Below are 57,671 nucleotides of genomic sequence, written 5' to 3' on the forward strand. Positions count from 1 at the left end.
TCACCCCGCATCGCCGCGTCCGCAGCGCTCGCTTTGCTGTGGAATCGCTGCTCGACTTCGCGTGGAATGCCCGCTCGCCTTGCCGTGGAACGGCTGCTCGATTTGCGCGGAATACGCATTCACCGCGACAGGCAATTAAATAAACATAGTGTGTGTCCATCGGTACGGCCTCCCTGGCTGTCGAACCTCGGATTTCAACTGGCTAGCCCCTTCGGCTGTTTCAACGTCCACTCGTCGATCATGTCCGCCCAGTCCTGCAACATCGCCGTGCGCTGTTCGCGATACTCGGCCTTGTTGTATAGGGCCCTAACTCCCCTCTGCTCGTGCGCCAAGCACTTCTCGATCCAGTCCGTGTTGTAGCCGGCCTCATGTAGGAGCGTACTGGCCGTTCGCCGCAAATCATGTGGCCCGAACTTGGCGAGCGACTTCCCCTCCTTCTGCGCCAGCCGGTACGTCAGCGTCAGCACCTGATTAAGCGTGGCGCTGCTCATGGGTAAATCCGAGTCATACCGCGACGGCAGCACGTAGTCCGAACCACCGGCGAAGGTTTTCAGGGCAATGAAGATATCCAGTGCCTGCCGGGATAGGAACACCAAGTGCGGATAGCGTCGCTTCATCCGCTCCTTTGGGATCGTCCAAAGCGCGTCACTGAAACTGATCTCGCTCCACGTCGCGTTGGTCAGCTCGCTCTTGCGCACCATCGTCAGCAGCAGCAGCTTGGCGGCCGCTCGGATGGATGGCGTCGTGCCGATGCGCTCTATGTACTGGTACATCAAGCCGATTTCTTCGGGTATCAGCGCACGGTCGCGCGGCCCAAACCTGGTGATGGATGTTGGTCGCACCAGCTCAGCCGGGTTCTCGACCTTCTGGCCGCGCTCGATGGCCCAACGATAGACCTGCAACACTACCTCACGCGCATGCACCGCGGTTGCCGGTGCGCCTCGCTCCACGATAGCATCGGTCAGCGCCCGCAGATCCTCGTGGGTGATCTCTATCAACTTCTGATTGGCAAATTTCGGCTTCAGCTCCCGCTCGAAGACCGAGCGACGCATGTCGCGAGTTGACTCGGCCATTTGGTAGCCCCGCAGCCACTTTTCCGCCCAGGCCCCGAATGTCTCGGCGTCCTTGACGCGGGCCTTGTCCCGCGCCTTCTCCTTTGCTGGCGACTTCCCGGCCGCAATCATCTTCTTGGCCTCGTTCAGCCGCTCGCGGGCTTCCGCCAGGGTAATGCCGCCGGCACCGTAGCGGCCGAAGGTGATGGTCTCTTGCCTGCCGTGGATCGAGTAGTTGTAGCGGAACGAGATCGCCCCGGCCGCCGTGACGGCCACATAGAGGCCGTCACGGTCATTCACCTTGTAGAGCTTGTCCTTCGGCTTGATGTTGCGCAACTTGGTATCGGTCAGCATGATCCGTGCTCAGATTCCGTTCAAATACCATGATCCGAGCGCCGGTCCAGTTCTGTAGAAAAAACGCATAAAATCAATACGTTATACAGAATGAATACCATGCTTCCCCCTGAGGCGGGCACATGGTATCAGCGGCACATCATGGCATCACGTCAAAACGATACCACCATCTATGCCATAAAAAAACCGTGCTTGAGGATGCCGAAAGGTGCCAGCCATTGCCAGACACAAGCACAAAAAAGCCCACAAAATCGCGGGGTTAGGGGTGTTTTACTGCCAGTGGGTGCCGGCCGATGCCGGACGCAGGATCACTCCCACTCGATCGTCGCAGGCGGCTTCCCCGAGATGTCGTACACCACCCGGTTGATCCCGCGCACTTCGTTGATGATCCGGTTCGACACGTGCCCAAGCAACTCGTGCGGCAGATGCGCCCAATGCGCGGTCATGAAGTCGAGCGTCTGCACCGCGCGCAGCGCGACGACGTACTCGTAAGTACGGCCATCGCCCATCACGCCGACGCTCTTGACCGGCAGGAACACCGCGAACGCCTGGCTCGTCAGGTCATACCAGGACTTGCCGGTCTCCTTGTCGATCGTGTTGCGCAGCGTCTCGATGAAGATCGCGTCCGCGCGGCGCAGCAGGTCCGCGAAATCGCGCTTGACTTCGCCGAGGATCCGCACGCCCAGACCCGGGCCCGGGAACGGATGGCGATACACCATCGAGTGCGGCAGACCGAGCTTCACGCCCAGCTCGCGCACTTCGTCCTTGAACAGCTCGCGCAGCGGCTCGAGCAGCTTCAGGTTCAGCGTCTCCGGCAGACCGCCCACGTTGTGGTGGCTCTTGATGGTTTGCGCGGCCTTCTTGCCCTTGCCCGCCGATTCGATCACGTCGGGATAGATCGTGCCCTGCGCGAGCCACTTCGCGTCCGTCAGCTTGCCCGCTTCCGCCTGGAACACTTCGACAAATTCCGCCCCGATGATCTTGCGCTTCGCTTCCGGATCGGTGACACCGGCCAGCTTGCCGAGGAATGCCTCGCTCGCGTCGACGTGAATCACCTTCACGCCGAGGTGATCGGCGAACAGCGCCATCACCTGTTCGGCTTCGTTCAGACGCAACAGGCCGTGATCGACGAACACGCAGGTCAGCTGATCGCCGATCGCGCGATGCAGCAGCGCCGCCGCCACCGACGAATCCACGCCGCCCGACAGGCCCAGAATGACGTGCTCATTGCCGACCTGCTCGCGAATCTTCGCGACTGCCTCGTCGATGTAATGACCCATTTCCCAATCGGCCTTCGCGCCGCAAATCTGCAGCACGAAGCGCTCGAGCATCGCGCGGCCTTGCACCGTGTGCGTGACTTCCGGGTGCCATTGCAGGCCGTAGAAGCGGCGCTGTTCGTCGGCCATCGCGGCGATCGGGCACGATTCCGTCGATGCCATCAGCGCGAAGCCCGGCGGCATTTCCAGCACCTTGTCGCCGTGACTCATCCACACCTTCAGCATGCCGTGACCTTCGGGCGTGGTGAAGTCGCTGATGCCTTCGAGCAGGCTCGTATGGTTGCGCGCGCGCACTTCGGCGTAGCCGAATTCGCGCAGATGACCGATGTCGACCTTGCCGCCGAGCTGCTGGGCCATCGCCTGCATGCCATAGCAGATGCCGAGCACCGGCACGCCGAGTTCGAACACGGCTTGCGGCACGCGCGGCGTGTCTTCCTCGGTGACCGAGCTCGGCCCGCCGGAAAGGATCACGCCCTTCGGCGCGAAGTCGCGGATGAACGATGCGTCGACGTCGTACGGATGGATTTCCGAGTACACGTTGGCTTCGCGAACGCGACGTGCGATCAGTTGGGTGACTTGCGAACCGAAGTCGAGAATCAGGATCTTGTCATGCATGGCAGCGGACGGAATCAGAAGTGGGCAGATACGGAATGCCGCGCGCGAGGCGCGGCGTCGAATTCAAAGCACTCCACGCGGCGCCGGTCTCAGCGCGGCGTGGACAGCAAACATTACGGAAAAGCACACGGGCGCGGCCAGCCGCACAGCTTGCCGCCTGCGACGCCCGCAAATGAAACCCGGTAGCTTCGGCAAACGGCGTGGCGCAACGCGCGTCAGCCATGAAACGGCGGCCGGGGCGCGTCAGACGCCTCGGTGCGGGAGTTACCCGGCGCAGCCGCCGTGCGCGCGGCGCGTTCGGACTCACTGAGGCCAGGCTCGCGTGCGGCCGGATGAAGCGGCGCGGCGGGTTCTGGCGCCGGCTCGGCGTGATAAACGGGAAAGCCCGCTGTGGCGCGTGGCTCGCGCGCGGTGTCGCGTTCGAGTTCACGCTGCCGCGCGGCGTCCTTTTCGGCCTGCTTCCCGGCATCTTTCGCGGCGCGCTTGTCGGCCTTGCTCGATGAGGACTTGACCACGCCCCCCTTCTCACGCCGCCGCACCGCGCCCGACAGCCGTACGCCGCCGAGCCCGATCACCACCAGCACGACGCCGGCCAGCACCGACACCATCTTCCCGAAGTCGGGCAGCGCTGGTGTACGCAACCCCAGCAGCCAGATCAGCATCAGCACGCCTGTCAGCCAGTGCACATGTCCGACGACCTTCGCGACCGTCGAGGTCATCGCACCGTCGTACGACGCATGCACCGCGAGCCATGCGAGCCCGAGCAGCGCGACGCCGAAAGCCTGGCCGACCAGTGCCGGCTCCGTTGGCACCACTTGCAGCGCGTTGCGCAGCGAAGTCCACGGCATCAGCACGAACACCAGGCCGAAGCCCAGCAGCACCAACGCATCCAGGATCAGTACAACGCGCAGCAGTGGCTTCATGGGCGTTTAGTCCACGTGGTAGTTCGGCGCTTCCTTGGTGATCTGCACGTCATGCACGTGCGACTCGCGCAGGCCCGCGCCGGTAATCTGCACGAACTCGGCCTTCTCGTTCATTTCAGCGATGGTGCGGCAGCCGCAATAGCCCATGCTCGCGCGCACGCCGCCGATCAGCTGGAACAGGATCGCGTTGACCGAACCCTTGTACGCGACGCGACCTTCGATGCCTTCCGGCACGAGCTTGTCGATGTTCGCCGAGTTGTCCTGGAAGTAACGGTCCGCCGCGCCGTCCTTCATCGCGCCGACCGAACCCATGCCGCGGTACGACTTGTACTGGCGGCCCTGGTACAGAAACACCTCGCCGGGCGACTCTTCGGTGCCGGCGAACATGCTGCCCATCATGACCGCGCTCGCACCCGCCGCGAGCGCCTTGCTGACGTCGCCCGAGAAGCGCACGCCGCCGTCGGCGATGACCGGCACGCCGGAGCCCTTCAGCGCTTCGGACACGTTGGAGATTGCGGTGACCTGCGGCACGCCGACGCCCGCGACGATCCGCGTCGTGCAGATCGAGCCAGGGCCGATACCGACCTTGACACCATCCGCACCGTATTCGACGAGCGCCCTCGCAGCGGGCGCCGTCGCGATGTTGCCGCCGATCACCTCGACGTGCGGGAAATTCTTCTTGACCCACTTGACGCGCTCGAGCACGCCCTTGCTGTGGCCATGCGCGGTATCGACGACGATCACGTCGACGCCCGCCTGCACGAGCAGCTCGACGCGCTCTTCATTGTCCGCGCCGACGCCGACCGCCGCGCCCGCGCGCAGCTTGCCGTGCTCGTCCTTGCACGCGTCCGGGTGCTCGGTCTGCTTGGTGATGTCCTTGACGGTCATCAAGCCGCGCAGCTCGAAGGCGTCGTTGACGACCAGCACGCGCTCGAGACGATGGCTGTGCATCAACGCCTTCGCTTCGGCGAGCGGCGTGCCTTCCTTGACGGTGACGAGGCGCTCTCGCGGGGTCATGATGTGGCGCACCGGCTCGTCCAGACGTTCCTCGAAGCGCAGGTCGCGGTTCGTCACGATACCGACGAGTTGCGCGCCCTCGACGACCGGGAAGCCCGAAATGCCATGCTGGCGCGACAGCGCGATCACGTCACGCACTCTCATTTGCGGCGGCACGGTGATCGGATCGCGCACGACGCCCGACTCGAAACGCTTGACCTTCGCGACTTCACGCGCCTGCTCGGCCGGCGTGAGGTTCTTGTGGATGATGCCGACGCCGCCCATTTGCGCCATGGCGATTGCCAGACGTGCTTCAGTGACCGTGTCCATCGCGGCGGACACAAGCGGCATGTTGAGGGAGATGTTGCGGGTCAGCCGGGACTTGAGGCTGGTGTCGCGCGGCAGAACATCGGAGAAGGCCGGGACGAGGAGCACGTCATCGAACGTGAGTGCTGTTTGGATCAGACGCATGGCAAATCCTATAGGCGCAAAAGCGAATTATACGCGATACCACCCGGTTTTCACTTCACGAACAGCAGCTTAGCGAATTTCTGACGATTTTCTCCCGATCCGCCGCGCGCCAATTTCGCCTGGTTGTTCGCGTCGGGTTCGATTGGGTTTCGTTTGCGCGTTCGCAGATAAAGGGGGCCGAGCCGGCGGCGATCGGCGGCGCGAAATCTGATCGAGCGGCAACCGAACCGCCCGAATGCAGGATCGAACAAGACGCTGCGTCCGTCAAACCGCTATTCTGCCGGCCATTCCAGTTTTTCGAGCAGGGGCAGTCGATGCAGCGCGGTGTCGTCTATGGGGTAATGGCCGGAGCCTTGTGGGGCATGGTGTTTCTGGTGCCGCGCGTGCTGCCCGACTTCTCGCCGCTGCTGCTCGTGGCCGGCCGCTATTCGATGTACGGCGTCGTCTCGCTCGCGGCTGTCCTGCCGATCGCGCGCTCACTCGCCAGACGGCTGACCCGCGAGGACCTGATCGCGCTCGTGAAGCTCGCGCTCGCCGGCAACATCGTCTATTACCTGCTGCTGACGGCCGCCGTGCACCTGATCGGGATCGCGCCGGCTTCGCTGATCGTCGGCGTGCTGCCGGTCACGGTCACGCTGATGGGCCGCCGCGATCACGGCGCGGTGCCGCTCGCGCGCCTCGCATGGCCGCTCGCGACCGTGATGGCGGGCATCGTCTGCATCAATATCGACGTGTTCACGGCGACCGGCGCAACGCCGGTGAGCATCGCGACCCGCCTCGTCGGCGTGGCCTGCGCGGCGGGCGCGCTGGCCTGCTGGACCTGGTTCGCGGTCGAAAACGCGCGCTACCTGCAGCGTCAGACGCATTTCAGCGGCAACGAGTGGTCGGTGCTGTGGGGCGTCGTGACGGGCGCGCTCGGCGGTGTGTTGTGGCTGCTCGTCGCGGTACTGCCGTCGGGCGGCCCACAGGGCGAGTTGGCCGATGCGCGCTGGCATACGTTCTGGCTGCTCAACCTGGTGCTCGCGATCGGCGCGTCCTGGCTCGGCAACGGCCTGTGGAATGCCGCGGCGAAGCGGCTGCCGCTGACGCTGTCCGGTCAGATGATCGTGTTCGAAACGCTGTTCGCGCTGCTTTACGCGTTCATATACGACGAGCGCCTGCCTCGGCCGCTCGAACTCGCGGCGATCGTGCTGCTGGTCGCGGGGGTCTGGTGGTCGGTGCGCAGACATGCGGACGATGGTGCGTCGGGCGCCGCGCGCATCGAGGGCATGGACGATAAGGCGCAGACGTCGGCGCCTCGATGTGATGTGACGTGATGAGAAACGGGCGGCGCACGAGAAATCGCGCCGCCCCGATCCGCGCCGCCTAGCGCGAATCCTTGTTCAGCCAGCGCCGCCCCTCGATCGACCCCGCCTTGCGCGTCTTTTCGACGCGGCGTTGGCGCGACACCTTCGGATCCACCAGCAACGGCCGGTAAATCTCGACGCGATCATGGTCGGCCAGGACCGCGTCGAGCGGCTTGAGCTTGCCGAACACGCCCACCTTTTGCTTGCTTAGATCGATCGCTGGAAAGCGCTGCAGAATCCCGCTCGCCTCGATCGCCTGTTGCAGCGTCGCGCCGGCCGGCAGCTCGACTGGAATCAGCGCCTGCTCGCCGGCGAGCGCATAGCAGACCTCGACCGATAACCGCGCGCTCATGACGCACCATAGCGCTGATTGGCGCGCTTCACGAAAGATTCGACGAAGGTGTTGGCGATATGACTGAACACGGGCCCGATGATCTTCTCGAGCAGGATGCTGGTGAACTCATAGTGCAGCGCGAATTCGATCTTGCATGCATCGGCGCGCAGCGGCGTGAAGCGCCAGAAACCGGTGAACTTGCGAAACGGGCCGTCGGCGAATTCCATGTCGATGCGCGTCGGCCGCTCCATCGAATTGCGCGTGGCGAAATGCTGCTTGATGCCCTTGAAGTTGATATCGATCTTCGCCTCCATGCTGGTGTCGTCCCGGTGACGGGTTTCGACGCCCCCGCACCACGGCAGGAAGTTGGGATAATCGTCGACGTCGGTGACGAGATCGAACATCTGTTCCGCCGAATGGCGAATCAACACGGTTTTCTGGACATCTGCCATAGATTGAACAGCGTGCGGCAAGGGTGGACGAGCGCTGCGGGCTTTCCTTGCCCCGCTTTGCTAAAATCGTGATTTTAAACGAGTTGGGCACTTTCCATTCATGAGCATTATCGACAACAGAAAAGCCTTCTACGACTACTCGGTCGAAGAGCGCTACGAAGCGGGACTCGTGCTCGAAGGATGGGAGGTCAAGGCGTTGCGCGCAGGGCGCGGCCAGATCAAGGAAGGCTACGTGGTGATCCGCAATGGCGAGTTGTTCCTGATCGGCACACACATCAGCCCGCTGCCCGAAGCGTCGACTCACATTCATCCCGATCCGGTGCGCACGCGCAAGCTGCTTCTGCATAGCGAGGAAATCAGCAAGCTGATCGGCAAGGTCGAGCAGCGCGGCTACACGCTCGTGCCGCTGAACTTTCACTACAAGAACGGCCGCGTCAAATGCGAGATCGGACTCGCGAAGGGCAAGAAGCTGCACGACAAGCGCGAGACCGAGAAGAAGCGCGACTGGGAGCGCGAGAAGGCGCGCCTGATGCGCTCGCCGACCTAAGCGCGATTCGTCTCCGGCTCATGCAAAAATGGCCCGCACATCGATGTGTGCAGGCCATTTGCTTTGGCGTTGCGCGTTCGTCGCCCGTTCGCTGCCCGTTCGTGGCGCGCGTTCCTAGCGCGAGTCGCTTCGCGAGGGCTCCGCTCCCGCCCTGCCCTTGTTCACGATCGCCAGCGCCGACGCGATCATCGAACTCAGGTTCGACATGTCGCCCGGCACGATCAGTGTCGTGCCCTGCTTCGCGAGGTTCGAGAACGCGCTCACGTACTGTTCGGCCACCTTCAGATTCACCGCGTCCATGCCGCCGTTCAACTGGATCGCCGCCGCAATCTTCTGGATCGCTTGCGCGTTGGCCTCGGCGACGGCCAGGATCGCCGCGGCCTGTCCCTGCGCCTGGTTGATCGCCGCCTGACGCTCGCCCTCGGATTTCTGAATCGCGGCCTCGCGCCCGCCCGACGCGATATTGATCTGCTCCTGCTTGCGCCCTTCCGATGCCGCGATCAGCGCGCGCTTTTCGCGCTCGGCGGTGATCTGCGCCTGCATCGCGTGAAGGATTTCCTTCGGCGGCGTCAGATCCTTGATCTCGTAGCGCAGGACTTTCACGCCCCAGTTCGAGGCCGCTTCGTCGAGTGCGGACACGATGCTGTGATTGATGAAATCGCGCTCCTCGAAGGTCCGGTCCAGCTCCAGCTTGCCGATGACCGAGCGCAGCGTGGTCTGCGATAGCTGCGTAATCGCGAACACGAAATTGCTCGATCCGTACGACGCTTTCATTGGATCGGTGACCTGGAAATACAACACACCGTCGACCTGCAGCTGCGTATTGTCGCGCGTGATACAGACCTGGCTCGGCACGTCGAGCGGAATTTCCTTCAGCACGTGCTTGTAGGCGACCCGGTCGACGAACGGAAACGCGAAGCTCAGACCCGGCGTCAGCGTTGCGTGATAGCGGCCGAGGCGCTCGAGCACCCATGCGTGCTGCTGCGGCACGATCTTGATGGTCTGTGACGCGAGCACGATCACGACGATCAGCAGCACTGCCCCGACGATGGTGGAATCCATATCGCTCTCCTCCGATTCTGATTCGAATAGTTGTGCGCAGGTGCGTCAGGCCCGCGTGTTCTGCCTGGGATTCTGTGCTTCGCCTCGTGGCGTTCGGATAGTCAGGTCATGCTTGCGCGGGCCTTCGGCTGGTGGCTCGCGACGACGACGAGGCAACTGCCGCGCAATTCCCTGATCTCGTAGACCTGCGCGTCTTCGGGTTCGCCCGCGGCCAACTCGACGTCCCATGCCGCGCCGCGATAGGTCGCTCGTGCTTTGCGCCCCTGCCAGGCCGGCACGATCAGCGTCTGTCCGATATCAAGATTGACGTCGGGATTGCGCGACGCCCGCTCGCGCTTGCGGCGGCCAAAGCGCGAGCGTCTAAGCAACACGACCGCTGCGAGCGCGACCAGCGCCGCCACCACGAACTGCAGGTCAGTCCCGGCGCCGGCAATGCGTGCGAGCGCCGCCGCGACGAAGCCCAACGCGACCATCAACAGATAGAAGGTGCCGCTCATCAGCTCCAGCACGACGAGCACACCCGCCCCGATCCACCAGAACAGTCCACCAGGCGCCACTTCGACCTCCACAAAGCAAAACACCCCGGTTCTACCGGGGTGTTTATAGCACGAAGCGGACGTGCCTTTAACGCGTGGTGAATGCCGCCTGCGGGGCGGCATTCAACATGTCGCGAGTTATTGCTTCGACTTCGCCAACTGCTGCCACGTATCGATGACCGTGTCGGGATTCAGCGAGATCGACTTGATGCCTTCGTCCGTCAGCCATTGCGCGAAGTCCGGATGATCGGACGGCCCCTGGCCGCAGATGCCGACGTATTTGTCGAGACGCAGGCACGTTTCGATCGCGCGCTTGAGCATGAACTTGACCGCCGGATCGCGCTCGTCGAAATCGACGGCGAGCAGTTCCATGCCCGAGTCGCGGTCGAGGCCGAGCGTGAGCTGCGTCAGGTCGTTCGAGCCGATCGAGAAACCGTCGAAGTACTGCAGGAACTCTTCGGCGAGGATCGCGTTCGACGGGACTTCGCACATCATGATTAGACGCAGGCCCTTCTCGCCGCGCTTCAGGCCGAACTTGCCGAGCAGCCCGACCACGCGTTCCGCCTGCTTCAGCGTACGCACGAACGGCACCATGATCTCGACGTTGTCGAGGCCCATCTCTTCACGCACCTTCTTCAGCGCGACGCATTCCATCTGGAACGCCTCGGCGAATTCTTCCGCGATATAGCGCGACGCGCCGCGGAAGCCGAGCATCGGATTCTCCTCGTCGGGCTCGTAGCGCGAACCGCCGATCAGCTTCTTGTACTCGTTCGACTTGAAGTCCGACATACGCACGATGACGGGCTTCGGATAGAACGCCGCCGCGATCGTTGCGATGCCTTCGGTCAGCTTGTCGACGTAAAACGCGCGCGGCGACGCGTGACCGCGCGCGACGCTCTCGACCGCCTTCTTCAGGTCCTGATCGACGTTCGGGTACTCGAGAATCGCCTTCGGATGCACGCCGATGTTGTTGTTGATGATGAACTCGAGGCGCGCGAGACCCACACCCGCGTTCGGCAGCTGCGAGAAGTCGAACGCGAGCTGCGGATTGCCGACGTTCATCATGATCTTCACCGGAATCGGCGGCAATTCGCCGCGCTGCACTTCGGTGACTTCGGTTTCGAGCAGGCCGTCGTAGATCTTGCCTTCGTCGCCTTCCGCGCACGACACGGTGACGAGCGCGCCGTCCTTCAGCACGTCGGTCGCGTCGCCGCAGCCGACCACCGCCGGCACGCCCAGTTCACGCGCGATGATCGCCGCGTGGCAGGTGCGGCCGCCGCGGTTCGTGACGATCGCCGACGCGCGCTTCATGACCGGTTCCCAGTTCGGGTCGGTCATGTCGGCGACCAGCACGTCGCCCGGCTGCACGCGGTCCATTTCCGACGGATCGTGGATCACGCGCACCGGACCCGCGCCGATCTTCTGACCGATTGCGCGGCCGGTGGCCAGCACGTTCGACTGCCCCTTCAGCTTGAAGCGCTGCTCGGCCTTGCCGCCGCCCTGGCTCTTCACCGTTTCCGGACGCGCCTGCAGGATGAAGATCTTGCCGTCGCGGCCGTCCTTGCCCCACTCGATGTCCATCGGACGCTGGTAGTGCTTCTCGATGATGACCGCATACTTCGCCAGTTCGATCACGTCTTCGTCGGTGATCGAGAAACGGTTGCGCTGCTCGTGCGCGACGTCGACGGTCTTCACGCGGCCCGGCTCGCCCGGCTTGGTGAACTCCATCTTGATCAGCTTCGAGCCGATCGAGCGACGGATGATCGGGTACTTGCCCTGTGCGAGCGTGGTCTTGAAGACGTAGAACTCGTCCGGATTCACCGCGCCCTGCACGACGGTCTCGCCGAGGCCATAGCTCGACGTGATGAAGACGGCGTCCTTGAAGCCCGACTCGGTGTCCAGCGTGAACATCACGCCCGCTGCGCCGACGTCCGAGCGCACCATGCGCTGCACGCCCGCCGACAACGCGACTTCCGCGTGCGTGAAGCCCTTGTGGACGCGATAGGAGATGGCGCGGTCGTTGTACAGCGACGCGAACACGTGCTTCATGCGATCGAGGACGTCGTCGATACCGACCACGTTCAGATAGCTTTCCTGCTGACCCGCGAACGATGCATCCGGCAGGTCTTCCGCGGTCGCGGACGAACGCACGGCAAACGACAGCTCTTCGGGCGAGCTCTTTTGCAGCGTATCGAACCCCGCGCGAATGTCAGCCTCGAGCTGCGGCTGCAGCGGCGCGTCGATAATCCATTGACGGATTTCCTTGCCCGCTTCGGCGAGCGCCTTCACGTCGTCGACGTCGAGCGTCTCGAGACGTTTGGCGATGCGTTCGGTCAGATTGTTGTGCTTCAGGAAGTCACGGAACGCGAGCGCGGTGGTCGCGAAGCCGGTCGGCACGCGCACGCCAGCTTCGGCGAGCTGGCTGATCATCTCCCCCAGCGACGCGTTCTTGCCGCCGACGATTTCCACGTCGGTCATCCGCAACTGCTCGAACGGAACTACATACGCCTTGTCCTTTGCGACGGTAACTGCGTTAGTCATACAAGCCCCTAAGTGTGAAAGAAATTCACGGCTGTGCAAGTGGGCTTGAACACGGGCAGCCCATTGGAAGCTCGACCCCGTGTCTTGCACAACCTGTTAGATAAGCAATCGCCTCGACCGCGGACGTGCGCTGCAAGAGCGCGCCAGCCAAAGATATGACGAAGCCCGCAGCGAAGAACGCGGATCAGCCGATTTGCCGCCCGATCTCCCACGTTCAACGCATGTTGACGCCTGATAACGGGACGTTGGACGATCGTTCGCGGCAAATTAGACGCCAATCGCCTGCAATTGCTTATCCAACAGGTTGCCGCTATTCTACCGTGCCGACTCCCGAAATGTGGCAGTCGGTCGAGAATTGCGCTTCGAATCGCGCCCCGACCCTGCCAGCGGGTTTTTGCGAGGCCGGCCGCTGGGCGCGAACGTTGCGCCCACGGCGCGCTGCGCCGACGCCGCTGTCCCCCGCCAACCGCGGAAGCGCGCGCCGCAGCGCGGTTTGATTCGAGCGCGTTGTTGTGCTCGCGCTTTCCGGCTCATTTGCCGTTCACGTTCACAGCCCCACTGATGCCGCCCACCGTATTCATCGTCTCAGACGGTACCGGGATTACTGCCGAAACCTTCGCGCATTCGATCCTCTCCCAGTTCGACCAGAAATTCCGCCTGGTTCGCGTGCCTTTCGTCGACTCGACCGAGAAGGCCTACGCGACGCTCGAGAAGATCAACGAGGCGGTCGTGCAGGACGGCCGTCGTCCGATCGTGTTCACCACGCTCGTCGATAGCTCGTCGAATCAGATCGTTAAGGATTCGAATGCGCTCGTGCTCGACATGTTCCAGACCTTCGTCGAGCCGCTCGAGCAGGAGCTGGAGCTGAAGTCGAGCCACGCAATGGGTCGCGGCCACCAGAATGCGGACACCGAGGAGTACAAGAATCGGATCGAGGCGATCAACTTCTCGCTCGCGCACGACGACGGTCAGTCGAATCGCAATCTCGCCGACGCGGACGTGATCCTCGTCGGTGTGTCGCGCAGCGGTAAGACGCCGACGAGCCTTTATCTGGCGATGCAATACGGCGTGAAAGCGGCGAACTATCCGCTGATTCCCGAAGATTTCGAACGCGGCAAGCTGCCGACGCCGCTCCTCGGGCATCGGCAGAAGATGTTCGGGTTGTCGATCGATGCGCAGCGGCTGTCCGAGATCCGCAACGAGCGGCGGCCAGGCAGCAAGTATGCGGCTCTGGAGAACTGCCGCTATGAGATCAACGAAGCCGAAACGATGATGCGACGCGAGGGGATCAAGTGGCTGTCGTCCACGCACAAGTCGATCGAGGAGATCGCGACGACGATCCTGCAGGAGATCAAGCTGGATCGGCCGTCGTATTGAGGCACCGCCGAGGCGTTGCGCTGCCTGACCGCGGTCGGCGCAGCGCTGACAGCGTCTATTTTTTTCGCCCGCGCTGCTGCCGGCACTGCTCGAACACGCAGACCGCCGCGGCGGCCGCCACGTTGAGCGACTCCATGCCGCCCGGTTGCGGAATCGTCACTCGCAACGACACGACATCGCGCCACGCCTGCGACACACCCGCCCCTTCGTTGCCGAACACCCATGCGAGCGGACCGCTGAGGTCGCAGTCGTAGATCGCTTCGGCGCCGTGTGAATCGGTGATGACGATCGGCACCGCGAGCCGCTCGATCAGCGCATTCGCTTCGACGTCCTCGTGAATCTCCAACAGGAAATGTGCGCCCATCCCCGAGCGCAGCACCTTCGACGACCACGCGTACGCAGTGCCCGGCGCGCAGAACACGTGCTGAATACCCGCGGCCGCCGCGCTGCGTAGAATCGAGCCGACATTGCCCGCGTCCTGCACGCCGTCGAGCACGAGACAGTTTTCCGCAATGCGTTCCGGCAGCGGCGCATCGAGCTTCTCGACGAGCAGCAGTATCCCGACCCCATGCACGACATTCGACAACTGCCCGAACAGCGCGTCCGGCAGCGTCACGAGCCGATGCTCATCGATGCGCGAGACGATCGCCTGCGCTTCGTCGTGACGCAGCGCGCCGTCGGTGACGACACAGAGCTCCGGCTGGCCGGCCACGTCGAGATACGTGCTGGCGAGATGGAAGCCCTCGAGCAGCGCATGGCCGCTGCGCCGCTGTTGATGCGTCGAGCCGGCGAGTGCCTTCAGGCGCTTGTAGAGCGGATTGTCCCGCGAGGTGATGGCTTTCACAGGCAGCGAAGGCGGTGAGAATGGAAAAGAAATGAGCGGTGAATCAATGGCATTGAAGCGCGGGTCGCTCTCGAGCCGCTTTAACAGGCTGCGTCAGGCGAGGCCCGCTTCGCCGAACGCATTGTCGTCGAGCAGCAGCGTGTCGGTCATGATGACTGCATCGGCCGCCGGCAACGGCACGCCTGTGCCGAGCCGCAGATGCGCTTCGCGCACCGGCGCGAAGGAGCGCCGATGATGCTCGCACGGCCCATGCTCGCGCAGCGCCGCGAGATGCTGCGGCGTGCCGTAACCGGCATGCGCGTCGAAGCCATACATCGGATACGCCTGATGCAGCTCGACCAGCATGCGGTCGCGTGCGACCTTCGCGAGAATCGACGCCGCCGAAATGCTCTTCACGAGCGCGTCGCCGCCGATCACCGCCTCGCTACGGATGCTGAGCGCCGGACAACGATTGCCGTCGACCTTCACAAGCGTCGGCACGACCGACAGGCCCTCGACCGCGCGCTTCATCGCGAGCATGGTCGCGTGCAGGATGTTCAGCGAATCGATCTCCTCGACCGTCGCCGACGCGATGCAGTACGCCAATGCACGCTCGACGATCTTGTCGTACAGCGCTTCACGCTTGTTCGCGGTAAGCGCTTTCGAATCGTCGAGGCCGCGAATCATCGGTTTGGCTGGATCGAAAATCACCGCCGCCGCGACGACCGGACCGGCCAGCGGCCCTCGCCCTGCCTCGTCGACACCGCAGACGATGTCCTCAGCGCTCTCGAAGTTCAGGCCGATCTGCGCGGCCACCCGCGCGACGGCACCGGTCTTGCCGCGAGGCGCGCGCGCGCCGTTCATGACCGTCCCGCCCGCTGCTCGACGACGCTCGCCACGACTTCGGCCGCACGCTGCGCGGTGTTCTGCTTCAGCACGTGATGCATCTCCGTGAAGATTTCCGTCAGCGTGCGCCGGTTCGCCTCGTCGCGCAACTGTTTCAGCGTCGCCTCGGCGAGCGCCTGCGGCGTCGCGAAATGCTGCAGGATCTCCGGCACCACGAAACGCCCGGCCAGAATGTTCGGCAAGCCAACGTACGGCAGATAACCCTGGCGGCGCATGATCTGGCCAGTCAGCCAGGGCACCTTGTACGAAATCACCATCGGCTTCTTCAGCAGTGCGGCTTCGAGCGTGACGGTGCCGCTCTTCACGAGCAGTGCGTCGGCGGCGGTCATCGCGAGTTGCGACTGGCCGTCGGTGATGGTCAGCGCGAGACCCGGATGCGCATCGACGAGCGGCTGCAGCAGCGCGCGCAATGCGGGCGTCGCCGCGGGCATCACGAAGCGCACGCCCGGCTCCTGGTGTTGCATCATCTCCATCGCCGCGAAGAACGTCGGCCCGATCAGATCGATCTCCGAGCGCCGGCTGCCCGGCAGCACCGCGATCACCGGCCCGCTTTCAGCGAGACCGAGCGCGCGGCGCGCGCCAAGGGTGTCGGGTTCGAGCGGGATCTGGTCGGCGAGCGGATGCCCGACATACGACGCCGCGACACCCGCCTTTTCGAGCAGCGCGGTTTCGAACGGGAACACGCACAGCATGTGATCGACCGCCTTCGCGATCTTCTTGATACGCCCGCCGCGCCACGCCCAGATGGACGGGCAGACGAAATGCACCGTCGGAATGCCGGCGTCGCGCAACGCGTGCTCGAGCCCGAAGTTGAAGTCGGGCGCGTCCACGCCGACGAACACCGAAGGCGGCTCGGCGAGCAGCTGACGCTTCAGCTCGTTGCGGATACCAAGGATTTCGGGGATGTGCCGCAGCGCCTCGACATAGCCGCGCACCGTCAGCTTCTCCAGCGGCCAGTGGGCGTCGAAGCCCGCGGCGATCATGCGCGGACCGCCGATGCCGTAGTACTGCGTGGCGGGCGGCAGCCGGCTGGCGAGGCCCTCGAGCAGCGACGCGGCGAGCAGGTCGCCGGACGGCTCGCCGGCCACCATCGCGATGCGCAGTGGACTGGGTTGAAAGGTCATCGGTTAGCGGATGATGCCGCGCTGCGACGCTTCGACGAACGCGAGCAGCGTTTGCACCGGTGCGTCGCCGTCGCCGCCGGCCGAACCGAGTTCCTTCAATTGCACCTTCGCTTCTTCAAGCGACAGGCCGTTCTTGTACAGCACACGATATGCGGTGCGCAGCACCGAGATGGCGTCCGCCGGGAAACCACGGCGGCGCAGCCCTTCGACGTTGATGCCATGCGGCTCGGCCTTGTTGCCCGCCGCGATCACGAACGGCGGCACGTCCTGCACCAGCGCCGACGCGCCGCCGAGCATCGCATGCGCGCCGATCCGCACGAACTGATGCACGCCCGACATGCCGCCGATGATCGCGTAGTCGCCGATCGTCACGTGGCCGGCCATCTGCGCGTTGCTCGACAGGATCACGTTGCTGCCGACGTGGCAGTCGTGACCGATGTGCACATAGGCCATGATCCAGTTGTCGTCACCGAGCGTGGTGACGCCCGCGTCCTGCACCGTGCCGGTGTGGATGGTCGTGAACTCGCGGATCGTGTTGCGGTTGCCGATCACGAGTCTCGTCGGCTCGTCCCGGTACTTCATGTCCTGCGGACGGCCGCCGACCGAGGCGTAATGGCCGATGCGGTTGTCTTCGCCAATCGTGGTGTGGCCTTCGATCACGCTGTGCGAGCCGACCGTGCTGCGCGCACCGATCGTCACGTGTGCGCCGATCACGGCATAGGGGCCGACTTCGACGGATTCGTCGAGCTGCGCGCCTGCTTCGATGATCGCAGTGGGATGGATCCTGCTCATGCGTCCTCGCTTCTGATTCTGTTGCGTTTTCTGGATGGACTTGCCGTCGGGCCCGCCGCGCGCGTGCCGTGCCGCGCTGCGACCCGCCCGGGCGCCGGCTTTACGCGTCTTTGTCCGTGTGGCGCACCGCGCACATCAGATCGGCTTCCGCCGCGACGACGCCATCCACTTCGGCGCGCGCCTTGAACTTCCAGATGCCGCGCATGTGACGCTCGAACGTGCAGTTCAGGATCAACTGATCGCCCGGTTCCACCACGCGCTTGAAGCGCGCGTTGTCGATGCCGACGAACAGGTACAGCGTGTTCGACGGATCGCTCGGCTCTTCCGAGAATGTCAGCAGCGCCGCGGTCTGCGCGAGCGCTTCGAGGATCAGCACGCCTGGCATCACCGGCCGCGTCGGGAAATGTCCCTGAAAATACGGCTCATTGATCGACACGTTCTTCAACGCTTTGATGCGCTTGTGCGGTTCGAGTTCGAGCACCCGGTCGACCAGCAGGATCGGATAACGATGCGGCAGCAGCGTGAGAATCTTATGAATGTCGAGGTTGATTTTTTCCGTGCTCATGGTGTTTCTGCTCACGCATTGACTGCGCGATGATGACTGCGGATGCTGGTGCAGGTGGGTTGAAAACGCGCGCGACCGGCGCCACTCGTGACCGCTGGCCGTGCCACCCGGTCACGGCCGCCGGCTCTGCTTCATGCTGCTGGACCGCTATTTTACGCGGTGCCGGTGGGCCGTCGTGAAACTGTCAGATCTTGTTGCCTGCGGGTTGACCTGCGGCGCCGTCAGTGGCACTGCCGGCCTTGTCGGCCGCGGCGCTCTCCAGCGCCTTGATGCGATCGCGCAGCTTGTCGATGTTGCGCAGCAGCGCGGCGCTTTTGTTCCAGTCCGCGTGATTCACGGCCGGAAACGCACTCGTGTACATGCCGGGCTTCAGCAGCGACTTCGACACGCCCGACTTCGCGGTGACGATCACGTAATCGGCAAGCGTCACGTGGCCGGCGATGCCGACCGCGCCGCCGATCATGCAGTGACGGCCGATCGTGGTGCTGCCCGCGATGCCCGCGCAGCCCGCGATCACCGTGTACGCGCCAATCTTGCAGTTATGGCCGATCTGCACGAGGTTGTCGATCTTCACGCACTCCTCGATGATCGTGTCGGCCATCGCGCCACGGTCGATTGTCGTGTTCGCGCCGATTTCGACATCATTGGCGATCGACACGCCACCGACCTGCGGAATCTTCACCCAGCTGCCGGTGCGCGCCTCGCCCTCGCCGACGAAGTCAGGCGCAAAGCCGAAGCCGTCGGAACCGATCACCGCGCCCGCGTGCACGATCACGCGCTCGCCGAGCTTGCAGCCGTGATACACGGTCACGTTCGGATACAGATGCGTGTTCGCGCCGACACGCGTGCCGCGGCCGATCACGACGTTGGCGTCGAGCCGCACGTGCTCACCGATCACCGCGCCCGCTTCGACGGTGACACGCGGACCGATCACTGCGCTCGAGGCGACCTGCGCGGAAGGATCGATCGTTGCGCTCGGATGCACGCCGGGCACCGCCTTCGGCGCGGCGAGGTCGATGAAGGTCTGCGCGATGCGCGCAAAGTAAGCGTAGGGATTCGGTGTAACGATGAAGTTTCGACCTTCGCGCGAGGCGAGCTTCGCGAGATCGCCGGCATTGATCAGCACCGCGCCGGCACGAGTCGTTTCGACCTGCGCCAGATACTTCGGATTGGCGAGGAACGCCAACTGGTCGGGGCCTGCCTGGTCGAGCGGCGCGAGACTGCTCACGCGCTGCGACCCATTACCAACTACCTCACCGCCGAACCGCTGGACGATGTCCTCGAGCGAAAATGCCATGCCTATCCTGTCTCCAACGTCGACCAGGGTCAGCGCTTCGGCTGTCGACCGGTGTTGGCGCTGTAGCGCCTGCTCCGGTCCCACGCAAAGCTCTTACTCTGGTCCCATTCAATCATTGCGAGGCCGTGCGCCGACCTTAGTTGCCCGATGCCGCCAGCGCCTTCAGCACCTGGTCGGTGATATCGATGCGGGGGCTCACGTACACCGCTTCCTGCACGATCAGATCGTAGTGCTGCGTTTCGGCGATCTGCTTGATGACCTTGTTCGCGCGATCGAGCACCGCCGCGAGTTCCTCGTTGCGGCGCTGATTCAGGTCTTCGCGGAATTCGCGCTGCTTGCGCTGGAAGTCCGAGTCCAGCTGCGACAGATCGCGCTGCTTCTGGGCACGATCGGTCGCCGACATTGTCGCGCCGTTCTTGTCGAGCGCGTCGGACATGGACTTGAGCTTTTGCGCCATGTCGGCGAGATCCTTGTCGCGCTTTGCGAATTCGGCCTCGAGCTTCAGCTGCGCGGCTTTCGCCGCCGCCGATTCGCGCAGGATGCGGTCGGAATTCACTGCGGCGATCCTCGCCTCCTGCGCGTGCGCCATGCCGACCCCCAAGGTCATCGCCAGCGCCAATGCGCACGCTACACGTTTCGAAAACATACCGGTTAGCAAAGTCATCCTCTCGATACTCTGGTTTGACCGGGGCCGCCGCAGCCGGCCGCCGGGAGCGCCCACCGCCCGATCAGAACGCCGTCCCGATCTGGAACTGGAACTTCTGATACTGGTCGCCGGTGTGTTTGACGAGCGGGAAGCCAAGGCTCAACTTGAGCGGACCGATCGGCGAGATCCACGCGAGACCCACACCGTAGCCGTAACGCAGGCCGTTCGCGCCGATGCTGTTGCCTTCCGTTCCCCACACGTTACCGCCGTCGAGGAAAGTAAACACACGCAGCGTGCGGTCGTAGCCCGTGCCCGGTAGCGGGAACGTAAGCTCGATATTGCCGACAAGCAGCTTCGAGCCGCCGATCGGGTCGTTGGTCTTCGCGTCGCGCGGACCGAGCGAGCTCGGCTCGTAGCCGCGGACCGAACCGATACCGCCGGCGAAGTAGTTCTTGAAGATCGGATAAGGCTTGCCGGCGAGGCCGTTACCGTAGCCGCCCTGGAAGTTGAAGCCCAGCACGAAGCCGCGCGCAAACGAGTAATAGTACTGCGCGTTGATGTCGGCCTTGTAGTACTGCGTGCCGCCGATCGGCGTGCCGTACTCGGCGTTCGCCTGCGTGAAGTAGCCGCGGCTCGGCACCAGTGCGCTGTCGCGCGCATCGCGCGACCAGCCGACCGTCAGCGGTACGTTGTTCGACACGCGGCCAAACTCGTTCACATAGTCTCGATAGCTTTGCGGCGTGTTCGCGTCGATGTCGAGCTGGTTCTGCTCGAAGCCCGCGCCGAAGTACACCGTATCGACCTCGGAGAACGGAATGCCGAACTTCAGGTCGCCACCCAATGTGACGATCTTGAAGCTCGAATCCGTCGAGTAGTACAGCGGCTGGTAGGTGCGGTAGTAGACGTCGGTGATCCGCTTGATGCCGTCCACCGTGAAGTACGGGTCGACCTGCGTGACCGTCAGCGTGCGGTACGTCTTCGCGGTATTGATGTTCACCGAGAGGCTCGTGCCGGAGCCGAAGACGTTGTCCTGCGAGATACCTGCCGACAGCACCACCTTGTCGGTCGACGAGAAACCCGCACCGAGCGTGATCGCGCCTGTCGGCTTTTCGGCGACCTTCACCTCGATGTCGACCTGGTCGGGCGTGCCTTCGACCGGCACCGTCGTCACGTCGACGTCGGTGAAGTAGCCAAGACGGTTGATACGGTCCTTCGACAGCGCGAGGCGGTTCGAATCGAACCAGGAGCTTTCGAGCTGGCGCATTTCGCGGCGCACCACTTCGTCGCGCGTGCGCGTATTGCCGACCACGTTGATGCGACGCACGTACACGCGCCGGCTCGGATCGACCTGCAGTGTCAGATCCACCGTGTGGTTGGTCTGGTCGATCTGGGGCTGCGCATTGACGGTCGCGAACGCGTAGCCGTACTCGCCGAGCTTGTCGACGATCGCCTTCGTGGTGGCCTGCAGCTTTTCGGCCGAAAAGCGATCGCCGGGCTTGATCGTGATCAGCTTCTTCAGCTCCGCTTCGCGGTCGAGCAGATTGCCGGCGAGGCGAATGTTCGAAATCGTGTACGGCTCGCCTTCATGCAGCGTGACCGTCAGGTACATGTCCTTCTTGTCCGGCGAGATCGACACCTGGGTCGATTCGATGCTGAACTCGAGGTAGCCGCGATTCAGGTAGTACGAGCGGATGTTCTCGAGGTCGCCGGTGAGCTTGTCTTTCGCGTACAGATCGTTCTTCGTGTACCACGAGAACCAGTTCGGCGTGGACAGCTGCATTTCGTCGCGCAGCGTACCGGTGCTGAACGTCTTGTTGCCGATGAAGTTGATCTGGCGGATCTTCGCGCTCGGACCTTCAGCCACCGAGAACAGGATGCCGACACGGTTGCGGTCGATCGGCGTGATCGTCGTGGTGACTTCGGCGGCGTAGAAACCGCGCGTCAGATACTGGCGCTTCAGTTCCTGCTCGGCCTTGTCGACGAGCGCCTTGTCGTAGTAGCGGCCTTGCGACAGCCCGACCGCGCGCAGCGCCTTGATCAGGTTGTCCTTTTCGAACTCGTGGATGCCGGCGAAGTCGATCGTGCCGATGGCCGGACGCTCCTGCACCTGCACGATCACCACATTGCCTTCGGTCGCGATCTTGACGTCGTTGAAGAATCCCGTCGCATACAGCGCGCGAATCGCTTCGGACGCCTTGTCGTCGGAAAAAGTGTCGCCTTGCTTGATGGGCAGGTACGCGAACACGGTACCCGGTTCGACGCGTTGCAATCCCTCAATGCGAATATCTTGCACCACGAAGGGCGTCGTTGCGTGAGCAACCAGCCCATGCGCGGCGAACGCCGCGGCTATAACCGTCTTTGGACCAAAGCGATGAGGTTTGAACAACGTGCTTCCCCAGTGTGTATAGCTGCATCAGGCCTGGCGGCCGCCCTCGAGAACGCCGCCGGACACTTTAAAAATGGATTAAACGAGCCAGATCGTTGAACAGCGCAATCGCCGACAACGCGACGATGCAGGCAAGACCCGCCCTCTGAAAAACGAGTTGCCAGCGATCGGAGACAACTTTACCGGTCACAGCTTCAACCAAATAATATAACAGATGCCCCCCGTCCAATACCGGAATTGGTAGCAGGTTCAGCACGCCGAGGCTAATGCTGACAAGGGCAAGGAACGACAGAAACGCGGCAGGACCCAGACGTGCGCTCTTTCCCGCGTAGTCGGCGATCGTCACCGGACCGGACAGATTCCTCAACGATGCCTCGCCGACGATCATTCGGCCAAACATCCTTACCGAGTACACCGCGAGATCCCACGTACGGCGGGCACCGAGGCGCAAACTTTCGAGCGGCCCGTAGCGCACGTCGATGGTCGGCACCTGGGTCGCCAGCTCCGCGCCAATGCGGCCGATCTGCTGTCCGCTCGCCGCATCGCGCTGCAATTGCGGCACGATCGTGATCTCTTCGAGCGCGCCCGCCGCATGACCGCCGCGGCCGCCGCGCTCCACCCGCAGCGTGACCGGCACACCGGCGTGCGATTTTACATAAGCGATGAAGGCCGCGGCATTATCGGTCGGCGTGCCGTTGATCGCGCGCAAGCGGTCGCCGGGGACGAGCCCCGCCTTCTGCGCGGCGCTGCCCGCCTGCACGCCCGCCACCGTGAGCTTGCCGCCGCCCGGCTCGAAGCCGAGGCGCGACATCAGATCATCATCGATGTCTTTCTCGCCGAGGCCGCGCAGATCCATCGGGAAATCGGACGTGCCGTGCGCGTCCTTTGCACTGACCACGATGCGCTGCTGATCGAACGCAGCGCCGAGCAGCTTCCACCGCAGATCCGACCATGACCGCACCGGCTCGGTCTCGTCGCTATGGCCGGTGCGCACACCGACGATCGTCTCGCCGCCCTCGAAGCCCGCCAACGCGGCTGGCGTGTTCGGCGCCGGTGTCGCGATCACCGCCGCCGGTTCGGTCACGCCGGTCGCGAACACGAGCGCGAACAGCACGATCGCGAGCAGGAAATTCGCAGCCGGACCGGCCACGACAATCGCGAAGCGCCGCCACACCGACTGGCGGTTGAACGCATGCGGCAGATCGGCGTCAGGAATCGAGCCGGGGCCGGCTTCGCGCTCGTCGAGCATCTTCACGTAGCCGCCGAGCGGCAGTGCGGCAATCGTCCACTCGGTGCCCGTCTTCCGGCTCACCCACTGAACGAGCGGCTTGCCGAAGCCGATCGAAAAGCGCAGCACCTTCACGCCGCACAGACGCGCTACGCTGTAGTGCCCGTACTCGTGGACCACCACGAGTACACCAATCGCAACCGCGAAAGCGAGCAGTTCGATCAGCAGGTTCATGAGCGCCTCACTGGACGGCGCGTTCCGTGCGACGGACGCCGTCGGGCAGACGCGCGATGAATTCGGCCGCGGCGCGGCGCGCAGCGGCGTCCGCTTCGATGACGTCGTCGAGCGCGTGCGCGCTGCGGTTCGGCAACGCGCCCAGCACCGAATCGACCACCTCGGCAATCGCCATGAAGCCGATACGGCGCGCAAGGAACGCTTCCACCGCGATCTCGTTCGCAGCGTTCAGCGCCGCGCTCGCGATGCCGCCTTCGGCGAGCGCCTGCATGGCAAGCGCGAGGCACGGGAAGCGCGCGTAGTCGGGCTTTTCGAACGACAGCGACGCGACCTGCGCGAGATCGAGCTGCGCGACGCCCGAATCGACGCGATCCGGAAACGCCAGCGCGTGCGCGATCGGCGTGCGCATGTCGGGGTTGCCGAGCTGCGCGAGCACGGAGCCGTCCGCGTACGACACGAGTGAATGAATCACGCTCTGCGGATGGATCAGCACATCGATGCGCTCGCCGGGCAAATTGAACAGCCAATGCGCCTCGATCACTTCGAGGCCCTTGTTCATCATCGTGGCCGAGTCGACCGAGATCTTGCGGCCCATCACCCAGTTCGGATGCTTGCAGGCTTCGTCAGGCGTCACGTCGACGAGCGTGGCCGGTTCGCGCGTCCGGAACGGGCCGCCCGATGCGGTGAGGATGATCTTCGAGACGCCGCCGTGCAGCGACGCTTCGCGCGGCAGGCATTGGAAAATTGCGTTGTGCTCGCTGTCGACCGGCAGCAGCACCGCGCCGTGGTCGCGCACCGCGTCCATGAAGATCGCGCCCGACATCACCAACGCTTCCTTGTTCGCGAGCAGGATGCGCTTGCCGGAGCGCGCAGCGGCGAGGCTCGGCGCGAGGCCGGCCGCACCGACGATCGCCGCGACCACTGTGTCACAGCCCTCGCTCTTCGCGACGTCGACGAGCGCCTGAGGCCCGTAGGTGACCTCGGTCCTGCTGCCCGCTTCGTGCAGTTTCGCGGCGACCTTCGCGGCCGTTCCGGCGTCACCTACCACCGCCACTTCGGGCGCAAAGCGCAGGCATTGCTCGACGAGCTTGTCGCCGTTGCGATGCGCGGTCAGCGCGTAAATCGAAAAGCGCTCTGGATGACGTGCGACCACGTCGAGCGTACTGTCTCCGATGGAGCCCGTGGAACCGAGCAATGTCAGACGTTTTTGCATATCTCTTTCTCTAGCCGAGCAGCAGCATGGCGAGCGGCAGCACCGGCAACAACGCGTCGATGCGATCGAGCACGCCGCCGTGCCCCGGCAACAGGCCGCTCGAGTCTTTGACGCCGGCCTGGCGCTTCATCATCGATTCGAACAGATCGCCAACCACGCTGAAGACCACCAGCAGGGTGAGCGCGAGCACGGTGCGCAGCGCGCCCAGTTGCGCCAGCAGCGCAGAATACAGGGTCGGCTCGAACGCGTGCAAAAAGACCGCCGCGGCCGCGACGATCATAACCAACAGCCAGCCGCCGATCGCGCCCTCCCAGGTTTTACCCGGACTGATTGCGGGTGCCAGCTTGTGCTTGCCAAACGCCTTTCCGGAGAAGTATGCGCCGATATCGGCGAGCCATACCAACAGCAGCAGCGACAGCACGAACGGCACACCTTGCACCCGGGCGGCGACGAGAGCATGCCAGCAAGCAATGAAAGCAACGATGCCGGCAAGGAAAAGAAAGGCGCGCCACGCGCCCTGTGCCAGTACGGGCTTGCGCAACAACACGAACGGACCGCCGATCACCCAGAAAATCGACGCCGCCTGAAAGAACGGCCGCGCATGCTCGGTGCCGATGCCCACGCGCGTGCTCGTGACAAGCCCGAGCGCCGCGACGAGCGCGTACAGCACCGGACCCGCGCCGCCGAGTTGCAGCAGCCGGGCCCACTCCCACGCGGCGAACACGACGACGAAAGCGATCAGCGCGCCGAACGCGCCGACCGGCGCGAACAGCGTGACTGGCAGGAGCACTGCCAGCAAGACGATCGCCGTGATGACACGGGTCTTTAGCATGGAAGCGAATCGACGTTCTGCGATTGCGGCTCGAGTTGAGCACTGGTGCGACCGAAGCGGCGTTCCCGCTCGGCGTACGAAGCGATGGCATGGCCGAGCGCGTCGGCGTCGAAATCCGGCCAGAACGTATCGGTGAAGTAGAACTCGGTGTAAGCGAGCTGCCAGAGCAGGAAGTTGCTGACGCGGCGTTCGCCGCCGGTGCGGATGAACAGGTCCGGTTCGGGCGCGTACGCCATCGACAGATGCTCGGCGAACGCGTCTTCGTTGACTTCGACCGGCTTGCCCGCCGCCGCCGACTGCTCGACGAGCTTGCGGGTGGCCTGCATGATGTCCCAGCGGCCGCCGTAGTTCGCGGCAATGGTCAGCGTGAGACGGGTATTGCGCGCGGTCTTGGTTTCCGCACGCTTGATCAGATCGCGGATCTTGGCGTCGAAACGCTCGAGATCGCCGACCACGCGCAGGCGGATGCCGTTCGCGTGCAGCTTGCCGATCTCGCGCTCGAGCGCGGTGACGAAGAGGCGCATCAGGAACGACACCTCCTCGTTCGGACGGCGCCAGTTCTCGGAACTGAAAGCGAACAGTGTCAGATATTCGACGCCCCGCCGCGCGCACGCCTCGACAGCCGCCCGCACCGCGTCGACGCCGCGCGTATGGCCCGCCACGCGGGGCAGACGCCGCTGCGTGGCCCAACGGCCGTTGCCATCCATGATGATCGCGATATGTCGCGGCACCGCGGCGACTTCGGGCACGCGCACGGTTGAGCTGGTATAGGTCATGGCCGTCGGGACAGTAATGCCAATAAAGAAGTGGAAATCAGAAGGTGCTGAGCCGAACGGCGTCAGACCGTCATGATCTCGGCTTCTTTCGTCGTGACGAGCTTGTCGATTTCGGCGACGAACTTGTCCGTCAACTTCTGGACGTCGTCACCGGCACGACGTTCGTCGTCTTCCGAGATTTCCTTGTCCTTGACGAGCTTCTTCAACTGCTCGTTGGCGTCGCGGCGCAGGTTGCGCACGGCGACCTTGGCCGTTTCGGCTTCGCTGCGCACGACCTTGGTCAGCTCGCGGCGACGCTCTTCGGTCAACGCCGGCATCGGCACGCGGATCACGTCGCCGTGCGTGGCCGGGTTCAGACCGAGGTCCGATTCGCGGATCGCCTTTTCGACGACCTGGACCATCTTCTTTTCCCACGGCTGCACGCCGATGGTGCGCGCGTCGATTAGCGTCAGGTTCGCGACCTGCGAAATTGGCACCGGCGAGCCGTAGTAGTCGCACTGGATATGATCGAGAAGCCCCGTGTGCGCACGGCCCGTACGGATCTTCGACAGGTCGTTCTTGAACGCGTCGATGGAACGCTGCATCTTCTGCTCAGCGCCCTTCCTGATATCAGCCACAGACATTTTTATACCTCCGAACCTTCAAAACGGTGCGAGCCGCCCGGCACGCGCGATGCCGCGGCCCGGGCTCGCGTCAAAGCCCACGTAATGTAAAAGACAGTTTACACGTGGACGAGGGTGCCCTCGTCATCACCTTGCACGATGCGCTTGAGCGCACCGGGTTTGACGATCGAAAACACGCGAATCGGCAGCTTCTGGTCGCGGCACAGCGCAAAAGCCGTTGCGTCCATCACCTGCAGATTGCGGCCGATTGCCTCGTCGAAGCTGATCGTCGAGTAGCGGGTCGCGTTCGGGTCCTTCTTCGGATCGGCCGAATAGACGCCGTCCACCTTGGTCGCCTTCAGCACCACTTCCGCACCGACTTCCGAGCCGCGCAGGGCCGCGGCCGTGTCGGTCGTGAAGAACGGGTTGCCGGTGCCGGCCGCGAAGATCACGACCTTGCCTTCCTCGAGTTGGCGGATCGCGCGCGGACGGATGTACGGCTCGACTACCTGATCCATGCGCAGCGCCGATTGCACGCGCGCTTCAATGCCGGCATGACGCATTGCGTCCTGCAATGCCAGCGCGTTCATCATCGTGGCGAGCATACCCATGTAGTCGGCCGTGGCGCGATCCATACCCGCCGCGCCGCCCGCGACGCCGCGGAAAATATTGCCGCCGCCGATCACCACGGCCAGCTGCGTTCCGAGACGGACCACTTCGGCCACATCCGCCACCATTCGTTCGATGGTCGCGCGATTGATGCCGAAGGCATCGTCGCCCATCAGAGCTTCACCGGAGAGTTTGAGCAGGACGCGTTTATAGGCAGTGGGCATAGGGGTATCCAGATCGCGCAGAACAGGGCAACAACAAGGGACTAATGTAGGGGTGAAATGCTGATTCGGGCAAGCGCCGCCAAATTGACGAACCCCGGGTCCACCAACGGCGGCCGCGCGGCGAGGGTCAACCCGTGCGCGGCCTTGCGACGCTGCCGAACGCGGCGAGGTCTTGCCTCGCCGCGGGTGCAACGGTACAGCGGTGAAGCTTAGGTAAAACTTATTGTTGCTTCGCAGCAGCGACCTGAGCGGCCACTTCCGCAGCGAAGTCGTCCTGCTTCTTCTCGATGCCTTCGCCGACCACGAACAGTGCGAACTTCTGCACGCTCGAGTTGGCTGCCTTCAGCATCTGCTCGATCGTCTGCTTGTCATTCTTAACGAACGTCTGGTTCAGCAGCGACACTTCCTTCAGGTACTTCTGCACGCTGCCGTCGACCATCTTCGCGACGATTTCAGCCGGCTTGCCCGATTCGGCGGCCTTCTGTTCAGCGATGCTGCGCTCCTTGGCGATCAGGTCCGCCGGAACGTCGTTCGACGACAGCGAAACCGGCTTCATGGCGGCGATGTGCATCGCCACGTCCTTGCCGACCTGCTCGTCAGCGCCGGTATACTCGACCAGCACGCCGATGCGGGTGCCGTGCAGATACGCCGCCAGCTTGTTCGCGGTCTCGAAGCGCACGAAACGGCGGATCGACATGTTTTCGCCGATCTTGCCGACCAGCGCGAGACGCACTGCGTCGACGGTCGAGCCGTCGAGCGGCAGAGCCGACAGCGCGGCGACGTCAGCCGGGTTTTGCGTCGCCACGAGTTCGGCGACCTTCTTCGAGAAGACGAGGAAGTCGTCGTTCTTCGAGACGAAGTCGGTTTCGCAGTTCAGCTCGACGAGCGAACCCGCGTTGCCGTCGATGAACGATGCGACGACGCCTTCAGCCGTCACACGCGATGCCGCCTTGCTCGCCTTGTTGCCGAGCTTCACACGCAGCAGCTCTTCAGCACGCGCCAGATCGCCGTCGGCTTCCGTCAGCGCCTTCTTGCATTCCATCATCGGCGCGTCGGTCTTCGCGCGCAGTTCTGCAACCATGCTTGCGGTAATTGCCGCCATCATTTGCTCCTTGGGTTCTGTCTGTCACACGCCGCCCGCACTTCGATGCCGGCGGCAGGAATTCGTTTCAGCGTTTTCGCGTATTTCTGCGGACGACGCGCCGCGCGCCGCCTCGATCACTCTGTCAGATGCCCGTTACAACATCTGCTACAGCTGTCGCGGCTTAAAAAAAGGGGGCCTATAGAAAGCCCCCTTTTTCGCCGGACACAGGGCCAGCCTTACGCTTCCGGGTTGACCTCGACGAACTCGTCGCTGTCGCCGCCACGTGCAGCCTGGACCACTTCGTTGACCGCGTTGGCACGGCCTTCGAGGATCGCGTCGGCCACGCCAGCCGCGTACAGGGCGACGGCCTTGCTGGCGTCGTCGTTACCCGGGATCACATAGTCCACACCTTCCGGCGAGTGGTTCGTATCGACCACGGCGATGACCGGAATGCCGAGCTTGTTCGCTTCGGTCACGGCAATCTTGTGGTAGCCGACGTCAACCACGAAGATCGCGTCCGGAATGCCGCCCATGTCCTTCACGCCGCCGATCGACTTCTGCAGCTTGGCCATTTCGCGTTCGAACAGCAGCGCTTCCTTCTTGCTCATACGCTCGGTTTCACCGGCTTCCAGCGCCGCTTCCATGTCCTTCAGGCGCTTGATCGAAACCTTCAGCGTCTTGAAGTTGGTCAGCATGCCGCCGAGCCAGCGTGCGTTGACGAACGGCATACCAGCGCGCTGCGCTTCCTGGGCGATCGTGTCGCGCGACTGACGCTTCGTACCGACGAACAGGATCGTGCCGCGGTTCGATGCCAGCTGACGCGCGTACTTCAGCGCGTCGTTGTACATCGGCAGCGTCTTTTCGAGGTTGATGATGTGAATCTTGTTGCGATGACCGAAAATGAAGGGGGCCATCTTCGGGTTCCAGAAGCGGGTCTGGTGACCGAAGTGGACACCTGCTTCCAGCATTTGACGCATCGTTACTGCCATGAAATTCTCCGCGAGGGTTGGGTCTTAAGCCGGCTGCCGCATCGACCACGCCCAGCCTCCATTTCGGCTGGAACGCGGCGACACCCTGAGTGCGCCGGCTTGCGAATCGGCTGCCTGACACTACTTTCCGCCTCGCGACCCAGGCAACCAGAGTGCCGCGAGAAGCCGTTCCGCCCCGCTCCCATGCGCGAATTTGCGACAAATTTGCTAATGCGCGAATAAAAGTGGACAAGGACCGACTTAGCCGAAGAGTATAGCACGCGACCACTTGCAGACTCAACCTGCCGCGCCTCCGGCCGATGGACAAGGGCACCGGATCGTACTACCAGGCTCGAAGTCCGGCTTTGCGCCCTCGGCCTGGTCAGTGAGCGGGTTTTGGTCGGGATCAGCCCATTGCCGCCCGATCCAGCGCAACGACGCGGCTCTCACTGCTGTAAAATGGCTCGATTCCGCTGTGCGCGCGAGATCGTCACGAATCGGCCGGCATTCCGTGCCTTTCCGACGCCCTCCGCCCGGCCACCGCAACACCCAGCAAGCCTTACACAGCAAGGCTTCCGAGGAAACCATGGCTATCACGATCAAAAACGAAGACGACATCGCGAAGATGCGCGTCGCCTGCCGGCTCGCGAGCGAGGTGCTCGACTACATCACGCCTTTCGTCAAAGCCGGCGTGACCACGGGCGAGCTCGACCGTCTGTGTCACGAGTACATGCTGAACAACCAGGGCACGGTTCCGGCGCCGCTCAATTATCAGCCGCCTGGCTACCCTCCCTATCCGAAAGCCACCTGCATCTCCGTCAACGACGTAATCTGCCACGGCATTCCGGGTGACAAGGCGCTGAAAAACGGCGACGCGTTGAACATCGACATCACCGTCATCAAGGACGGCTACTTCGGTGACACGAGCCGGATGTTCATCGTCGGCGATGGCTCGATCATGGCGAAACGCCTCGTGCAGGCCACCTTCGAGTGCATGTGGCTCGGTATCGACCAGGTGCGCCCCGGCGCGCATCTGGGCGATATCGGCTATGCGATTCAGAAACATGCCGAAGGCCTCGGCTACAGCGTGGTGCGCGAATATTGCGGCCACGGCATCGGCACCGTGTTCCACGAAGATCCGCAGATCCTGCACTACGGCCGCCCCGGCACCGGGCTCGAACTGCAGGCCGGCATGATCTTCACGATCGAGCCGATGATCAACGCCGGCCGCCGCGACATCCGCACCATGCCCGATCAATGGACGGTCAAAACCAAGGACCGCAGCTTGTCCGCGCAGTGGGAGCACACCGTGCTCGTCACGGAGACCGGCTACGACGTGCTGACCGTGTCGGCCGGCACGCCCGCGCGTCCGCCCGTGGTCGCGGCTACCGCCTGACCGATTCCGCCCTCACCGCCCGCCTGCCAATGAGTAGCGTTCCAGCCATCGCCCCCTCCCATGCCTCGTCGCTCAAGGCGGACTACAAAGTGGCCAAAGCCCAGTTGCTGGAACGCTTCCGAACGGCCACCAACGTCGACGCGTTGATGGCCGCCCTCGCGCGCGCCACCGACCATTCGTTGCGCGCCGCCTGGGACACCTGCGAGCTGCCCGACGACCTCGCGCTCGTTGCGGTCGGCGGCTACGGGCGTGGCGAACTCGCGCCGCATTCCGATATCGACATTCTGGTGCTGCTGCCCGACGCGCGGCTCGAGCATCTGGACGTGCGCATCGAGCGCTTCATCAGCCTTGCATGGGATTTGGGGCTGGAGCTCGGCAGCAGTGTGCGCAGCGTATCGCAATGCATCGAGGAGGCGGCCAACGACGTCACGGTGCGCACCTCGCTGCTCGAAGCGCGCCGTATCACCGGCAGCGCCGCGCTGTTCGACGATTTCGCCCAGCGCTACCGTGCTGCGCTCGACCCGAAGGCGTTCTTCCAGGCGAAAGTGCTCGAAATGCGCCAGCGTCACGCGAAGTTTCAGGACACGCCCTACGCGCTCGAACCGAACGTCAAGGAAAGCCCGGGCGGGCTGCGCGATCTGCAACTGATCCTGTGGATCACGCAGGCGGCCGGCTTCGGCAGCAGCTGGCGCGAGCTCGAAGCGCGCGAACTCATCACCGAGCGCGAGGCGCGTGAGCTGCGCCACAACGAAGGCTTCCTGAAGTCGCTGCGCGCTCGGCTGCACGTGCTCGCTGGCCGTCGCCAGGACATCCTGGTGTTCGACCTGCAGACGCCGCTCGCGGAAAGTTTTGGTTTCAAGCCGACCGCGACCAAGCGCGCGAGCGAACAGCTGATGCGCCGCTACTACTGGGCCGCGAAAGCGGTCACCCAGCTCGCGACGATCCTCATCCAGAATATCGAGGCGCAGCTGTTTCCGAGCACGAGCGGCATTACGCGCGTGTTGTCGGAACGCTTCGTCGAGAAACAGGGCATGTTAGAAATCGCGTCGGACGATGTGTTCCAGCGCGAGCCGAACGCGATCCTCGAAGCCTTCCTGCTCTACGAACGCACCCCCGGCGTGAAGGGCCTGTCGGCGCGCACGCTGCGCGCGATCTACAACGCGCGCGACGTGATGGACCAGCACTGGCGGCGCGATCCGGAAAACCGCCGGCTCTTCATGGAAATCCTGAAGCAGCCGGCCGGAATCACGCATGCGTTCCGGCTGATGAACCAGACGAGCGTGCTCGGGCGATATCTGCTGAATTTCCGGCGCATCGTCGGGCAAATGCAGCACGACCTGTATCACGTGTACACGGTCGATCAGCACATCCTGATGGTGCTGCGCAATCTGCGCCGCTTCACGATCGCCGAGCACGCGCACGAATACCCATTCTGCAGCCAACTGATCGCGAACTTCGACCGGCCGTGGGTGCTGTACGTGGCCGCACTGTTTCACGACATCGCGAAGGGCCGCGGCGGCGATCATTCCACGCTGGGCATGGCTGACGCGCGGCGCTTCTGCCGTCAGCACGGCATCGAAGGCGAGGATGGCGATCTGGTCGTGTGGCTCGTGCAGCAGCATCTGACGATGAGCCAGGTCGCGCAAAAGCAGGACACGAGCGACCCCGAAGTGATCAAACGCTTTGCCGAGCTGGTCGGCACCGAGCGCCGCCTGACCGCACTTTACCTGCTGACGGTCGCCGACATTCGCGGTACGAGCCCGAAGGTCTGGAACACGTGGAAAGGCAAGCTGCTCGAGGACCTGTACCGCACCACGCTCGCCGTGCTCGGCGGCGCGCAGCCGGACGAGCATTCGGAACTGAAGTCGCGCCAGGAAGAAGCGCTCGCGCTGCTGCGTCTCGAAACGGTGCCGGAAGGCGCGCAACGGGCGCTGTGGGACCAGCTCGACGTCGGTTACTTCCTGCGCCACGACGCGGCGGACATCGCGTGGCAGACGCGCGTGCTGTACCGTCACGTCGAAACGGCCACGCCGCTCGTGCGCGCGCGGCCGTCACCGATCGGCGAGGCGCTGCAGGTGCTCGTCTACGTGAAGGACCAGCCCGATCTGTTCGCCGGCATCTGCGCGTATTTCGATCGCAACGGCCTGTCGGTCCTCGATGCGCGCGTCAGCACGACGCGCCACGGCTACGCGCTCGACAACTTCCTCGTCGCGCACACGGAAGAGGACGTGCACTATCGCGACATCGTCAATCTGGTCGAGCAGGAGCTGACCGCGCGGCTCGCGGGCCACGGCACGTTGCTGCCGGGACCGTCGAAGGGCCGGCTGTCGCGCCTGTCACGCACCTTTCCGATCACGCCGCGCGTCGACCTGCGGGCCGACGAGCGCGGCCAATACTACATCCTGTCCGTGTCGGCAAACGACCGGCCGGGCCTTCTTTATTCGATCGCGCGCGTGCTGGCCGAGCACCGGGTCGGCGTCGCCTCGGCGCGGATCAATACGCTCGGCGAACGCGTCGAGGACGTCTTCCTGCTAGAAGGACACGGTCTGTCCGACAACCGCCTGCAAATCCAGGTCGAAACGGAACTGCTGCGCGCGATCGCAGTGTGAGATTTCATGCGAATCAAATTAACAGCGAAGCATCCGCGGCCGGCGTCGTCCGAACGCGCCCCAGTCCGCCCCGGCAGCGCGTCGGCGCGAAAGCCGACCCCTCCGGCACGGCCGAAGCCCTTTGCAGCCGAGGGCGGCGCCAAGCGCGAACGCGCGGCAGCGGCAGGCGGCGGCGCGAAGCCGGCGGGCGCGCGGGCGCCGCGCCGAACCGAAGGAGGCGCCGATCGGGGCGAGCGTGCTGAACGCGCGCCGCGTCGTTACGAAGGCAGCGCAGAGCGTGGCGAACGCGCACCGCGGCGCGAGTCTGGTGAGCGGGCTGAACGTGCGCCGCGCCGGTTTGAAGGCAGCGCGGAGCGCGGTGAACGCGCACCGCGGCGCGAATTCGGCGAGCGGGCTGAACGTGCGCCGCGCCGGTTTGAGGGTGCGGGCGAGCGCGAACGCGCGCCACGACGTTTCGAAGGCAGTGCAGAGCGTGGCGAACGCGCACCGCGCCGGTTCGAGGGTGCAGGCGAGCGCGAACGCGCGCCACGTCGTTTCGAAGGCAGTGCAGAGCGTGGCGAACGCGCACCGCGCCGGTTTGAAGGTGCGGCCGAGCGCGAACGCGCACCGCGCAGGTTCGAAGGCCATACGGAACGCGGCGATCGCGCGCCGCGCAGTTTTGGTGAGCGTGCGCCGCGTCGCGACGACGGCGAACGCCGCCCGTTCAGCGGCCCGCGCCCCGGCGCAGGCCGTCCGACGGAAGGCGCGCGAAGCGACCATCCGGTGCGCCGCGAGCGCGATGCCGCCGATCGTCCCCGCTTCGGCGGCGATCGCGATGCGTCGCAGCAGCGTCGCGGCGGTGATCGAGGCGCACGCGGCGACAACGCGCCGCGCCGCTTCGAAGGTGAGCGAGGCGGGCGAGGCTTCGCGAAACAGGTAAAAGGCGGCTACGGCGAACGTACCGAGCGTCCTGCGCGCACAACCCGCGACGAACGTGGCGAGCGTGGCACACGCGGTGACTGGACACCGGGCCGGCGCGAGTCCGGCGAACGCGCCGCACGCGGCAGCGAACGCCCCGAGCGTCGGGAGCGCCCCGCACGGAGCTTCGACGATACGCTGCCAGCCGCGGCGCGCCGCTTCGGCGACGAGCGTCCGGCCCGCGCTGCCAAGCCGCGCGCCGCGGCGTCGACGGCAGCGCAGTCCCACGAGGCATCCGCCGACACCGCCCGCCCGCCCCACCGCGATCGCGAAGACGCACCGGGCATGCTGCGACTGTCGAAGCTGATGTCCAAGCTCGGCTTGTGCTCGCGCCGCGAGGCCGATGAATGGATCGAGAAAGGCTGGGTCATGGTCGACGGCGAGCGAGTCGATACGCTCGGCACGAAGGTGTTCCCGGATCAACGCATCGACATCGATCCGGCTGCTGAAGCTTATCAGTCGAGCCAGGTGACCGTGATCGTCCACAAGCCGGTCGGCCTCGTGTCGGGCCAGGCGGAGGACGGCTATCAACCGGCCATCACGCTCGTCACACCGGAGAATCGCTGGGAAGGCGACCGCTCGGGCATTCGCTTCTCGGCGTCGCATCTGCGCCAGCTCGCGCCGGCCGGGCGTCTCGACATCGATTCGACGGGCCTGCTCGTGCTGACGCAAGACGGCCGCATCGCAAAGCAACTGATCGGCGGTCACTCCGACGTGGATAAGGAGTATCTGGTGCGCGTCGCATACGGCGAGTACACGGTCGACGTCGAAAGCCACTTCCCGGCTGAGAAACTCGCGCTGCTGCGCCACGGCCTGTCACTCGACGACGTCGCGCTGAAACCCGCGCAGGTCAGCTGGCAGAACGGCGAGCAGTTACGTTTCGTGCTGCGCGAAGGCAAGAAGCGCCAGATTCGCCGCATGTGCGAGCTGGTCGGTCTCGAAGTGGTGGGCTTGAAGCGCGTGCGCATGGGCCAGGTGATGCTCGGCGCGCTGCCGCCGGGGCAGTGGCGCTACCTGTCGGAAGACGAGTCGTTCTGAGGTCCGTGTCCACTGCGCCTGGCCGCTGAAAGCAGGCGCATCGGGACGACAAAAAGCCCACGCAAAATGGCGTGGGCTTTTTTTTGCGAAAGCCGTGTCAGTCGTCGCTATTCGGATCGAGATCCGGAAACAGGACCTCGGTAAAGCCGAACTTCGAGAAATCGGTGATCCGCATCGGATACAGCTTGCCGATCAGATGATCGCACTCGTGCTGCACGACGCGCGCATGAAAGCCCTCGGCGACCCGGTCGATCGGATTGCCGAACTGATCGAAGCCGTGATACCGGATCATCGAAAACCGGCTCACCACGCCGCGCAGCCCCGGCACCGACAGGCACCCCTCCCAGCTCTCCTCCATGTCCTGAGACACTGGCGTGACGGTCGGATTGATCAGCACCGTTTCCGGCACCGGCGGTGCGTCCGGATAGCGCTCGTTCGACCCGAAGCCGAAGATCACCACCTGCAGGTCGACGCCGATCTGCGGCGCGGCAAGGCCCGCGCCGTTCGCGGCGTGCATGGTCTCGAACATGTCCGCCACGAGCCGGTGCAGTTCGGGGGTGTCGAAGTGATCGACCGGTTCGGCGATTCGCAAGAGGCGCGGATCGCCCATCTTCAGAATGTCGTGAATCATGAATGCCCCTCCAGGAGCTTGCGCATACCATCTTCGTCGAGTACGGGGATGCCGAGTTCCTCGGCCTTCGCGAGCTTGCTGCCCGCGTCGGCGCCCGCCACCACGTAACTGGTTTTCTTCGACACCGATCCCGCCACCTTCGCGCCGGCCGCTTCGAGCATTTCCTTGGCCTCCTCGCGCGACAGGTTGGGCAGCGTGCCGGTCAGCACGACCGTCTGGCCGGCCAGTGCGCCCTGCGGCGCCTTCGGCGCGGGCGGCCCTTCGGACCAGGCGACCTTGCCCGGCGCGCGCAACTGCTCGATCACCGTGCGGTTGTGGTCCTCGGCGAAGAACTGGTGGATCGATTCGGCGACCACCGGCCCCACGTCGTTGACTTCGAGCAGCTCCTCCAGCGACGCATCCATGATCGGATCGAGCGAGCCGAAGTGCTTGGCGAGATCCTTCGCGGTCGATTCGCCGACATGGCGAATCCCCAGCGCGTAAATGAAGCGCGCAAGCGTCGTGTGCTTGGCTTTTTCGAGTGAGTCCAGCAGGTTCTGTGCCGACTTTTCGGCGAAGCGGTCGAGCTCGGCAAGCGTCGCAAAGCCGAGATTGAACAGATCGGCCGGCGTGCGCACCAGGTTCTGCTCGACCAGTTGATCGATGATCTTTTCGCCAAGACCATCGATATCGAGCGCGCGCCGTTGGGCAAAGTGCCATAGCGCCTGCTTGCGCTGCGCCGGGCAGAAGAGCCCGCCCGTGCAGCGCGCGACCGCTTCGTCGGGCAGCCGCTCGATCGCCGAACCGCACACCGGGCACTGCGTCGGCATCACGAACTCGCGCGCGTCGGCCGGACGACGCTCGACGAGCGCGCCGACCACCTCGGGAATCACGTCGCCGGCGCGCCGCACGATCACGGTGTCGCCGATGCGGATATCCTTGCGGCGCACTTCGTCCTCATTGTGCAAGGTCGCGTTGGTGACCGTCGCGCCGCCGACGAACACCGGCTCGAGCCGCGCGACCGGCGTGATCGCGCCGGTTCGGCCAACCTGCACGTCGATCGCGACGAGCTTCGTCAGCGCTTCCTGGGCGGGGAACTTGTGCGCGAGCGCGAAGCGCGGCGCGCGCGACACGAAGCCGAGCGTGTCCTGCTCGTCGCGCCGGTTGACCTTGTAGACCACGCCGTCGATGTCGTACGGCAGCCTGTCGCGCTTCTCGCCGACCGCGTGGAAAAAACCGAGCAGGCCTTGGGCGCCCTGCACGACCGCGCGCTCGCCGTTGACCGGCAGGCCCATCTCCTTGTACCAGTCGAGCAGTTCGCTATGGGTGGCCGGCATCTCGATGCCTTCGAGCACGCCAATGCCATACGCGAAAAACGACAGAGGCCGCTGCGCGGTGATCTTCGAGTCGAGTTGCCGCAAGCTGCCCGCCGCCGCGTTGCGCGGGTTGGCGAATTCGCGTTGCCCCGCGGCGCGCTGGCGTTCGTTCAGGCGCTCGAAATCGCGCTTGAACATCAGCACTTCGCCGCGCACGTCGAGCACGTGCGGCACGCGCTTGCCCTTCAGCTTCAGCGGAATCGAGCGGATCGTGCGGACGTTTGCGGTGACGTTCTCGCCGGTCGTGCCGTCTCCGCGCGTGGAGGCCTGCACGAACTCGCCGTCGACGTAGCGCAGCGAGATCGCGAGGCCGTCGAATTTGAGCTCGGCCGCGTAATCGACGGGCACGGGCTCGCTGCCGTTCTTGCCGAGCGCGTCGCCGATCCGCTTGTCGAACGCCACGATGTCTTCATCGGAAAAGCCGTTGTTCAGCGACAGCATCGGCTGATCGTGCACCACCGGCTCGAACCCGCTCGCCGCCTCGCCGCCGACGCGCTGCGTCGGCGAGTCCGGCACGATCAGGTCCGGATGCTCGGCCTCGATCCGCTCCAGCTCCTTGAACAGCTTGTCGTACTCGGCGTCCGGCAACTCCGGCTGATCGAGCACGTAGTACGCGTAGTTCGCGCGTTCGAGTTCCGCGCGCAGCCACGCGGCCCGCTCGGCCGGAGCGCTGATTGCAGAAGAAGGGACGGGGGATCGGGCCATGCTGTCGGAAGCTTCTCGATGTGAAAGTCGGACATCGGATTATCGCAGGAAGCGTGCCCCTTTACATCGCCGAATAGGGCATGCGCCGTGCTGCAGCGCAAGCCGGAGACGACGACGGCCGCACATCATGCGGCCGTCGTCAGAACGCGTAGAACGCAGAGGAAGGCTTACTGGCTGAACAGGCGCCGCGTTGCCGGTGAACCGGCCGGAATGCCGGCCTGTTCGAGCTTCGCGTACAGCGTCATCAGCTGTTTTTCGATCGCGAGCAGCGCACTTTCCGGCAGCGGCCGGCGACCGTCGTCCACCACGCGCCCGCCGATGCGCTCAGCCAGCGACTTCGCGTAGTCGCACATCAGGCGGAACGGCAGGATGTCTTCGTCGGCGACCGGCACGTCGAGCACCAGCGTGATCATCTCGCCGCCCTTGTACGTGAGGTCATCGCGCAGGAAGTTGGTGTCGCCGAACTGCAGCATGAACACCGGGCTTTGCCGCGAGTCGAGCTTGACGAAGCGCGTGCCGTCACGCGAGAGCAGAAGACCGTCCTGCGACGCGACCGCCTGCACGTAGTTGGCCGACCACGGCGCGCCGTCCGACAGCACGTTGATCGACAGTTGCGCGTCGCACTGAGCGGCAAAGCCGTCGAGCTCGCGCGCCATCGCGACGGTCTCGATCATGTCGGGGAATTCGGGCGCCGCGTCGAGCGCGTCGGCGAAATGCTGCACGCCGGTCACGAATTCGGAAAATTCGAGCTCGTTGAGCGCGCCGCTGCGATTCGCGAGCTGCGCGGCGGCGCGCAACTCCTCGTAGCGCGCGCCGTTTTGCAGCAGCTCCCACGCGCCGCCGCCTTCGGGCTTGCCTTCGATATGCACCGGCTTGCTGCCCGCGCGACGCAAGCGCTGCGCGAGCGGAATCACCTTGTCGCCGGCCACGGGTCCGTTCAGCCGGATCGGCACGATGCAGTCGATGCGCCGATCGACGATCGCGGGCGGCGCCGACGAAATCGTCGTGGCGGCCGGCTGGATCGGTTCGACACGCTCCTGCCCGGCCGCCGCCGGCTGCGTGGCGGGCGCTTCGGCCGCGGACCGCCCGAGGTCGGCGCCCGGCGCCGCCGCGTGCTCATCCTCGCTCGCCGCGACGGCGTCCGCCGGCGGATAGCCGTTCGGCGACGTCATCTCGGCCTGGATATCAGCTGGTGTATCGAGCGGCGCGGCGCCCGTGCCGAACGTCGGCTCGACACGCGCGGCGGTCGGGTCCGCAGCCGCGGCCGCGCTCACGCTCGGCTCGCGCCGCGTGGCCGGCCGGGCCGGCTCGATGAACGGACTCTGCTCCTCATGCTCGTCACGCGCAAAGTTCTCTGCGGTGTCGGCTGGCATGGGCCGCGGCATCTTGCGGCGCACCTTCGCACCCTGCCACGCGTTGTACACGACCACGCCCCCCACCACCACGGCACCCGCGCCGATCAAACCGAGTGTCAACTCGTCCATGCATGCTCCATCAGCAATTCTTCTATTCGCGCGGGCGTCTCGTCCGCTCCACGTACCGCGCGGCGCTCAATCGGGCCGCTGCGCTGGATGCGGATGCCCGCGAAGGCTTTAAGTCAAACGATATTCTGGGCGAAACCCGCCGCCGTTTCCATGTCGACGGCGACGATGCGCGACACGCCCTGCTCCTGCATCGTCACGCCGATCAGCTGCTGCGCCATCTCCATCGCAATCTTGTTGTGCGAGATGAACAGAAACTGGGTTTTGTCCGACATCGCCCGCACCAGATTCGCGAAACGCTCGGTGTTGGCGTCGTCGAGCGGCGCGTCCACTTCGTCGAGCAGACAGAACGGTGCGGGATTCAGCTGGAACATCGCGAACACGAGCGCGGTCGCGGTCAGCGCTTTCTCGCCGCCCGAGAGCAGGTGAATCGTCGAATTCTTCTTGCCCGGCGGCTGCGCCATTACCTGCACACCGGCGTCGAGGATTTCGTCGCCGGTCATGATCAGCTTCGCCTGGCCGCCACCGAAGAGACGCGGGAACAGCTCGCCGAAATGACGGTTCACTTCGTCGAACGTGCTTTGCAGCAGGTTGCGCGTTTCGGCGTCGATCTTGCGGATCGCGTCTTCGAGCGTTTCGATCGCGGCCGTCAGGTCGGACGACTGCGAATCGAGGAAGCTCTTGCGCTCGGTCGCGGCCTTCAGCTCGTCGAGCGCGGCCATGTTGACCGGCCCGAGCGCGATGATCGCGTTGTTGATGCGCGTGACTTCGCCCTGCAGGTACGACGGCTTCATGTCCGGCGTCAGCTTGGCTTGCAACTCGGCTTCGTCGACACCCGCCGCCGCGAGCTGCTCGATGAACTGCTCGCCGCTGATGCGCGCGGCCTGCTCCTTCAACTGCAATTCGTTGATGCGGTCGCGCAGCGGCTGCAGCGCGCGCTCGGCGGTGAGACGCGTTTCGTCGGCCGAACGCAGTTTCGCGGTCAGGTCATCGAGCTCGACTCGCGCGGCGCGCAGGGCTTCTTCCTTCGCGGTGCGAATGTCGAGTGCGTCCTGCAGGCCGGTGTGCGCGGTCTGCTGGTTAATCGTTTCGAGTTCTGCGCGCGCGTCTTCGAGCGAGCCCGCGATACGCTCGCTCTGCTCGTGCGCAACCTGGATGCTGCGCTTCAACTCGTCGATGCGGTTCGCCATGTTGCGTGCGGCGAAGCGCGCGTCGGTGGCGGCGCGATCGAGATCGCGTGCTTCGCCGCGGGCGGTGGTCAGTTCTTCGTCGAGCGCTTCGAACGCGAGCTGGTGATCTTCGAAGCGCGCCTGCAGTTCGGCGAGCTCGCCATCGTGGCGCTCGAAGTTCGCTTCCGATTCCGCGCGCAGCGCCCGCTGCTCGTCGATCTGTGCGGCGATCTCTGCGAGTTCCTCGCGAATCTGCGTGCTGCGCTGCGTGTAGCGCTCGTGCGCCTGTGTGAGCTTCAGCACGTCCATCTGCAACGCGTGGACACGCTGCGTCGCGCGTTCGGCCTGCTGGCGCATCTCGGCGAGCGCCTGCGCGGCCTGCGTGTGCGCGGCTTCGGCGCGGATCGCGGCGGCCTTCGCCTCGTCGGCGAGCAAGGCCTGCGCACGCACCTGACGGCCGAGGTTTTCGATTTCCTGCTGACGCGCGAGCATGCCGGCCTGCTCGGAATCGGCCGCATACAGCTGCACGCCGACGCGTGTAACCACGTGGCCCGCCTTCACCACGAACGCGCCGCCCTCGGGCAACTGCGCGCGCATGGACAGCGCCTGCTGCAGATCGTCGGCGACGAACGCGAGACCGAGCCAGTCGTTCAGCACCGCGCGGATGCCCGCGTCCTCGATACGCACGAGCGACAGCAGCGGCCGCAGCGCGCCCGCCGCGGGGGCCGGCTGACCGGCCGCGGGCGGTGCGTAGAACGCGAGCTTGGCCGGTGGCGCATCGGTCGCGAACGCCTTGACCCAGTCGAGATTCGATACTTCGAGCGCGGCGAGGCGCTCGCGCAGCACCGCTTCGAGCGCGGTTTCCCAACCGGCCTCGACGTGCAGCTTCTTCCACAGGCGCGGCAAGCTGCCGAGCTCGTGCTTGTCGAGCCATGGCTGGATCTTGCCCTCGGTCTGCACGTTTTCCTGCAGCTGCCTGAGCGCGGCGAGCCGCGCGTCGAGCTGATGGATCTGCGCGCTTTCGGCCTGCACGCGCTCCTGCGCCGCGCGGCGTTCGCCATCGAGCCGCGGCAGCGTCTCCTGCGCCTCGGCGAGGCGCCCCTGCGCATCGTGAAGAATTTCCTCGTGCTCGGCGAGCTGCATGCGCAACTCCTCGAGTTGCGCTTCGTCGGGCGCGTCGAGCCCGCCCTCTTCCGATTTCAGCCGTTCGTGGCGCTGCTGCAGCTGCTGCAACTGCTGATCGGCATTGCGCTGATGCGCGGCTTCGAGCTTGAGCGCCTGCTCGGTCTGCGCGATGCCGCCGCGCTCGGTGTTCAGTTCCGCCTGGGCGTCGCGCCAGCGGGCTTCGAGCGCGGGCAGCGCGTCGTGCTTCGCGGCCGCCTCTTCTTCGGCGAGCACGGCTTTTTCTTCGGCAACCGCCAGTTGCTCCTCGGCGTCGGCGATATCGTCCTGCGCCTTGTCGGCCTGCGCTTGCCACTGCTCGCGCTGCGCGGTGAGCGCAGCGATCTGCGCCTGCGCGCGGTTACGCGATTCGACGATGAAGCGAATCTCGGCCTCGAGCCGGCTCACTTCCGCGTTCGCTTCGTACAGCGCGCCTTGCGCGCCCTGCATCGCGTCGCTCGCCGAATAGTGCGCGACGCGCAGCGTTTCGAGTTCCGCCTCGACCTCGCGCAGCTTCGCGGTTTGCGCTTCGAGGTCGATCTGCGCCTGTTCGATCGCGCGCTGCTGGCGCTGCTGCTCGCCGGCGGACTCGTTCTTGCGCAACAGCCACAGCAGACGCTGCTTTTCCTCGCCGTCGCTTTGCAATTCGCGATAACGCGTCGCGACGACCGCCTGGCCCTCCAGCTTCTCGAGATTCGCGCCGAGCTCGCGGATGATGTCCTCGACGCGCGTCAGGTTCTCGCGCGTGTCGTGCAGACGGTTCTCGGTCTCGCGGCGACGCTCCTTGTACTTCGACACGCCGGCGGCTTCTTCGAGGAACACGCGCAGCTCTTCCGGCTTCGCCTCGATCAGCCGCGCGATCATGCCTTGCCCGATGATCGCGTACGCGCGCGGCCCGAGACCGGTGCCGAGGAAGATGTCCTGGATGTCGCGGCGCCGCGCCGGCAGATTGTTGATGTAGTAGCTCGACGTGCCGTCGCGCGTCAGTACGCGCTTTACGGCGATCTCCGCATACTGGCCCCACTGGCCGGCGGCGCGGCCGTCCGCGTTGTCGAACACGAGTTCGACGCTGGCGCGGCTGCCCGGCTTGCGCGCGGTCGAGCCGTTGAAGATCACGTCCTGCATCGACTCGCCGCGCAATTCAGAGGCGCGCGATTCGCCGAGCACCCAGCGCACGGCGTCGATGATGTTGGATTTGCCGCACCCGTTCGGTCCAACCACGCCAACTAGCTGGCCGGGGACCTGAAAATGCGTGGGATCGACGAAGGATTTGAAGCCAGCGAGTTTGATCGAGGTGAGACGCACGGCGATTTCGCTGTTCGAAAAGAGAGAGTGGTAGGTGGCTCGCGAGGTTGCGCCAACCGTTCACCGCCGCGGCGGGACGGCCAACGCAACCTCGCGAGCCTTCGCAATCCGGTGCCGGCTGCATGCGCTCATGCGCACCTCAGGTCCGCACGCCCCGGCTAATGAGGGGGAATCATACCATCGCGCGTCGACGATTTTTACCGCCCTTTCGGTGCTCGCCGCTGTTGCCGCCGTCGCGCTCGCCGGGCTGTTCCGTGTCTCCGATCGCGGGATCGGGCGGCACCGTCTTCGTGCGATGCACCCAGCTCGACAGCGCCGAGGCGAGCACGATGCATGCGCCGCCCGCCCATTCGCGCGGGCCCGGTACTTCACCGGCGAACAGCCACGCCGACAGCGCCGTCACGACGAGTTCGAACAACATGATGATCGACGCGCGATTGGCCGGTACCCGCGAGAGGCCGTACTGCACGAGCATGTTGTTCGATGCGAGCAGCAGACCGAGACCGAGCACCAGCAGCGCCGCGGTGCCCAGATGCGCGCCGGCGGGCGGTGCGGGCATCGGCTCCAACAGCGACGCGAGCGCGCCGAACAGCGCCGCGCCGCCGAAGATCGTCGCGGTGCGCATTTCGGGCTTCATGTCCGGCAGCACGCGGCTCGTCTTCAGAATCAGCACGTTACTCATGGCGAAGCCCATGCCCCCGGCAAGACCGGCCCATTCGGCGGGATTGCCGGGCACCGGGATACCAAGCCTCGGCGACCACAGCATCGTCACCGCGCCCGCCAGCGACAGCGCCGCCAGCGCCGCGCCCGACCACGTGAGCCGCTCGTGCAGGATGAAGTGCGCGAACAGCGCGGTCCACGCGGGCGTCAGATAAAACAGCAGCAGCACGCGCATCACCTGACCGTGAATCGCGCCCCACATGAAACCGAGATTCGTGACGCCAGCGGCGAGCGCGAGCGCCGGCAGCAGCCAGTGCCAACGCACGGTCTTCAGCGCGCGCCGCCGCACGAGCAGCACGAACACGCAGCCGGCCCCGCTCGTGAGCGCGCTCGCGGCCGTGCCGGTCACGCCGAGCGCGGCTAGCATGCGCAGCGGATACCAGACCATCCCCCACACCGAGGCGCCCAGCATGATCGCGAGCGTCGGCCAGCCGTTGCGGAGCCAGTTCGTCATTGGGCTGGGCTCCGGGGCGCGTCAGGGACGGTTGGCGCGAGGGCGCGGCCGTGCATTGCGTCTGCCGCTTTGGCACCGGCGAGGGTGTTTGTCTCCTGAACTGCTGCGTACATTGCTGCTCCTGCCTGTTCTTTTACGCGACCCGCGTGGGAATTCGCGCCGCTCCCGCCGCGACGCCCCGGTGCCCCGCCTGGCGGATCGTTCCCGCGCCGGGCTTCGAGCGCCTGCTTTGTCCCTCAGGCCGCCGCGCCCCGGACGCGCCACGCTATAATCGTCCGTTCGCCGCCGGTGGCCGGCTCGTCGCTGGCCAGCCCGTCGCGCGCGGGGACGCCGTTTCATGTTTGATGCACCGCTGCCCGACGGCGCGCGTGCCCGGTTGTCCCGCCTTTCGTCCGCGTCCATCCCGATCAGGCCAACTCGCCCGTGAATCCGCTACTCGACTCCCTTCAGCCCTATCCGTTCGAAAAGCTGCGCGTGCTTTTCAAGGACGTCACGCCACCGGCCGGCCTCGCGCATATCAGCTTCGGCATCGGCGAGCCGAAACACCCGACCCCGCCGCTGATCCGCGACGCCGTCATCGATTCGCTCGGCGGCCTCGCAGCGTATCCGGCCACGCTCGGCTCGGCGCCGCTGCGCGAGTCGATCGCGAAATGGGTCACGCAACGCTACGACCTGCCGCCGCTCGATCCGCTCACCGAGGTGCTGCCCGTGTCGGGCTCGCGCGAGGCGCTGTTCGCGCTCGCCCAGACGGTGCTCGATCCGCGCCGCGATGCTGACGGCGAGCCTGCGATCGTACTCTGTCCGAACCCGTTCTACCAAATCTACGAAGGCGCGGCGCTGCTCGGCGGCGCGCAGCCGTACTTCGTCAACAGCGACCCGGCGCGCAACTTCGCGTGCGACTACTCGGCGGTGCCCGCCGAGGTCTGGGCGCGCACGCAGCTGCTGTACGTGTGCTCGCCGGGCAATCCGACCGGCGCCGTGCTCACGCTCGACGACTGGCGCGAACTGTTCGCGCTGTCGGACCGCTACGGCTTCGTGATCGCCTCGGACGAGTGCTACTCGGAAATCTATTTCGACGAGTCGAAGCCGCCGCTCGGCGGCCTCGAGGCGGCACACAAACTCGGACGCGGCTACGAGCGCCTCGTGATGCTGTCGAGCCTGTCGAAGCGCTCGAACGTGCCGGGCATGCGCTCGGGCTTCGTCGCCGGCGACGCCGCGATTCTCAAGGCCTTCCTGCTGTACCGCACGTATCACGGCGCGGCGCTCTCGACGGTGTACCAGAGTGCGAGCGTCGTCGCATGGAGCGACGAGACGCACGTGCGCGAGAACCGCGCAAAGTACCTGCGGAAGTTCACGACCGTCACGCCGATGCTCGCCGATGTGCTCGACGTGCGCCTGCCCGACGCAGCGTTCTACCTGTGGGCCAACGTCGAGCGCACCGGCCTGACGGACACCGAGTTCGCCCAGCGCCTGTACGCCGACTATAATGTGACGGTTCTGCCGGGCTCGTTCCTCGCGCGCACCGCGCACGGCGTGAACCCCGGCCGCAATTTCGTGCGCCTCGCGCTCGTCGCCGACGTCGACGAATGCACGCAAGGCGCACAGCGAATCGTCGAATTCTGCCGCTCGCTCGGCGTCAAGTGAGTGCAGCCGGAGCCGGCGCCGCGTCCCCTTCTTCAGACTTCAACCCTTCAGAAAATCACGCATATGTCGCAACAACTTCAGAGCATCATCGATACCGCCTGGGACAACCGCGCCGAGCTGTCGCCGAAAGCCGCGCCGGCCGAAGTGCGCGAAGCCGTCGCCCACGCGATCGAGCAACTCGATAAGGGCGCGCTCCGCGTCGCCGAAAAGAAGGACGGCGACTGGGTCGTCAACCAGTGGCTGAAGAAGGCCGTGCTGCTGTCGTTCCGCCTCGAAGACAATGCGCCGATGCCGGCCGGCGGCTACAGCCAGTTCTACGACAAGGTGCCGTCGAAGTTCGCCAACTACACCGCTGAAGACTTCGCCGCCGGCGGCTTCCGCGTGGTGCCGCCCGCGATCGCGCGCCGTGGCTCGTTCATCGCGAAGAACGTCGTGCTGATGCCGTCGTACACCAACATCGGCGCGTACGTCGACGAAGGCACGATGGTCGACACCTGGGCCACCGTCGGCTCGTGCGCGCAGATCGGCAAGAACGTGCACCTGTCGGGCGGTGTCGGCATCGGCGGCGTGCTGGAGCCGCTGCAGGCCAACCCGGTCATCATTGAAGACAACTGCTTCATCGGCGCGCGCTCGGAAGTCGTCGAGGGCGTGATCGTCGAGGAAAACTCGGTGATTTCGATGGGCGTGTACCTCGGCCAGAGCACCAAGATTTACGACCGCGAAACCGGTCAGGTCACGTACGGCCGCATTCCGGCGGGCTCGGTCGTGGTGGCGGGCAACCTGCCGTCGAAGGACGGCACCCACAGCCTGTACTGCGCGGTCATCGTCAAGAAGGTCGACGCGAAAACGCGCGCGAAGGTCGGCCTGAACGAGTTGCTGCGAGGCGACTGATGGCGCGCGGCAGCAAAACCGTCGTCTACGGCATTCCGAACTGCGACACCGTGAAGAAGGCGCGCGTGTGGCTCGAAGAGCACGGCGTCGAGTTCGAGTTTCATGATTTCAAGAAGGCCGGCGTGAGCGAGCCGCTCGTGCAGGACTGGCTCAAGGACGTCAAGCTCGACGCGCTCCTGAACCGCCGCGGCACGACGTGGCGCGCGCTGTCCGACGACATGAAGGCGGCGGCGGAAACGCAGCCCGGCGCGATCGCGCTGATGATCCATAAGCCGTCGGTGATCAAGCGGCCGGTGCTCGTCGTGAACGGGCGAGTGAGGTCGCTCGGTTTTTCCGCGGACGAGTACGCGGCGCTGTTTGCCTGAGCTCCGGCTGACGCGCCAGGCTCATGCAGAAGGTAGTAGGACGCGCGGCTTCGCGCCGCGTCGTTCAAAGGCTGTTGCCGGCTGCGGTGCCTCACCGCGAGCCGGCATTTTTTCATTTCAATGTGGCTTGCACTGAATCCATGTCCGGCACCCTCGCCCTTACCGAACAACTGATCGCGCGCGCGTCCGTCACGCCCGACGATCAGCACTGCCAGCGTCTGCTGATCGAGCGCCTCGCCGCCCTCGGCTTCGAGCACGAGACGATCGAATCCAACGGCGTGACCAACCTGTGGGCCGTAAAACGCGGCGTTGACGGCACGCGGGGCAAGCTGCTCGCGTTCGCCGGTCACACCGACGTGGTGCCGACCGGCCCCCTCGAACAGTGGCGCTCGGCGCCGTTCGAGCCGACCCAGCGCGACGGCAAGCTGTACGGCCGCGGCGCGGCGGACATGAAGGCGTCGATCGCGGGCTTCGTCGTCGCGAGCGAGGAGTTCGTCGCCGCGCATCCCCAACACCGCGGCTCGATCGCGTTCCTGATCACGAGCGACGAGGAAGGCCCCGCCACCGACGGCACGGTCAAGGTCGTCGAGGCGCTGCAGCAGCGCGGCGAGCGCATGGACTACTGCATCGTCGGCGAACCGACGTCGAGCGAGCGGTTCGGCGACATGGTCAAGAACGGCCGGCGCGGCTCGCTGACGGGCAAGCTGATCGTCAAGGGCGTGCAAGGCCATATCGCCTACCCGCATCTGGCGAAGAACCCGGTGCATCTGCTCGCGCCCGCGCTCGCGGAGCTCGTCGCCGAGCGCTGGGACGACGGCAACGAATACTTCCCGCCGACCACCTGGCAGGTGTCGAACCTCCACAGCGGCACCGGCGCGACCAACGTGATCCCCGGCCACGCGGACGTGACGTTCAACTTCCGTTTCTCGACGGCGAGCACCGTCGAAGGGCTGCAGGCGCGCGTGCACGCGATTCTCGAGCGGCACGGCCTCGACTACGACCTGAAGTGGATCGTCGGCGGCCTGCCGTTCCTGACGCCGCGCGGCGACCTGTCGAGCGCGCTCGCGAAGGCGATCAAGGACGAGACCGGCGTCGACACCGAGCTGTCGACCACCGGCGGCACGTCGGACGGCCGCTTCATCGCGCGCATCTGCGAGCAGGTGATCGAGTTCGGACCGCTGAACGCGAGCATCCACAAGATCGACGAACATATCGAAGTCGCCCACATCGAGCCGCTGAAGAACGTGTATCGCCGCGTGCTCGAACAACTGATCGCGTAACCAGGAACTTTGCGATGACGCTTCCTTTTTCCACTGTCCGCGACCTGCTGCGCTATGCCGTGTCGCGCTTTAGCGAGGCCAAACTGTCGTTCGGCCACGGCTCGGCCAATGCCTACGACGAAGCCGCCTACCTGATCCTGCACACGCTGCATCTGCCGCTCGATCTGCTCGAGCCGTTTCTCGACGCACGTCTGAGCACGGCCGAAATCGAGTCGGTACTGCAGGTGATCGAGCGGCGCGCCGCCGACCGGGTGCCGGCCGCATACATCACGCAGGAAGCGTGGATGCACGGCTATCGCTTCCACGTCGACGAGCGCGTGATCGTGCCGCGCTCGTTCATCGGCGAACTGCTGCAGGACGGCCTGCAGCCGTACGTCGAGGATCCCGAGCAGGTCGGCGCGGTGCTCGAACTGTGCACCGGCTCCGGCTGCCTCGCCATTCTCGCCGCGCACGCGTTCCCGAACGCCGACATCGACGCGGTCGATCTGTCCGCGCCCGCGCTCGAAGTCGCGACGCGCAACGTGATGGACTACCACCTCGATGACCGCATCGCGCTGTTCGAAGGCGATCTGTATGCGCCGCTCGCCGAGCGCCGCTATGACGTGATCATCAGCAACCCGCCGTACGTGAATGCCACGTCGATGCAGGAATTGCCGGCCGAATACAAGCACGAGCCTGAAATGGCGCTCGCGGGCGGTGCGGACGGCATGGACGTCGTGCGCCGGATCATCGCCGATGCGCGCAACTGGCTGACCGAAGACGGCGTGCTCGTCGTCGAGATCGGCAACGAGCGCGAGCACGTCGAGGCGGCGTTCGGCGGCCTCGACCTCGTATGGCTCTCGACCAGCGCCGGTGACGACAACGTGTTCCTGATCCAGGCCAACGACCTGCCGGTCTGAGTCCAGCATGCCCGGTGTCTGATCGCGGCGTACGCGGCGCTGCTGGCGGCCGCTCGCATTGGATCTTGCAAGCGACGCGCACGCCGGGCGCCGTGCCCGCCGCCGTTTTCTGAACCGCGGCGCTACGCCAACTGTTAGCGAGCTTATGCCATTCGACCTGCTTCACGTCGGCCCGCTGGTTCTACTTGCCCATATTCTCGGCATCATCGCGGCCGCTCACGCGATTCTCCATACCCGCACCTCGCAAGGCGCGATTGCCTGGGCCGTGTCGCTGGTCGCGATGCCCTATCTGACGCTCGTGCCGTATCTGTTTCTTGGCCGCAGCAAGTTTGCCGGCTACGCGGACGCGCGCCGCGTCGAAAACGAGCTGCTGCGCACGCGCGCGCATCCGCACGTGTGGGACACCCACGCGTCGTCGGCCGGGCTGCCGACGCAGCAGCTCGGCTCGCGGCTCGTGCAGTCGCTGACGCGCCTCGGCGGCATGCCGTTCCTGCCCGGCAACACCGTGCGCACGCTGGTCAACGGCACGGCGACTTTCGAGGCGATCTTCGAGGCGATCGAAAACGCGCGCCGCTATGTGATCGTGCAGTTCTTCATCGTGCGTGACGACGCGCTCGGCGACATGCTGAAGGACGCGCTGATCGCGAAAGCGCAACAGGGCGTGCGGGTCTACTTCCTGTACGACAGTATCGGCAGCTTCGATCTGCCGCACCGCTACGTCGCGGCGCTGCGCGCGGCCGGCATCGAAATGCAGCCGTTCGCGACGAACCGACGCTTCGTCAACCGTCTGCAACTGAACTTCCGCAATCATCGCAAGATCGTGTCGGTCGACGGCGAGCGAGCGTTTATCGGCGGTCATAACGTCGGTGTCGAATATCTGGGCGCGAAGCCGCCGCTCTCGCCGTGGCGAGATACGCACATCGAAGTGCGTGGCCCGGCGGTCGCCAGCATCCAGTTCGTCTTTATCGAAGACTGGTACTGGGCCACCCAGCAGTTGCCCGAGTTCGACGTGCCGGCCGTGGATTCAGTCGTCCCATCCGTCAACCACGGCGCCAATGAACGCGCCGCGAACAACATGCACTGCATCGTGCTGCCGAGCGGCCCGGCCGACAAGCAGGAGACCTGCTCGCTGTTTTTCGTCGAAGCGATCAACGCGGCGCGCGAACGCATCTGGATCACGACGCCCTACCTCGTGCCCGACGAAGCCGTGTTCGCCGCGCTGCGGCTCGCGGCGCTGCGCGGCGTCGACGTGCGCATCCTGATTCCGAGCCGGCGCGATCACCGGGTGGTGTTCGCAGCCTCGAAGCTGTATGCATACGACTCGTTGCGCGCGGGCATTCGCATCTTCCGCTATCAGCCGGGCTTCCTGCATCAGAAGGTCGTGCTGATCGACAGCAGCGCAGCCGCGATCGGCAGCGCCAATCTCGACAACCGCTCGTTTCGCCTGAACTTCGAGATCATGGTGTTGACGGTCGACCGCGGCTTCGCGCTCGAAGTCGAAACGATGCTGCTCGACGACTTCGCCGAGTCGCGCGAAATCGACAGCGACGAGTACCGCAAATCGAACGCACTGCAACGCATGCTGATGCACGTCGCGCGGCTCTTTTCCCCGATCCTTTGAGCGCGCACCTCGCTTACAGCAGTGCTTCGATATCCCCGGTGATGGCTTCGGGCTTGGTCAGCGGCGCGTAGCGCTTGACCACGTTGCCGTCGCGGCCGATCAGAAACTTGGTGAAATTCCACTTGATCGCTTCGAGACCGAGCAGCCCCGGCGCCTCGTTGGTCAGATAGCGGAACAGCGGGTGCGCGCTCGGGCCGTTCACGTCGATCTTGTCGAACATCGGAAACGTCACGCCGTAGTTCTTCTCGCAGAAGCTGCCGATCTGCGCGGCGTCGCCCGGCTCCTGCTTGCCGAACTGGTTGCACGGAAAACCGAGCACCGCGAGCCCGCGCGCCGCGTATGCTTCGTGCAGCTTCTGCAAGCCCGCGTATTGCGGCGTGAACCCGCATTCGCTCGCGGTATTGACGATCAGCAAAACCTTGCCTTGGTACTTCGCGAGACTCGCTTCCTCGCCGCCGAGCGTGCGTGCCGAAAACGAATAGATCGATGCCATGTGCGCTCCCCTGAAAGCCGTCAGTCTATGCCAAAAGCGCTGCCGATACAGTCGGCCGGATGGCCGATGGCGGCTGCGCGCGAAGTGACAACCGGGCAATCGGCGCGGCGCGCCCGGCAACGCGCCGGGCAGTCTAAAATAGCGGTTTTCTTCAGCCGGCCACGTCGTGATCCGCTTCAATCAGTTCAGCCTCGCGCGCGGCACCAAGCCGCTTTTCGACAACACCACGTTCACCCTGAACCCCGGTGAAAAAGCCGGCCTCGTCGGGGCGAACGGCGCGGGCAAGTCGACCTTGTTCGCCGTGCTGCTCGGCGAGCTGCATGCGGACGGCGGCGATTTCTCGATCCCGCCGACCTGGCGCATCGCGCACGTGGCGCAGGAAACGCCCGCCGTCGACAAGACCGCGCTCGCCTACACGCTCGACGGCGACGCCGCCCTGCGCGACATCGAAGCGCGCATCGCGGCGGCCTCCGCGGCGCACGACGGCGCGGCCGAGGCAGAAGCGCACGCGGCGTTCGCGGACGCCGACGGCTACACCGCGCCGGCGCGCGCCGAAGCGTTGCTGCTCGGCCTCGGTTTTACGCTGGAACAGACCCGCGAGCCGGTCAGCAGCTTCTCGGGCGGCTGGCGCATGCGGCTCAATCTCGCGCAGGCGCTGATGTGCCGCTCCGACCTGCTGCTGCTCGACGAACCGACCAACCACCTCGACCTCGACGCGATCGTCTGGCTCGAAGACTGGCTCAATCGCTATGCGGGGACGCTGATCGTGATCTCGCACGACCGCGAGTTTCTCGATTCCGTGTGCAACGTCACGCTGCATCTCGAGAACCAGCAGACCAAGCGCTACGGCGGCAACTACTCGCAATTCGAAGTGCTGCGCGCGCAACAGATCGCGCTGCAACAGAGCGCGTATGAGAAGCAGCAGCGCACGGTCGCGCACCTGCAGAGCTACATCAACCGCTTCAAGGCGCAGGCCACCAAGGCGCGCCAGGCGCAAAGCCGGGTGAAGGCGCTCGAGAAGATGGAGCTGATCGCGCCCGCGCACGTTGCGTCGCCGTTCACGTTCGAGTTCCGCACGCCCGATTCAGCGCCGAATCCGATGATGGTGATGGAAGACGTGCGCTGCGGCTACCACGCCGAAGATGGCGCCGAAATTCCGATCGTCGAGCGCGTGATGCTCTCGATCCAGAACGCGCAGCGCATCGGGCTGCTCGGTGCGAACGGCCAGGGCAAGTCGACGCTGATCAAGACGCTCGCGGGCACGCTCGAACCGTTGAGCGGCCACGTGCGCGAAGGCAAGGGTCTGCGCATCGGCTATTTCGCCCAGCATCAGCTCGAAACACTGCGCCCCGACGACACGCCGTTGCAGCACCTCGCGCGCCTCGCACCCGACACGCGCGAGCAGGAACTGCGCGACTTCCTCGGCAGCTTCAACTTTTCCGGCGATATGGCGACCTCGAAGATCGCGCCATTCTCCGGCGGCGAGAAGGCACGCCTCGCGCTCGCGCTGATCATCTGGCAGAAGCCGAACCTGCTGCTGCTCGACGAGCCGACCAACCACCTCGACCTCGAAACCCGACACGCGCTGACGATGGCGCTCGCGCAATTCGAAGGCACGCTGATTCTCGTGTCGCACGACCGCCATCTGCTGCGCGCGACGACCGACCAGTTCATGCTGGTCGCCAAGCACCGTCTGCAGGAATTCGACGGCGATCTCGACGACTATCGCGACTGGCTGCTTCAGCATGCGGCCGAGCAGCGCGCAGCGCTGAAGGCCAATGCTTCCGGTGCGGCAGACGCCGCGTCCAACGGCGCGGCAAGCGGCGAGCTCAACGTCAATCGCAAGGAGCAGCGACGCCTCGAAGCCGAAACGCGGCAGAAGCTCGCGCATCTGAAGAAGCCGCTGCAAGGCCGCATCGCGAAGATCGAAAAGGAAATGGACGCGCTCAACGCGGAGAAGACGACGCTGGATGCATTCGTTGCCGATCCCGCGAGCTACGAGCCGGAACAGAAGAGCAGGCTGACGGAGGCGATCCGCCGTCAGGCAGACGTGAACGCGCGCCTCGACACGCTCGAAGCCGAATGGCTCGAAACGCACGAGGAACTCGAACAGATCGGCTAGCGGCAAGCAACAGTCGGGCCGCGCCGGCACCCACGGGAGCTTGGCTTTGTCATTTGCGAACTCATCGTCCGGGTCATCGGCCCCAGCATCCGCAACCGCAACGCCGGCGGAAGTGCCGCCGCCGTTGCAGGGACTGCGCGTGCTCGACCTTACACGCCTGCTGCCGGGTCCGGTGGCCGCGCTGCGCCTCGCCGAGCTCGGCGCCGAGGTGCTGAAGATCGAAGCCCCCGGCGCGGGCGACCCGACGCGCACGATGATGCAGTCGTCGAGCGATCGCGTGGCGGGGCGGCCCGGCGCGTTCTATCGGATGGTCAATCGCGGCAAGCGCGAGACGCGCCTCGACCTGAAATCCGATGCGGGACGCCACGTGCTGCGCGCGCTCGCGGCGGAAGCGGATGTGCTGATCGAGAGCTTCCGCCCCGGCGTGATGGAGCGGCTCGGCCTCGATTACGCGACGCTCAGCGCAGCCAATCCGCGCCTCGTCTACTGCGCGATCAGCGGATATGGCGCGAGCGGTCCGTTCGCGGATCGTGCGGGTCACGATCTGAACTACATCGGCTATGCGGGGGTGCTCGATCAGTTGGCGAGCCGCGACGGCACGCCGATTCTGCCGAACTTCCAGATCGCCGATCTGCTCGGCGGCGCATTGAGCGCGGTCACGCAGATTCTCGCTGCGCTCTGGCACGTCGCGCGTGGCGGCGCAGGCCGCTTCGTCGATGTGTCGATGACGCACACGAGCTATGCGCACAACTTCGTCGCGCAAGTCTCGCTCGTCAACGAAGGTCACGCGCCCGCCGCGGGCAACGGTCTGCTGAACGGCGGCGTGCCCTGCTACAACCTGTATCGCACGCGCGATGAGCGCTGGCTCGCGGTCGGCGCGCTGGAACTGAAGTTCTGGGAAACGTTGTGCATGGCGCTTGATCGGCCCGAGTGGGCAACGCGTCACTGGAGCCTGGGCCAGGCAATCGGTGGTCCCGATGCCTTGGCGCTCGTTCAGGAACTCGCCGATCTGATCGCGACGCGCCCGCTCGGCGAATGGGTGAAATCGCTCGAGTCGCTCGATTGCTGCGTTTCGCCGGTGCTCACGCCCGCGGAAGCGGCGCAACATCCGCTGTTCAATCCGCATGCGTATGCGGCGATGGCCGCGAGCGCCGCCGAAGCAGACGACGGCAGCGACAGCGAGGCGGTCTAACGCACGCGACGAAGCGGCGGCATGGGAGCGTTAGCCTTCAAGGCCCCGGCCATTGAAGAGCGCGCCTATGTCAGCGCCGCGTCACCGTCTGCCTCGGCAGCGTTTGACGCGGCGATTTCTCGTCGTCGTACAGCAGATGTTTGCGGCCTTCCACATGGCGGCTGATCGTGGCGCGCACCTCGGCGGCCGTCACGTCTTCGGCCACCACCCGACGCGAGATCTGCCCCGCGGTGTCGATCCACTCGACGATCCGGCAAGCGCCGCCCCAAGGCTGATGAATCGGTTCGGAGATCCGGTAGCCACGCACCTGGATGTGACGCTCGGCTGCGGTTTCATTGGACTGTTTCAAAGCGCGATCCTTTTTCGGGCATCAGAAGCGATGCGTTTCGTTACAGCTTAGGAAAATGGCATCGCGGCCGGGTTACAGCCAATATGGAGATATTTACCGGGCATTACGAAACCGCGCGCGTACAAAGTACTGGCGAGCCGTCCCGGATGCCCGTCTATTCGAGCGTGCGCACGCGATCGATGGCCTGTTCGATGCGCTCGACCGCAACGACCTGTAAGCCTTCGATGGGCTGTTTCGGTAGGTTGGCCTTCGGAATCACCGCGACCGAGAAGCCGAGCTTGGCCGCTTCCTTGAGCCGCTCCTGGCCGCGCGGCGACGGCCGGATCTCGCCGGCGAGCCCCACTTCGCCGAACACCACCAAGCCCTTAGGGAGCGGTTTGTTGCGCATCGACGAATGAATCGCGAGCAGCACCGAGAGGTCGGCTGCGGGCTCGGAGATCTTCACGCCGCCCACCGCGTTCAGGAACACGTCCTGGTCGAAACAGGCGATGCCCGCATGCCGATGCAACACCGCGAGCAGCATCGCGAGCCGGTTCTGTTCGAGGCCGACCGCGAGACGCCGCGGATTCGGCGCATTGGCCGCATCGACGAGCGCCTGCACTTCGACGAGCAGTGGCCGCGTGCCCTCCTGCGTGACGAGCACGCAGGAGCCCGGCACCGACTGCTCGTGCTGCGACAGGAACAACGCCGACGGATTCGCGACGCCGCGCAGGCCGCGCTCGGTCATCGCGAACACGCCCAGTTCGTTGACCGCGCCGAAGCGGTTCTTGATCGCGCGCACGAGTCGATACGACGAGTGCGTATCGCCCTCGAAATACAGCACCGTATCGACGATATGTTCGAGTACGCGCGGGCCCGCGAGCGCGCCCTCTTTCGTCACGTGGCCGACCATGATGATCGTCGTGCCCGACTGCTTGGCGATGCGCGTGAGTTGCGCCGCGCACTCGCGCACTTGCGCGACCGAGCCCGGTGCGGATGTCAAAGCATCCGAATAAACGGTCTGGATCGAATCGATCACGGCGACCTCGGGCCGTTGCTCGGCGATCGTCGCCTGGATTTTTTCGAGCTGGATTTCCGCGAGCAATTGCAGCTCGCTCGCCTTCGAGCCAGGTTCGAGCAGCGCCAGCCGTTGCGCGCGCAACGCGATCTGCGCGCCCGATTCTTCCCCGCTGATATAGAGAGCGCGCTTGTGCGCGGCGATTTCCGCGAGCGACTGCAGCAGCAGCGTCGATTTACCGATGCCCGGATCGCCGCCGATCAGCACCACGCCGCCCGGCACGAGACCACCGCCGAGCACGCGATCGAATTCGCTGACGCCGGTGGAAAAGCGCGGCACGTCCGATGCTTCGATGTCGGCGAGGCGCCGCACTGGCGTACTCTTCGCGAGCGACTGGAAGCGGTGCGTGGACGGCGTCTCGGCGACCGATTCGACCAGCGTGTTCCACGCCTGACAGGACGGGCATTGACCGGACCACTTCGGCGACTGTCCGCCGCATTCGCCGCAGATGTACAACGTCTTCAGTTTCGCCACGCGTTACTCCGCACGGACCGGCACACGCGGCGCGACCGCGCACATCAGCTCGTAGCCGATCGTGCCGCAGATCTGCGCGACGTCGTCGATGGGCAGCCCGGCGCCCCACAA

49 protein-coding genes (1 of these 49 running past the window's edge) are annotated in these 57,671 nt (G+C 65.1%); 14 read left to right on the plus strand and 35 right to left on the minus strand.

All coding sequences use genetic code 11. The features are described from left to right. Positions 1-194 precede the first annotated feature (194 nt). The 5 genes from LJ655_RS22780 to LJ655_RS22800 all read right to left on the minus strand — a co-directional run bounded on the left by LJ655_RS22780 (position 195) and on the right by LJ655_RS22800 (position 5,939). Positions 195-1,406, minus strand: a complete 1,212-nt coding sequence (locus tag LJ655_RS22780; protein WP_230563482.1) for a tyrosine-type recombinase/integrase — start codon at positions 1,404-1,406, stop codon at positions 195-197. A 308-nt stretch (positions 1,407-1,714) separates the two neighbouring features. After that, the gene (guaA, locus tag LJ655_RS22785; RefSeq protein WP_230563483.1) at positions 1,715-3,298 is read right to left on the minus strand and encodes a glutamine-hydrolyzing GMP synthase; all 1,584 of its coding nucleotides are present in this window, start codon (positions 3,296-3,298) and stop codon (positions 1,715-1,717) included. A 215-nt stretch (positions 3,299-3,513) separates the two neighbouring features. Further along, positions 3,514-4,221, minus strand: a complete 708-nt coding sequence (locus LJ655_RS22790) for a hypothetical protein (protein ID WP_230563484.1) — start codon at positions 4,219-4,221, stop codon at positions 3,514-3,516. A gap of 6 nt (positions 4,222-4,227) precedes the next feature. Next, the gene (guaB, locus tag LJ655_RS22795; RefSeq protein WP_230563485.1) at positions 4,228-5,688 is read right to left on the minus strand and encodes an IMP dehydrogenase; all 1,461 of its coding nucleotides are present in this window, start codon (positions 5,686-5,688) and stop codon (positions 4,228-4,230) included. A gap of 50 nt (positions 5,689-5,738) precedes the next feature. After that, on the minus strand, positions 5,739-5,939 hold the full coding sequence (locus tag LJ655_RS22800) for a hypothetical protein (RefSeq protein ID WP_230563486.1): 201 nt from the start codon (positions 5,937-5,939) through the stop codon (positions 5,739-5,741). A gap of 63 nt (positions 5,940-6,002) precedes the next feature. Here LJ655_RS22800 and LJ655_RS22805 point away from each other — a divergent pair, with 63 nt between their 5' ends. Next, complete coding sequence (locus LJ655_RS22805; protein WP_230563487.1) at positions 6,003-7,004, plus strand: DMT family transporter; 1,002 nt, start codon at positions 6,003-6,005, stop codon at positions 7,002-7,004. 49 nt (positions 7,005-7,053) lie between these two features. Here the strand turns inward: LJ655_RS22805 and LJ655_RS22810 are convergent, their stop codons facing one another. Together LJ655_RS22810 and LJ655_RS22815 are read right to left on the minus strand one after the other, a co-directional pair. Continuing rightward, entirely contained in the window at positions 7,054-7,386 is a 333-nt protein-coding gene (locus tag LJ655_RS22810) for an RnfH family protein (protein ID WP_230563488.1), read from the minus strand. After that, positions 7,383-7,820 carry a type II toxin-antitoxin system RatA family toxin gene (locus LJ655_RS22815; RefSeq protein ID WP_230563489.1) on the minus strand — a complete coding sequence of 146 codons (438 nt, stop codon included), beginning with the start codon at positions 7,818-7,820 and terminating at the stop codon, positions 7,383-7,385. The genes LJ655_RS22810 and LJ655_RS22815 overlap by 4 nt, the downstream gene beginning before the upstream one ends. 100 nt (positions 7,821-7,920) lie before the next feature. On the opposite strand from LJ655_RS22815, the gene smpB reads away from it, so the two are divergent. Continuing rightward, a complete protein-coding gene (gene smpB / locus LJ655_RS22820; protein WP_230563490.1) occupies positions 7,921-8,367 on the plus strand; it encodes an SsrA-binding protein SmpB in 447 nt (148 codons plus the stop codon). Positions 8,368-8,481: 114 nt separating this feature from the next. On the opposite strand, the gene LJ655_RS22825 is transcribed toward smpB, so the two are convergent. The 3 genes from LJ655_RS22825 to ppsA all read right to left on the minus strand — a co-directional run bounded on the left by LJ655_RS22825 (position 8,482) and on the right by ppsA (position 12,506). Next, positions 8,482-9,429, minus strand: a complete 948-nt coding sequence (locus LJ655_RS22825; protein WP_230563491.1) for an SPFH domain-containing protein — start codon at positions 9,427-9,429, stop codon at positions 8,482-8,484. Positions 9,430-9,530: 101 nt separating this feature from the next. Next, the gene (locus LJ655_RS22830) at positions 9,531-9,986 is read right to left on the minus strand and encodes an NfeD family protein (RefSeq protein ID WP_230563492.1); all 456 of its coding nucleotides are present in this window, start codon (positions 9,984-9,986) and stop codon (positions 9,531-9,533) included. Between the two features lie 117 nt (positions 9,987-10,103). Beyond that, positions 10,104-12,506: a phosphoenolpyruvate synthase gene (gene ppsA, locus LJ655_RS22835; protein WP_230563493.1), complete on the minus strand. Its 2,403-nt coding sequence runs from the start codon at positions 12,504-12,506 to the stop codon at positions 10,104-10,106. 561 nt (positions 12,507-13,067) lie between these two features. Here ppsA and ppsR point away from each other — a divergent pair. After that, positions 13,068-13,883, plus strand: coding sequence for a posphoenolpyruvate synthetase regulatory kinase/phosphorylase PpsR (gene ppsR / locus LJ655_RS22840; protein WP_230563494.1), 816 nt, complete (start codon positions 13,068-13,070; stop codon positions 13,881-13,883). Between the two features lie 55 nt (positions 13,884-13,938). Here ppsR and LJ655_RS22845 read toward each other — a convergent pair whose 3' ends face one another. The 16 genes from LJ655_RS22845 to rpsB all read right to left on the minus strand — a co-directional run bounded on the left by LJ655_RS22845 (position 13,939) and on the right by rpsB (position 30,213). Beyond that, positions 13,939-14,727, minus strand: coding sequence for a TrmH family RNA methyltransferase (locus tag LJ655_RS22845; RefSeq protein ID WP_230563495.1), 789 nt, complete (start codon positions 14,725-14,727; stop codon positions 13,939-13,941). Positions 14,728-14,820: 93 nt separating this feature from the next. Then, positions 14,821-15,570, minus strand: a complete 750-nt coding sequence (gene rnhB / locus LJ655_RS22850) for a ribonuclease HII (RefSeq protein ID WP_230563496.1) — start codon at positions 15,568-15,570, stop codon at positions 14,821-14,823. Beyond that, positions 15,567-16,736, minus strand: a complete 1,170-nt coding sequence (lpxB, locus tag LJ655_RS22855) for a lipid-A-disaccharide synthase (RefSeq protein WP_230563497.1) — start codon at positions 16,734-16,736, stop codon at positions 15,567-15,569. Before lpxB ends, rnhB begins: the two co-directional genes overlap by 4 nt. Before the next feature lie 3 nt (positions 16,737-16,739). Further along, on the minus strand, positions 16,740-17,528 hold the full coding sequence (gene lpxA, locus LJ655_RS22860; RefSeq protein WP_230563498.1) for an acyl-ACP--UDP-N-acetylglucosamine O-acyltransferase: 789 nt from the start codon (positions 17,526-17,528) through the stop codon (positions 16,740-16,742). 100 nt (positions 17,529-17,628) lie between these two features. Continuing rightward, the gene (gene fabZ / locus LJ655_RS22865; RefSeq protein ID WP_035546182.1) at positions 17,629-18,093 is read right to left on the minus strand and encodes a 3-hydroxyacyl-ACP dehydratase FabZ; all 465 of its coding nucleotides are present in this window, start codon (positions 18,091-18,093) and stop codon (positions 17,629-17,631) included. Positions 18,094-18,277: 184 nt separating this feature from the next. Further along, entirely contained in the window at positions 18,278-19,390 is a 1,113-nt protein-coding gene (gene lpxD, locus LJ655_RS22870) for a UDP-3-O-(3-hydroxymyristoyl)glucosamine N-acyltransferase (RefSeq protein ID WP_230563499.1), read from the minus strand. 136 nt (positions 19,391-19,526) lie between these two features. After that, positions 19,527-20,048, minus strand: coding sequence for an OmpH/Skp family outer membrane protein (locus tag LJ655_RS22875; protein WP_026225318.1), 522 nt, complete (start codon positions 20,046-20,048; stop codon positions 19,527-19,529). A 70-nt stretch (positions 20,049-20,118) separates the two neighbouring features. Then, complete coding sequence (gene bamA, locus LJ655_RS22880) at positions 20,119-22,422, minus strand: outer membrane protein assembly factor BamA (protein WP_230563500.1); 2,304 nt, start codon at positions 22,420-22,422, stop codon at positions 20,119-20,121. A 67-nt stretch (positions 22,423-22,489) separates the two neighbouring features. After that, on the minus strand, positions 22,490-23,884 hold the full coding sequence (rseP, locus tag LJ655_RS22885; RefSeq protein ID WP_230563501.1) for an RIP metalloprotease RseP: 1,395 nt from the start codon (positions 23,882-23,884) through the stop codon (positions 22,490-22,492). Between the two features lie 7 nt (positions 23,885-23,891). Beyond that, on the minus strand, positions 23,892-25,097 hold the full coding sequence (locus LJ655_RS22890) for a 1-deoxy-D-xylulose-5-phosphate reductoisomerase (RefSeq protein WP_230563502.1): 1,206 nt from the start codon (positions 25,095-25,097) through the stop codon (positions 23,892-23,894). A 10-nt stretch (positions 25,098-25,107) separates the two neighbouring features. Beyond that, positions 25,108-25,929, minus strand: coding sequence for a phosphatidate cytidylyltransferase (locus tag LJ655_RS22895; RefSeq protein ID WP_230563503.1), 822 nt, complete (start codon positions 25,927-25,929; stop codon positions 25,108-25,110). Continuing rightward, positions 25,923-26,705 (minus strand): polyprenyl diphosphate synthase, encoded by a 783-nt coding sequence (gene uppS / locus LJ655_RS22900; RefSeq protein WP_230563504.1) that lies wholly within the window; start codon positions 26,703-26,705, stop codon positions 25,923-25,925. The genes LJ655_RS22895 and uppS overlap by 7 nt, the downstream gene beginning before the upstream one ends. 62 nt (positions 26,706-26,767) lie before the next feature. Next, positions 26,768-27,328, minus strand: a complete 561-nt coding sequence (gene frr / locus LJ655_RS22905; RefSeq protein ID WP_013089702.1) for a ribosome recycling factor — start codon at positions 27,326-27,328, stop codon at positions 26,768-26,770. 98 nt (positions 27,329-27,426) lie between these two features. Further along, positions 27,427-28,140: a UMP kinase gene (gene pyrH, locus LJ655_RS22910; protein WP_230563505.1), complete on the minus strand. Its 714-nt coding sequence runs from the start codon at positions 28,138-28,140 to the stop codon at positions 27,427-27,429. A 220-nt stretch (positions 28,141-28,360) separates the two neighbouring features. Continuing rightward, positions 28,361-29,242 carry a translation elongation factor Ts gene (gene tsf / locus LJ655_RS22915; protein ID WP_230563506.1) on the minus strand — a complete coding sequence of 294 codons (882 nt, stop codon included), beginning with the start codon at positions 29,240-29,242 and terminating at the stop codon, positions 28,361-28,363. Between the two features lie 218 nt (positions 29,243-29,460). Then, positions 29,461-30,213, minus strand: a complete 753-nt coding sequence (rpsB, locus tag LJ655_RS22920; protein ID WP_008920792.1) for a 30S ribosomal protein S2 — start codon at positions 30,211-30,213, stop codon at positions 29,461-29,463. Positions 30,214-30,703: 490 nt separating this feature from the next. Between rpsB and map the strand changes: the two genes are divergently transcribed. The 3 genes from map to LJ655_RS30405 are packed head-to-tail and all read left to right on the plus strand — an operon-like array spanning position 30,704 to position 36,192. Then, a complete protein-coding gene (gene map, locus LJ655_RS22925; RefSeq protein ID WP_329959727.1) occupies positions 30,704-31,588 on the plus strand; it encodes a type I methionyl aminopeptidase in 885 nt (294 codons plus the stop codon). Positions 31,589-31,617: 29 nt separating this feature from the next. Further along, entirely contained in the window at positions 31,618-34,197 is a 2,580-nt protein-coding gene (locus tag LJ655_RS22930; RefSeq protein ID WP_230563508.1) for a [protein-PII] uridylyltransferase, read from the plus strand. Positions 34,198-34,203: 6 nt separating this feature from the next. Next, complete coding sequence (locus LJ655_RS30405) at positions 34,204-36,192, plus strand: pseudouridine synthase (protein ID WP_230563509.1); 1,989 nt, start codon at positions 34,204-34,206, stop codon at positions 36,190-36,192. Between the two features lie 97 nt (positions 36,193-36,289). Here LJ655_RS30405 and def read toward each other — a convergent pair whose 3' ends face one another. The 5 genes from def to LJ655_RS22960 all read right to left on the minus strand — a co-directional run bounded on the left by def (position 36,290) and on the right by LJ655_RS22960 (position 45,173). Then, positions 36,290-36,823, minus strand: coding sequence for a peptide deformylase (gene def, locus LJ655_RS22940; RefSeq protein WP_230563510.1), 534 nt, complete (start codon positions 36,821-36,823; stop codon positions 36,290-36,292). Next, positions 36,820-38,883, minus strand: coding sequence for an NAD-dependent DNA ligase LigA (gene ligA, locus LJ655_RS22945; RefSeq protein WP_230563511.1), 2,064 nt, complete (start codon positions 38,881-38,883; stop codon positions 36,820-36,822). The genes def and ligA overlap by 4 nt, the downstream gene beginning before the upstream one ends. A 167-nt stretch (positions 38,884-39,050) precedes the next feature. After that, a complete protein-coding gene (locus LJ655_RS22950; RefSeq protein ID WP_230563512.1) occupies positions 39,051-40,367 on the minus strand; it encodes a cell division protein ZipA C-terminal FtsZ-binding domain-containing protein in 1,317 nt (438 codons plus the stop codon). A 113-nt stretch (positions 40,368-40,480) separates the two neighbouring features. After that, the gene (smc, locus tag LJ655_RS22955; protein ID WP_230563513.1) at positions 40,481-43,999 is read right to left on the minus strand and encodes a chromosome segregation protein SMC; all 3,519 of its coding nucleotides are present in this window, start codon (positions 43,997-43,999) and stop codon (positions 40,481-40,483) included. A 172-nt stretch (positions 44,000-44,171) separates the two neighbouring features. After that, a complete protein-coding gene (locus tag LJ655_RS22960) occupies positions 44,172-45,173 on the minus strand; it encodes a DMT family transporter (RefSeq protein ID WP_230563514.1) in 1,002 nt (333 codons plus the stop codon). A gap of 423 nt (positions 45,174-45,596) precedes the next feature. On the opposite strand from LJ655_RS22960, the gene dapC reads away from it, so the two are divergent. The 6 genes from dapC (at position 45,597) to cls (ending at position 51,873) form a co-directional block, all read left to right on the plus strand. Continuing rightward, the gene (gene dapC / locus LJ655_RS22965) at positions 45,597-46,817 is read left to right on the plus strand and encodes a succinyldiaminopimelate transaminase (protein ID WP_230563515.1); all 1,221 of its coding nucleotides are present in this window, start codon (positions 45,597-45,599) and stop codon (positions 46,815-46,817) included. A 63-nt stretch (positions 46,818-46,880) separates the two neighbouring features. Beyond that, positions 46,881-47,708, plus strand: coding sequence for a 2,3,4,5-tetrahydropyridine-2,6-dicarboxylate N-succinyltransferase (gene dapD / locus LJ655_RS22970; protein ID WP_230563516.1), 828 nt, complete (start codon positions 46,881-46,883; stop codon positions 47,706-47,708). Further along, positions 47,708-48,073: an ArsC family reductase gene (locus tag LJ655_RS22975; RefSeq protein ID WP_230563517.1), complete on the plus strand. Its 366-nt coding sequence runs from the start codon at positions 47,708-47,710 to the stop codon at positions 48,071-48,073. Before dapD ends, LJ655_RS22975 begins: the two co-directional genes overlap by 1 nt. Positions 48,074-48,213: 140 nt before the next feature. Then, positions 48,214-49,353: a succinyl-diaminopimelate desuccinylase gene (gene dapE / locus LJ655_RS22980; RefSeq protein ID WP_230563518.1), complete on the plus strand. Its 1,140-nt coding sequence runs from the start codon at positions 48,214-48,216 to the stop codon at positions 49,351-49,353. Between the two features lie 14 nt (positions 49,354-49,367). Next, a complete protein-coding gene (prmB, locus tag LJ655_RS22985; protein ID WP_230563519.1) occupies positions 49,368-50,252 on the plus strand; it encodes a 50S ribosomal protein L3 N(5)-glutamine methyltransferase in 885 nt (294 codons plus the stop codon). Between the two features lie 145 nt (positions 50,253-50,397). Continuing rightward, positions 50,398-51,873 carry a cardiolipin synthase gene (gene cls / locus LJ655_RS22990; protein ID WP_230563520.1) on the plus strand — a complete coding sequence of 492 codons (1,476 nt, stop codon included), beginning with the start codon at positions 50,398-50,400 and terminating at the stop codon, positions 51,871-51,873. A gap of 13 nt (positions 51,874-51,886) precedes the next feature. Here the strand turns inward: cls and LJ655_RS22995 are convergent, their stop codons facing one another. Then, positions 51,887-52,366, minus strand: a complete 480-nt coding sequence (locus LJ655_RS22995) for a glutathione peroxidase (RefSeq protein ID WP_230563521.1) — start codon at positions 52,364-52,366, stop codon at positions 51,887-51,889. A gap of 166 nt (positions 52,367-52,532) precedes the next feature. Between LJ655_RS22995 and LJ655_RS23005 the strand changes: the two genes are divergently transcribed. Continuing rightward, complete coding sequence (locus tag LJ655_RS23005; RefSeq protein WP_329959730.1) at positions 52,533-54,488, plus strand: ATP-binding cassette domain-containing protein; 1,956 nt, start codon at positions 52,533-52,535, stop codon at positions 54,486-54,488. A 124-nt stretch (positions 54,489-54,612) separates the two neighbouring features. After that, positions 54,613-55,680, plus strand: coding sequence for a CaiB/BaiF CoA transferase family protein (locus LJ655_RS23010; protein WP_230563629.1), 1,068 nt, complete (start codon positions 54,613-54,615; stop codon positions 55,678-55,680). A 70-nt stretch (positions 55,681-55,750) separates the two neighbouring features. Here the strand turns inward: LJ655_RS23010 and LJ655_RS23015 are convergent, their stop codons facing one another. The 3 genes from LJ655_RS23015 to alr all read right to left on the minus strand — a co-directional run. Then, positions 55,751-56,029, minus strand: coding sequence for a DUF2866 domain-containing protein (locus LJ655_RS23015; RefSeq protein WP_230563522.1), 279 nt, complete (start codon positions 56,027-56,029; stop codon positions 55,751-55,753). A 154-nt stretch (positions 56,030-56,183) separates the two neighbouring features. After that, a complete protein-coding gene (gene radA / locus LJ655_RS23020; protein WP_230563523.1) occupies positions 56,184-57,560 on the minus strand; it encodes a DNA repair protein RadA in 1,377 nt (458 codons plus the stop codon). Positions 57,561-57,563: 3 nt separating this feature from the next. Further along, positions 57,564-57,671 carry the 3' end of an alanine racemase gene (alr, locus tag LJ655_RS23025; RefSeq protein ID WP_230563524.1) on the minus strand. It continues 963 nt past the right edge of the window, so 108 of the gene's 1,071 nt are visible here — the last part of the coding sequence; the start codon falls outside the window, past its right edge; it ends in the stop codon at positions 57,564-57,566.

The sequence above is a fragment of the Paraburkholderia translucens genome, assembly GCF_020881035.1.
GTDB classification, from domain to species: domain Bacteria; phylum Pseudomonadota; class Gammaproteobacteria; order Burkholderiales; family Burkholderiaceae; genus Paraburkholderia; species Paraburkholderia translucens.

Bases quoted from the DNA above. Each gene is read 5' to 3' on its own strand.
- LJ655_RS22780 (WP_230563482.1), bottom strand. From the start codon at position 1,406: ATGCTGACCGATACCAAGTTGCGCAACATCAAGCCGAAGGACAAGCTC.
- guaA (WP_230563483.1), bottom strand. From the start codon at position 3,298: ATGCATGACAAGATCCTGATTCTCGACTTCGGTTCGCAAGTCACCCAA.
- LJ655_RS22790 (WP_230563484.1), bottom strand. From the start codon at position 4,221: ATGAAGCCACTGCTGCGCGTTGTACTGATCCTGGATGCGTTGGTGCTG.
- guaB (WP_230563485.1), bottom strand. From the start codon at position 5,688: ATGCGTCTGATCCAAACAGCACTCACGTTCGATGACGTGCTCCTCGTC.
- LJ655_RS22805 (WP_230563487.1), top strand. From the start codon at position 6,003: ATGCAGCGCGGTGTCGTCTATGGGGTAATGGCCGGAGCCTTGTGGGGC.
- LJ655_RS22810 (WP_230563488.1), bottom strand. From the start codon at position 7,386: ATGAGCGCGCGGTTATCGGTCGAGGTCTGCTATGCGCTCGCCGGCGAG.
- LJ655_RS22815 (WP_230563489.1), bottom strand. From the start codon at position 7,820: ATGGCAGATGTCCAGAAAACCGTGTTGATTCGCCATTCGGCGGAACAG.
- smpB (WP_230563490.1), top strand. From the start codon at position 7,921: ATGAGCATTATCGACAACAGAAAAGCCTTCTACGACTACTCGGTCGAA.
- LJ655_RS22825 (WP_230563491.1), bottom strand. From the start codon at position 9,429: ATGGATTCCACCATCGTCGGGGCAGTGCTGCTGATCGTCGTGATCGTG.
- ppsA (WP_230563493.1), bottom strand. From the start codon at position 12,506: ATGACTAACGCAGTTACCGTCGCAAAGGACAAGGCGTATGTAGTTCCG.
- ppsR (WP_230563494.1), top strand. From the start codon at position 13,068: ATGCCGCCCACCGTATTCATCGTCTCAGACGGTACCGGGATTACTGCC.
- rnhB (WP_230563496.1), bottom strand. From the start codon at position 15,570: ATGAACGGCGCGCGCGCGCCTCGCGGCAAGACCGGTGCCGTCGCGCGG.
- lpxB (WP_230563497.1), bottom strand. From the start codon at position 16,736: ATGACCTTTCAACCCAGTCCACTGCGCATCGCGATGGTGGCCGGCGAG.
- lpxA (WP_230563498.1), bottom strand. From the start codon at position 17,528: ATGAGCAGGATCCATCCCACTGCGATCATCGAAGCAGGCGCGCAGCTC.
- fabZ (WP_035546182.1), bottom strand. From the start codon at position 18,093: ATGAGCACGGAAAAAATCAACCTCGACATTCATAAGATTCTCACGCTG.
- lpxD (WP_230563499.1), bottom strand. From the start codon at position 19,390: ATGGCATTTTCGCTCGAGGACATCGTCCAGCGGTTCGGCGGTGAGGTA.
- rseP (WP_230563501.1), bottom strand. From the start codon at position 23,884: ATGAACCTGCTGATCGAACTGCTCGCTTTCGCGGTTGCGATTGGTGTA.
- LJ655_RS22890 (WP_230563502.1), bottom strand. From the start codon at position 25,097: ATGCAAAAACGTCTGACATTGCTCGGTTCCACGGGCTCCATCGGAGAC.
- LJ655_RS22895 (WP_230563503.1), bottom strand. From the start codon at position 25,929: ATGCTAAAGACCCGTGTCATCACGGCGATCGTCTTGCTGGCAGTGCTC.
- uppS (WP_230563504.1), bottom strand. From the start codon at position 26,705: ATGACCTATACCAGCTCAACCGTGCGCGTGCCCGAAGTCGCCGCGGTG.
- frr (WP_013089702.1), bottom strand. From the start codon at position 27,328: ATGTCTGTGGCTGATATCAGGAAGGGCGCTGAGCAGAAGATGCAGCGT.
- pyrH (WP_230563505.1), bottom strand. From the start codon at position 28,140: ATGCCCACTGCCTATAAACGCGTCCTGCTCAAACTCTCCGGTGAAGCT.
- tsf (WP_230563506.1), bottom strand. From the start codon at position 29,242: ATGGCGGCAATTACCGCAAGCATGGTTGCAGAACTGCGCGCGAAGACC.
- rpsB (WP_008920792.1), bottom strand. From the start codon at position 30,213: ATGGCAGTAACGATGCGTCAAATGCTGGAAGCAGGTGTCCACTTCGGT.
- LJ655_RS22930 (WP_230563508.1), top strand. From the start codon at position 31,618: ATGAGTAGCGTTCCAGCCATCGCCCCCTCCCATGCCTCGTCGCTCAAG.
- LJ655_RS30405 (WP_230563509.1), top strand. From the start codon at position 34,204: ATGCGAATCAAATTAACAGCGAAGCATCCGCGGCCGGCGTCGTCCGAA.
- def (WP_230563510.1), bottom strand. From the start codon at position 36,823: ATGATTCACGACATTCTGAAGATGGGCGATCCGCGCCTCTTGCGAATC.
- ligA (WP_230563511.1), bottom strand. From the start codon at position 38,883: ATGGCCCGATCCCCCGTCCCTTCTTCTGCAATCAGCGCTCCGGCCGAG.
- LJ655_RS22950 (WP_230563512.1), bottom strand. From the start codon at position 40,367: ATGGACGAGTTGACACTCGGTTTGATCGGCGCGGGTGCCGTGGTGGTG.
- LJ655_RS22960 (WP_230563514.1), bottom strand. From the start codon at position 45,173: ATGACGAACTGGCTCCGCAACGGCTGGCCGACGCTCGCGATCATGCTG.
- dapD (WP_230563516.1), top strand. From the start codon at position 46,881: ATGTCGCAACAACTTCAGAGCATCATCGATACCGCCTGGGACAACCGC.
- LJ655_RS22975 (WP_230563517.1), top strand. From the start codon at position 47,708: ATGGCGCGCGGCAGCAAAACCGTCGTCTACGGCATTCCGAACTGCGAC.
- dapE (WP_230563518.1), top strand. From the start codon at position 48,214: ATGTCCGGCACCCTCGCCCTTACCGAACAACTGATCGCGCGCGCGTCC.
- prmB (WP_230563519.1), top strand. From the start codon at position 49,368: ATGACGCTTCCTTTTTCCACTGTCCGCGACCTGCTGCGCTATGCCGTG.
- cls (WP_230563520.1), top strand. From the start codon at position 50,398: ATGCCATTCGACCTGCTTCACGTCGGCCCGCTGGTTCTACTTGCCCAT.
- LJ655_RS22995 (WP_230563521.1), bottom strand. From the start codon at position 52,366: ATGGCATCGATCTATTCGTTTTCGGCACGCACGCTCGGCGGCGAGGAA.